The 56,385-nt window shown below is 61.7% G+C and carries 52 protein-coding genes and 1 pseudogene (2 of these 53 running past the window's edge); 16 read left to right on the plus strand and 37 right to left on the minus strand.

Annotation, left to right across the window (positions count from 1 at the left end; translation table 11 throughout):
• Both yedF and ACOI6Z_RS13360 read left to right on the plus strand, forming a co-directional pair.
• A protein-coding gene (gene yedF / locus ACOI6Z_RS13355) for a sulfurtransferase-like selenium metabolism protein YedF (RefSeq protein WP_065813078.1) crosses the window boundary here: on the plus strand, nt 1-127 show its 3' portion. It extends 107 nt beyond the left edge of the window; only the last 127 of its 234 coding nucleotides appear in the window; the start codon falls outside the window, past its left edge; its stop codon occupies nt 125-127.
• A 252-nt stretch (nt 128-379) separates the two neighbouring features.
• Entirely contained in the window at nt 380-772 is a 393-nt protein-coding gene (locus ACOI6Z_RS13360; RefSeq protein ID WP_048334913.1) for a DUF1398 domain-containing protein, read from the plus strand.
• 39 nt (nt 773-811) lie between these two features.
• Here the strand turns inward: ACOI6Z_RS13360 and ACOI6Z_RS13365 are convergent, their stop codons facing one another.
• A complete protein-coding gene (locus tag ACOI6Z_RS13365; protein WP_002903230.1) occupies nt 812-970 on the minus strand; it encodes a YqaE/Pmp3 family membrane protein in 159 nt (52 codons plus the stop codon).
• 281 nt (nt 971-1,251) lie between these two features.
• Here ACOI6Z_RS13365 and gap point away from each other — a divergent pair, with 281 nt between their 5' ends.
• Nucleotides 1,252-2,250 carry a type I glyceraldehyde-3-phosphate dehydrogenase gene (gap, locus tag ACOI6Z_RS13370; protein ID WP_016160929.1) on the plus strand — a complete coding sequence of 333 codons (999 nt, stop codon included), beginning with the start codon at nt 1,252-1,254 and terminating at the stop codon, nt 2,248-2,250.
• Between the two features lie 48 nt (nt 2,251-2,298).
• On the opposite strand, the gene aldA is transcribed toward gap, so the two are convergent.
• Nucleotides 2,299-3,738, minus strand: coding sequence for an aldehyde dehydrogenase (gene aldA / locus ACOI6Z_RS13375; protein ID WP_023289487.1), 1,440 nt, complete (start codon nt 3,736-3,738; stop codon nt 2,299-2,301).
• Here aldA and ACOI6Z_RS13380 point away from each other — a divergent pair.
• Nucleotides 3,737-3,874, plus strand: coding sequence for a hypothetical protein (locus ACOI6Z_RS13380; protein WP_032452681.1), 138 nt, complete (start codon nt 3,737-3,739; stop codon nt 3,872-3,874). The two genes, aldA and ACOI6Z_RS13380, sit on opposite strands and share 2 nt — an antisense overlap.
• 61 nt (nt 3,875-3,935) lie before the next feature.
• On the opposite strand, the gene ACOI6Z_RS13385 is transcribed toward ACOI6Z_RS13380, so the two are convergent.
• A complete protein-coding gene (locus ACOI6Z_RS13385; protein WP_065813079.1) occupies nt 3,936-4,736 on the minus strand; it encodes a YdcF family protein in 801 nt (266 codons plus the stop codon).
• A gap of 382 nt (nt 4,737-5,118) precedes the next feature.
• Between ACOI6Z_RS13385 and ACOI6Z_RS13390 the strand changes: the two genes are divergently transcribed.
• Nucleotides 5,119-6,444, plus strand: coding sequence for an MFS transporter (locus tag ACOI6Z_RS13390; RefSeq protein WP_065813080.1), 1,326 nt, complete (start codon nt 5,119-5,121; stop codon nt 6,442-6,444).
• Between the two features lie 342 nt (nt 6,445-6,786).
• Here ACOI6Z_RS13390 and ACOI6Z_RS13395 read toward each other — a convergent pair whose 3' ends face one another.
• The 6 genes from ACOI6Z_RS13395 to ACOI6Z_RS13420 are packed head-to-tail and all read right to left on the minus strand — an operon-like array spanning nt 6,787 to nt 14,298.
• The gene (locus tag ACOI6Z_RS13395) at nt 6,787-8,217 is read right to left on the minus strand and encodes an amino acid permease (RefSeq protein WP_032452677.1); all 1,431 of its coding nucleotides are present in this window, start codon (nt 8,215-8,217) and stop codon (nt 6,787-6,789) included.
• Between the two features lie 9 nt (nt 8,218-8,226).
• Nucleotides 8,227-9,222, minus strand: coding sequence for a succinylglutamate desuccinylase (gene astE, locus ACOI6Z_RS13400; protein ID WP_065813081.1), 996 nt, complete (start codon nt 9,220-9,222; stop codon nt 8,227-8,229).
• A gap of 10 nt (nt 9,223-9,232) precedes the next feature.
• Entirely contained in the window at nt 9,233-10,573 is a 1,341-nt protein-coding gene (gene astB, locus ACOI6Z_RS13405; protein WP_032452675.1) for an N-succinylarginine dihydrolase, read from the minus strand.
• A gap of 21 nt (nt 10,574-10,594) precedes the next feature.
• Entirely contained in the window at nt 10,595-12,061 is a 1,467-nt protein-coding gene (gene astD / locus ACOI6Z_RS13410) for a succinylglutamate-semialdehyde dehydrogenase (RefSeq protein ID WP_065813082.1), read from the minus strand.
• Nucleotides 12,052-13,074, minus strand: a complete 1,023-nt coding sequence (astA, locus tag ACOI6Z_RS13415) for an arginine N-succinyltransferase (RefSeq protein ID WP_023289480.1) — start codon at nt 13,072-13,074, stop codon at nt 12,052-12,054. Before astA ends, astD begins: the two co-directional genes overlap by 10 nt.
• 18 nt (nt 13,075-13,092) lie before the next feature.
• Nucleotides 13,093-14,298, minus strand: a complete 1,206-nt coding sequence (locus tag ACOI6Z_RS13420; RefSeq protein WP_420687431.1) for a bifunctional succinylornithine transaminase/acetylornithine transaminase — start codon at nt 14,296-14,298, stop codon at nt 13,093-13,095.
• Nucleotides 14,299-14,467: 169 nt separating this feature from the next.
• On the opposite strand from ACOI6Z_RS13420, the pseudogene ACOI6Z_RS13425 reads away from it, so the two are divergent.
• Both ACOI6Z_RS13425 and ACOI6Z_RS13430 read left to right on the plus strand, forming a co-directional pair.
• Nucleotides 14,468-14,614 (plus strand): annotated as a pseudogene (locus tag ACOI6Z_RS13425) (hypothetical protein).
• Nucleotides 14,615-14,826: 212 nt separating this feature from the next.
• Complete coding sequence (locus ACOI6Z_RS13430; protein ID WP_032452671.1) at nt 14,827-16,101, plus strand: Glu/Leu/Phe/Val family dehydrogenase; 1,275 nt, start codon at nt 14,827-14,829, stop codon at nt 16,099-16,101.
• 62 nt (nt 16,102-16,163) lie between these two features.
• Here ACOI6Z_RS13430 and ACOI6Z_RS13435 read toward each other — a convergent pair whose 3' ends face one another.
• The 7 genes from ACOI6Z_RS13435 to ACOI6Z_RS13465 are packed head-to-tail and all read right to left on the minus strand — an operon-like array spanning nt 16,164 to nt 23,646.
• Nucleotides 16,164-16,817 carry an HAD family hydrolase gene (locus tag ACOI6Z_RS13435; protein ID WP_065813084.1) on the minus strand — a complete coding sequence of 218 codons (654 nt, stop codon included), beginning with the start codon at nt 16,815-16,817 and terminating at the stop codon, nt 16,164-16,166.
• Nucleotides 16,798-17,583 carry an AfsA-related hotdog domain-containing protein gene (locus ACOI6Z_RS13440; protein ID WP_101990479.1) on the minus strand — a complete coding sequence of 262 codons (786 nt, stop codon included), beginning with the start codon at nt 17,581-17,583 and terminating at the stop codon, nt 16,798-16,800. Before ACOI6Z_RS13440 ends, ACOI6Z_RS13435 begins: the two co-directional genes overlap by 20 nt.
• Nucleotides 17,584-17,596: 13 nt before the next feature.
• On the minus strand, nt 17,597-18,802 hold the full coding sequence (locus ACOI6Z_RS13445) for an acetyl-CoA C-acyltransferase (RefSeq protein ID WP_023289475.1): 1,206 nt from the start codon (nt 18,800-18,802) through the stop codon (nt 17,597-17,599).
• A 2-nt stretch (nt 18,803-18,804) separates the two neighbouring features.
• Nucleotides 18,805-20,289 carry an FAD-dependent oxidoreductase gene (locus ACOI6Z_RS13450; RefSeq protein WP_101990478.1) on the minus strand — a complete coding sequence of 495 codons (1,485 nt, stop codon included), beginning with the start codon at nt 20,287-20,289 and terminating at the stop codon, nt 18,805-18,807.
• A 60-nt stretch (nt 20,290-20,349) separates the two neighbouring features.
• The gene (locus tag ACOI6Z_RS13455) at nt 20,350-21,414 is read right to left on the minus strand and encodes an aldo/keto reductase (protein WP_023289473.1); all 1,065 of its coding nucleotides are present in this window, start codon (nt 21,412-21,414) and stop codon (nt 20,350-20,352) included.
• Nucleotides 21,411-22,598: an MFS transporter gene (locus ACOI6Z_RS13460; RefSeq protein ID WP_065813087.1), complete on the minus strand. Its 1,188-nt coding sequence runs from the start codon at nt 22,596-22,598 to the stop codon at nt 21,411-21,413. The genes ACOI6Z_RS13455 and ACOI6Z_RS13460 overlap by 4 nt, the downstream gene beginning before the upstream one ends.
• Before the next feature lie 49 nt (nt 22,599-22,647).
• Entirely contained in the window at nt 22,648-23,646 is a 999-nt protein-coding gene (locus ACOI6Z_RS13465; RefSeq protein WP_065813088.1) for an aldo/keto reductase, read from the minus strand.
• Nucleotides 23,647-23,746: 100 nt separating this feature from the next.
• On the opposite strand from ACOI6Z_RS13465, the gene ACOI6Z_RS13470 reads away from it, so the two are divergent.
• The 6 genes from ACOI6Z_RS13470 to ACOI6Z_RS13495 all read left to right on the plus strand — a co-directional run bounded on the left by ACOI6Z_RS13470 (nt 23,747) and on the right by ACOI6Z_RS13495 (nt 30,044).
• Nucleotides 23,747-24,661, plus strand: coding sequence for a LysR family transcriptional regulator (locus tag ACOI6Z_RS13470; RefSeq protein ID WP_023289470.1), 915 nt, complete (start codon nt 23,747-23,749; stop codon nt 24,659-24,661).
• A gap of 134 nt (nt 24,662-24,795) precedes the next feature.
• Nucleotides 24,796-25,227, plus strand: a complete 432-nt coding sequence (locus tag ACOI6Z_RS13475; protein ID WP_023289469.1) for a MarR family winged helix-turn-helix transcriptional regulator — start codon at nt 24,796-24,798, stop codon at nt 25,225-25,227.
• Entirely contained in the window at nt 25,227-26,879 is a 1,653-nt protein-coding gene (locus ACOI6Z_RS13480; protein ID WP_065813089.1) for an MFS transporter, read from the plus strand. Before ACOI6Z_RS13475 ends, ACOI6Z_RS13480 begins: the two co-directional genes overlap by 1 nt.
• 28 nt (nt 26,880-26,907) lie before the next feature.
• Nucleotides 26,908-27,993, plus strand: coding sequence for an HlyD family secretion protein (locus ACOI6Z_RS13485; protein ID WP_065813090.1), 1,086 nt, complete (start codon nt 26,908-26,910; stop codon nt 27,991-27,993).
• On the plus strand, nt 27,990-29,369 hold the full coding sequence (locus ACOI6Z_RS13490) for an efflux transporter outer membrane subunit (RefSeq protein WP_101990477.1): 1,380 nt from the start codon (nt 27,990-27,992) through the stop codon (nt 29,367-29,369). Before ACOI6Z_RS13485 ends, ACOI6Z_RS13490 begins: the two co-directional genes overlap by 4 nt.
• Complete coding sequence (locus ACOI6Z_RS13495; RefSeq protein ID WP_072413124.1) at nt 29,370-30,044, plus strand: O-methyltransferase; 675 nt, start codon at nt 29,370-29,372, stop codon at nt 30,042-30,044.
• Between the two features lie 60 nt (nt 30,045-30,104).
• Here the strand turns inward: ACOI6Z_RS13495 and hrpA are convergent, their stop codons facing one another.
• Entirely contained in the window at nt 30,105-34,007 is a 3,903-nt protein-coding gene (gene hrpA / locus ACOI6Z_RS13500; protein WP_048334923.1) for an ATP-dependent RNA helicase HrpA, read from the minus strand.
• A gap of 203 nt (nt 34,008-34,210) precedes the next feature.
• On the opposite strand from hrpA, the gene azoR reads away from it, so the two are divergent.
• Nucleotides 34,211-34,816 carry an FMN-dependent NADH-azoreductase gene (azoR, locus tag ACOI6Z_RS13505; protein WP_002902889.1) on the plus strand — a complete coding sequence of 202 codons (606 nt, stop codon included), beginning with the start codon at nt 34,211-34,213 and terminating at the stop codon, nt 34,814-34,816.
• A 36-nt stretch (nt 34,817-34,852) separates the two neighbouring features.
• On the opposite strand, the gene ACOI6Z_RS13510 is transcribed toward azoR, so the two are convergent.
• The 14 genes from ACOI6Z_RS13510 to paaA form a co-directional block, all read right to left on the minus strand.
• Nucleotides 34,853-35,260, minus strand: a complete 408-nt coding sequence (locus ACOI6Z_RS13510; protein WP_023289463.1) for a GFA family protein — start codon at nt 35,258-35,260, stop codon at nt 34,853-34,855.
• Between the two features lie 11 nt (nt 35,261-35,271).
• Nucleotides 35,272-35,868, minus strand: a complete 597-nt coding sequence (gene paaY, locus ACOI6Z_RS13515) for a phenylacetic acid degradation protein PaaY (RefSeq protein ID WP_023289462.1) — start codon at nt 35,866-35,868, stop codon at nt 35,272-35,274.
• A 9-nt stretch (nt 35,869-35,877) separates the two neighbouring features.
• Nucleotides 35,878-36,804 carry a phenylacetic acid degradation operon negative regulatory protein PaaX gene (gene paaX, locus ACOI6Z_RS13520; RefSeq protein WP_072199087.1) on the minus strand — a complete coding sequence of 309 codons (927 nt, stop codon included), beginning with the start codon at nt 36,802-36,804 and terminating at the stop codon, nt 35,878-35,880.
• A 99-nt stretch (nt 36,805-36,903) separates the two neighbouring features.
• Nucleotides 36,904-38,220, minus strand: coding sequence for a phenylacetate--CoA ligase PaaK (paaK, locus tag ACOI6Z_RS13525; RefSeq protein ID WP_048297408.1), 1,317 nt, complete (start codon nt 38,218-38,220; stop codon nt 36,904-36,906).
• 26 nt (nt 38,221-38,246) lie between these two features.
• Nucleotides 38,247-39,452: a 3-oxoadipyl-CoA thiolase gene (pcaF, locus tag ACOI6Z_RS13530; protein WP_065813092.1), complete on the minus strand. Its 1,206-nt coding sequence runs from the start codon at nt 39,450-39,452 to the stop codon at nt 38,247-38,249.
• On the minus strand, nt 39,452-39,874 hold the full coding sequence (gene paaI / locus ACOI6Z_RS13535) for a hydroxyphenylacetyl-CoA thioesterase PaaI (RefSeq protein ID WP_023289458.1): 423 nt from the start codon (nt 39,872-39,874) through the stop codon (nt 39,452-39,454). Before paaI ends, pcaF begins: the two co-directional genes overlap by 1 nt.
• Complete coding sequence (locus ACOI6Z_RS13540) at nt 39,864-41,288, minus strand: 3-hydroxyacyl-CoA dehydrogenase (protein WP_074423667.1); 1,425 nt, start codon at nt 41,286-41,288, stop codon at nt 39,864-39,866. Before ACOI6Z_RS13540 ends, paaI begins: the two co-directional genes overlap by 11 nt.
• Nucleotides 41,289-42,077 (minus strand): 2-(1,2-epoxy-1,2-dihydrophenyl)acetyl-CoA isomerase PaaG, encoded by a 789-nt coding sequence (paaG, locus tag ACOI6Z_RS13545; RefSeq protein WP_420687412.1) that lies wholly within the window; start codon nt 42,075-42,077, stop codon nt 41,289-41,291.
• Between the two features lie 2 nt (nt 42,078-42,079).
• Nucleotides 42,080-42,847, minus strand: a complete 768-nt coding sequence (paaF, locus tag ACOI6Z_RS13550; RefSeq protein ID WP_023289455.1) for a 2,3-dehydroadipyl-CoA hydratase PaaF — start codon at nt 42,845-42,847, stop codon at nt 42,080-42,082.
• Nucleotides 42,844-43,914 (minus strand): 1,2-phenylacetyl-CoA epoxidase subunit PaaE, encoded by a 1,071-nt coding sequence (gene paaE / locus ACOI6Z_RS13555; protein ID WP_220280210.1) that lies wholly within the window; start codon nt 43,912-43,914, stop codon nt 42,844-42,846. The genes paaF and paaE overlap by 4 nt, the downstream gene beginning before the upstream one ends.
• Before the next feature lie 7 nt (nt 43,915-43,921).
• The gene (paaD, locus tag ACOI6Z_RS13560; RefSeq protein WP_023289453.1) at nt 43,922-44,419 is read right to left on the minus strand and encodes a 1,2-phenylacetyl-CoA epoxidase subunit PaaD; all 498 of its coding nucleotides are present in this window, start codon (nt 44,417-44,419) and stop codon (nt 43,922-43,924) included.
• Between the two features lie 11 nt (nt 44,420-44,430).
• Entirely contained in the window at nt 44,431-45,186 is a 756-nt protein-coding gene (gene paaC, locus ACOI6Z_RS13565; RefSeq protein WP_065813094.1) for a 1,2-phenylacetyl-CoA epoxidase subunit PaaC, read from the minus strand.
• A 7-nt stretch (nt 45,187-45,193) separates the two neighbouring features.
• Nucleotides 45,194-45,481: a 1,2-phenylacetyl-CoA epoxidase subunit PaaB gene (gene paaB, locus ACOI6Z_RS13570; protein ID WP_023289451.1), complete on the minus strand. Its 288-nt coding sequence runs from the start codon at nt 45,479-45,481 to the stop codon at nt 45,194-45,196.
• An 11-nt stretch (nt 45,482-45,492) separates the two neighbouring features.
• Nucleotides 45,493-46,422, minus strand: a complete 930-nt coding sequence (gene paaA / locus ACOI6Z_RS13575) for a 1,2-phenylacetyl-CoA epoxidase subunit PaaA (RefSeq protein WP_050534149.1) — start codon at nt 46,420-46,422, stop codon at nt 45,493-45,495.
• Between the two features lie 286 nt (nt 46,423-46,708).
• Here paaA and paaZ point away from each other — a divergent pair, with 286 nt between their 5' ends.
• Both paaZ and tynA read left to right on the plus strand, forming a co-directional pair.
• Nucleotides 46,709-48,754 carry a phenylacetic acid degradation bifunctional protein PaaZ gene (gene paaZ, locus ACOI6Z_RS13580; RefSeq protein WP_065813095.1) on the plus strand — a complete coding sequence of 682 codons (2,046 nt, stop codon included), beginning with the start codon at nt 46,709-46,711 and terminating at the stop codon, nt 48,752-48,754.
• A gap of 590 nt (nt 48,755-49,344) precedes the next feature.
• Complete coding sequence (tynA, locus tag ACOI6Z_RS13585) at nt 49,345-51,612, plus strand: primary-amine oxidase (protein WP_065813096.1); 2,268 nt, start codon at nt 49,345-49,347, stop codon at nt 51,610-51,612.
• Nucleotides 51,613-51,614: 2 nt separating this feature from the next.
• Here the strand turns inward: tynA and ACOI6Z_RS13590 are convergent, their stop codons facing one another.
• The 6 genes in view from ACOI6Z_RS13590 to ACOI6Z_RS13615 are tightly spaced (at most 26 nt apart) and all read right to left on the minus strand, a layout consistent with a single transcriptional unit that may run on beyond the window.
• Nucleotides 51,615-52,598: a zinc-dependent alcohol dehydrogenase family protein gene (locus ACOI6Z_RS13590; protein WP_072413118.1), complete on the minus strand. Its 984-nt coding sequence runs from the start codon at nt 52,596-52,598 to the stop codon at nt 51,615-51,617.
• Between the two features lie 22 nt (nt 52,599-52,620).
• The gene (locus ACOI6Z_RS13595; protein WP_060590884.1) at nt 52,621-53,439 is read right to left on the minus strand and encodes a phytanoyl-CoA dioxygenase family protein; all 819 of its coding nucleotides are present in this window, start codon (nt 53,437-53,439) and stop codon (nt 52,621-52,623) included.
• A gap of 24 nt (nt 53,440-53,463) precedes the next feature.
• A complete protein-coding gene (gene argE, locus ACOI6Z_RS13600; RefSeq protein WP_369825630.1) occupies nt 53,464-54,648 on the minus strand; it encodes an acetylornithine deacetylase in 1,185 nt (394 codons plus the stop codon).
• Complete coding sequence (locus ACOI6Z_RS13605) at nt 54,626-55,300, minus strand: DUF1028 domain-containing protein (RefSeq protein ID WP_065813098.1); 675 nt, start codon at nt 55,298-55,300, stop codon at nt 54,626-54,628. The genes argE and ACOI6Z_RS13605 overlap by 23 nt, the downstream gene beginning before the upstream one ends.
• Nucleotides 55,297-55,731, minus strand: coding sequence for a RidA family protein (locus ACOI6Z_RS13610; RefSeq protein ID WP_044522612.1), 435 nt, complete (start codon nt 55,729-55,731; stop codon nt 55,297-55,299). Before ACOI6Z_RS13610 ends, ACOI6Z_RS13605 begins: the two co-directional genes overlap by 4 nt.
• A gap of 26 nt (nt 55,732-55,757) precedes the next feature.
• On the minus strand, nt 55,758-56,385 hold the 3' portion of the coding sequence (locus ACOI6Z_RS13615) for a flavin-containing monooxygenase (protein WP_065813099.1). The gene runs 629 nt beyond the window's last position; the window shows 628 of its 1,257 coding nt (coding positions 630-1,257); its start codon lies off the right edge, out of view; the stop codon is at nt 55,758-55,760.

Below are 56,385 nucleotides of genomic sequence, written 5' to 3' on the forward strand. Positions count from 1 at the left end.
CCTCGAAGTGATTAGCGACTGTCCGCAGTCGATCAATAACATTCCGCTTGATGCCAGGAACCATGGCTATACGGTGCTGGATATTCAGCAGGATGGCCCGACCATTCGCTATCTGATCCAGAAGTAACCCCGTTTCCCCGCCGGCGACCTTCATCGCCGGCATGGGTTTCCCCGTCTCCCGTCACGCCATTTCCTCATCACCAGAGAGGTCGCGCAGGCAAACGATTGCAATACATTGTAACACTTGAAACGATGTTCCAGTTATCCAATAACCCTTAATATAACGCGCCTATATTATTAAAATACGAATAAGTGACTTCGTGAATGGTTACTGCCGCTACCGGCCAAAGCCGCACACCGCAACACAATAAGGATAGAAATGGAACTGCTGGCCAGGCTGGGTCATTTTTTTGAGCAAGTGCGTTCAGATGCCGATTTTGCCACCTTCGCCAGTGAACTGCGTCGGCATCAGGTCTCGAGTTATATCTACTTTGTCTCTACCGGCAATATGAATTTCGTGATGGCCAACGACGAGGTGATCACGATAAAAAGCGCCCGCGGCCTGCTGCGCGTGCGCAGCGCCCCCAGCCATCGGCTGACCTCGGCCGCGGTCATCCGCCATTTTGCCGGCGCCATCAACTTTGAACAGTACTGCAGGGATCTCGCCAGCGCCGGGGTGTTTAAGTGGAGCGTCGACCTGGAGGAGGAGACTCGCCACTACTGGTCGAAGGAAAACAGGCTGCTGTATAAAGAGAGCCTGATTCCCCCCTGAGCGGGTCCCAGGGGGAAGCCTGGCCTGAGGGGCCAGCCCTTAATCGCGGGTCTGCACCCAGAAGGCGTGGATCAGGCCTGGAATATAGCCCAGCAGGGTCAGAATAATGTTGAGAATAAACGCCCAGCCGAAACCTTTCCCCAGCAGTACTCCCAGCGGCGGCAGAATGATAGTAAAAACGATTCTCCAGAATCCCATAAGCTCTCCCTTCATCTAACGGCAACATTTTACTAAGTTATTCAATAGTTAAGCATAGACGCTTTTCACCGCTTCGCCAGCAGGCGGCCCCTCATCTCCGGTAACAAAAATTATTCCCTGCCGTCACGGATAAAAAAGTCCGCCAAAACATCCACTTTTCTGGCTCATGCTGCGGGCCCGGCAGCGAACCGCACAGATTGTCAGTTGACCTGGCTGCGAGTCAGGACTAAGCCTGGAGGAGTTTTATCACATCGAGTCGTTTTACCAACCGGAGAATATCCATGAGTAAACTTGGGATTAATGGTTTTGGTCGTATCGGACGTCTGGTGTTACGCCGTTTATTAGAAGTCGACAGCAGCCTCGAGGTGGTGGCTATCAACGACCTCACCTCGCCAAAAGTACTGGCCTACCTGCTAAAGCATGATTCAAACTACGGCCCCTTCCCGTGGAGCGTCGACTTCACGGAAGATGCGCTGATCGTCAACGGTAAGACCATCACCGTGTATGCCGAAAAAGAGGCGCAGCATATTCCGTGGCAGGCGGCGGGCGCGGAAGTGATTGTGGAGTGTACCGGGTTCTACACCTCGGCAGAGAAATCGCAGGCCCATCTCCAGGCCGGCGCGCGCAAGGTGCTGATTTCCGCCCCCGCCGGCGAGATGAAAACTATCGTCTATAACGTCAACGATGACACCCTGACGCCGGATGACACCATCATCTCCGTCGCCTCCTGCACCACCAACTGCCTGGCGCCGATGGCCAAAGTCCTGCAGGATGCCTTCGGCATCACCGTAGGCACCATGACCACTATCCACGCCTATACCGGCACCCAGTCGCTGGTGGACGGGCCGCGCGGTAAAGATCTGCGCGCCTCCAGGGCGGCGGCGGAAAACGTCATCCCGCACACTACCGGCGCGGCCAAGGCTATCGGCCTGGTGATCCCCGCCCTGAGCGGGAAGCTGAAAGGCCATGCCCAGCGCGTACCGACCAAAACCGGCTCAGTGACGGAGCTGGTGTCGGTGCTGGAGAAAAAAGTGACCGCGGATGAGGTCAATCAGGCGATGAAGCAGGCGGCAGAGGGCAATGAATCCTTTGGCTACACCGAAGAAGAGATTGTCTCTTCCGATATCATCGGCAGCCATTTCGGTTCAATCTACGATGCCACCCAGCTGGAGATTGTGGAGGCCGGCGGCGTACAGCTGGTGAAAACCGTCGCCTGGTACGATAACGAATACGGCTTTGTCACCCAGCTGATCCGCGTGCTGGAGAAATTTGCCCGCTAAGTGAACGGCGGACAGCCTGCGCTGCCCGCCGATTCTGCATTGAGCGCCTCAGGCCTGCAGATAGACCACCTGAGTCTGCAGGTACTCATTCAGGCCATGGCGGCCATCTGCGCCGCCGATCCCCGATTTACGCCAGCCGGCGTGGAATCCCTGCATCGCCTCAAAGTTCTCGCGGTTGATATAGGTTTCGCCGAATTTCAGCCCCTTAATCGCCTTCATCGCCACATTAAGATCGCGGGTATAGATCGAGGAGGTCAGGCCATAATCGCTGTCATTGGCCATCGCCAGCGCTTCATCGAGCGTCGAAAACGCCACCACCGGCAGCACCGGCCCGAAGGTTTCCTCATGGATAATATCCATCTCCTGACGCACATCCAGCAGCAGGGTCGGCGGATAAAAATAGCCTTTCCCCTCCTGCGGCTGACCGCCCAGCGCGACCCGCGCCCCCTGCGCCACCGCCTTTGCCACTTTGCGCGCCACCTGATCCCGCGCGGCGGCGTTAATCAGCGGCCCCATGGCGATGTCATCCCGCGCCGCCGGGTCGCCAAACTGCACAGCCTTCATCGCCTCGCCGAGGCGGTTGACGAAGCGATCGTAAATCCCCTGCTGAACATAGACCCGCTCGACGCAGTTGCACACCTGCCCGGTGTTGATCACCCGCGAGTCCACCACCGCCTTCACCGCCAGCTCCAGATCCGCATCGTCCATGACGATGGCCGGCGCTTTGCCGCCGAGCTCGAGGCACACTTTGGTGATATTTTTTGCCGCGGCGGCCATGATTTTCTCCCCCGCCGCTACGCTGCCGGTCATGCTGACCATCGCCACCTTCGGATTGCCGGCCAGCTCCTGGCCGACGGTTTCCCCACGGCCGAGCACCAGGTTAAAGACCCCTTTCGGCAGCCCAACCTGGTGGACGATCTCGGCGAAAGCGATGGCGTTGTTGGGCGTGAATTCGCTGGGCTTAATGACGATAGTGTTGCCGGTGATCAGCGCCGGCGCCAGCTTGCGGGCGATAAGAAAGAACGGGAAGTTCCACGGCAGGATCCCGGTGGTCACCCCCAGCGCGCGTTTGAAGACGAGGATATTCTCCCCGGGACGGTCGCTCTGCACGATCTCCCCTTCATACCGCCGCGCCCATTCGGCCATGTAGTCGAGATAGTCGGCGGTAAACGCAACCTCCACCGCCGCCAGCTGCTGGATCTTGCCCCCTTCAGCGACGATCAGCCCGGCGATGTCGTCGGCACGCTGACGAATGCCAGCGGCAATTTTGCGCAGCCAGCCCGCGCGCTCAATGGCCGGCAGCGCCTCCCAAGCCGGCTGGGCGCGCTCTGCGGCGTCAATCGCCAGTCGCGCCTCTTCCGCGGTCCCGTCCGGGATCCGCGACAGCAGCGCTTCAGTCGCCGGGTTAAGCACGTCGATCCAGCCGTCGCCGCGACCGGTAACGAACTGGCCATCAATATACATTGGGTGTTGAACGGGTGCTGTCATGGCTGCTCCTGTGGTGCATTTGTATTTAACAAGTGATTTTTTTGTTAAATATCGGGCGGATAAGCCGTGGATTTGCAGCACGTTGGCGCATTTCTGTGAGCTGATTCATAAAACCGGGCCTAAAATGGCCGGTTGAGGTTACATTTCAATAACACAAATTGCCCGTTTGCGATAAATCTGCCGCAAACGGGCATTTTTCAGCCGAGGAGGCGGGCCTGCAGCGCCCCGGCAAGCCGGTCATCCTCCCGCAGCTGTCGCCAGGCGTCGAGGATCGCCGGCGGGAAGGTCACGTGGCTGATAAAGTCTTTCCCCCGCGGACCGTACCCTTCAGGGGAATCCTGCAGGCGCGGCAGCTCGCCCAGCAGCAGCGCGAGGTAGCGGGTCACCGGCCACAGCCCCGCCCCGCCGCCCGCGAACCCCAGCTGGCCGTCGGTCTGCTCCAGCACCGGCGAGCAGCCGGGAAAGCTCAGCCACTGCGGCGGCGTCGTCGCCCCCTGCCAGACGCGGGCGAAGGTGGCCATCGTCCGCCGCTGCATGGTGGGGTCCTGAATGACGATCCCGCGACGATGGGGGATCCCCCGGCTCTCCAGCATTGTGCGGGTAAAGCGCGCGTTTTCCCCGCAGTTGGTCGACCGATCCTCCACCACCAGCCGCGGGCGAGGAATGTGCCAGAAGTCATGCGCAATATCCGCCAGAATATGCGCTTCCGGGCGGCCCTCCACCGCGAGCGAACGGTAGCGGGGATCCTCGCGCACCGCCTCATACAGAAAACCGGTGGAGTGTCCTATGCCGCCGCTGATCAGCAGCGGAACCTCCTGCTCCTTCGCCAGCCGGCAGGCGGCGTCGATGGTGGGGATCACGGCATTGCCAGCCAGCACCACCACATCCACTGACGGCGGCGCGGTCAGCGTCGCCAGATCGTTCTGCGCCAGCCAGCCGCCAGTCAGGTTAGCCGCCGCCAGCGTCGTGGCCGACAGCGGGGGAAATTGTTCTGCCATTCTGATCTCCTTAATCACCTCTCAGCCGCGCAGAGAGGATAGTCCGGCCATCATAAACGCCGCCTGCCGGGGCGCAAAGCGACGTTGATTTGTAACCATTTTGAAATAACAAGAAACATCTAAAAACACGCAGGTTGCACCTGAATAACTGACCATGAAAATAACAAAAAACAGCAAAAACAGGTGGAAAATAAAAATTTACCTTGCGGTTATACCAGACAAAAGCGCGTTTTCTCGCCCGCGTTGCCGAGGGATAACTTGCCAATTGTAACCATCAACTCTAAGTTGCTTAACAATTACACAACCTTTTTTCACATCAGGTTGCACCCTGCACGCACAGAGTGACACCTGACCTTTTACCGTGGCGGGAGAACGTTTCGTAATGAGCAATCCAGAAAGCAACACTGCATCCATTCTGCAGAAAAACAAGAAGGTCCTGATCGCGAGCCTGACCGGCAGCGCCATCGAATGGTTTGATTATTTTCTCTATGGCACCGCCGCCGCGCTGGTGTTTAACAAAATCTTCTTTCCAATGGTCGACCCGGTCATCGGCTTGATCCTCTCCTGGCTCTCCTTTTCGCTCACCTTTTTTATCCGCCCCATCGGCGGGGTCATTTTCGCCCACATCGGCGATCGCATCGGTCGCAAGAAGACGCTGGTGCTGACCCTGTCGCTGATGGGCAGCGCCACGGTGGCCATTGGCCTGCTGCCCACCTACGAAATGGTAGGCCTGTGGGCGCCCGCCCTGCTGATTACCCTGCGCATTATTCAGGGCATGGGTATCGGCGGCGAATGGGGAGGCGCGCTGCTGCTGGCCTACGAATACGCCCCGGAAAAGCGGAAAGGCTTTTTCGGCAGTATTCCTCAGGCCGGCGTGACCATCGGCATGCTGATGGCGACCTTTATCGTCTCGCTGATGACCCTGTTCGATGAGGCGCAGTTTCTTGCCTGGGGCTGGCGCATTCCGTTCCTGCTCAGCTCCGTCCTCGTTTTCCTCGGCCTGTGGATCCGCAAAGATATCGACGAAACGCCCGCCTTTAAGCAGGTGAAACAGTCTGGCCAGGTGGCGAAGGCTCCGCTGCGCGTGACGCTCAAACATCACTGGCGGGAGGTGCTGATCGCCGCGGGTCTGAAAGTGGTGGAGACCGCCCCCTTCTATATCTTCTCTACCTTTGTGGTCAGCTACGCCACTACCACCCTGAGCTATCAGAAGTCGCAGGCGCTGGAATCCGTCACCCTCGGCGCGCTGGTGGCCACCGTGATGATCCCGCTGATGGGGCTGCTGTCCGACAAGGTGGGCCGGCAAAAGATGTACACCCTGAGCGTGGTGCTGCTGGGGCTGTTTATCGTTCCGTGGTTCCTGCTGCTCGACACCGGCACCAGCTGGGGCATTATGCTGGCGACGATCGTTGCCTTCGGCATCCTGTGGGCGCCGGTGACCGCGGTGCTGGGTACCCTGTGCTCAGAGATTTTCAGCGCCAATGTGCGCTACACCGGGATCACCCTGGGTTACCAGCTGGGCGCCGCGCTGGCCGGGGGCACCGCGCCGCTTATCGCCACCGGTCTGCTGGCGAAATACGATGGTGACTGGCGACCGGTGGCCATCTACCTGGGCGTTACGGTGGCGATTTCGCTGCTGGCGATATTCTGCGCCAGCCGGATGAAATCCGTCCCAGGCGCGGCGCGCGCTCGGGCGGAAAGCGCCTAACCGCAGCCGGTCCGGGTCGACCATCCTGCCCGGCGGCGCTGCGCTTGCGCGGGCCTACAGGGAGATCGCGCCACGTGGGAAACCGCTCATCCCAGGCTCAGTAAGACAGTAGGCCCGGTAAGGCGCCAACCGCCACCGGGCAGTAAAGCCGCTGCGGAGCCGAGTATCCCGCCCGGCGGCGCTGCGCTTGCGCGGGCCTACAGGGAGATCGCGCCACGCGGGAAACCGCTCATCCCAGGCTCAGTAAGACAGTAGGCCCGGTAAGGCGCCAGCCGCCACCGGGCAGACAAACGAGAACAACGGCTAAGACGAGTTGTAGCCGGCCGCCAGGGCCGGCGGGTGTCAGGCGCTCTGATTGTCCAGCTGAAGCTGCCCCTCGCGCCGCTGCTTCAGCTTCCAGAAGGCCCACAGCGCGATAAACCACAGCGGAGAAGCCAGCAGCGCCAGCAGCGTGTCCGGGTCAAAGATCATGATGAAGATGGCGAACGCGAAGAACAGCAGGCTCACCCAGCTCATCGCCACGCCAAAGGGCATCTTAAAGATCGAACCGGCGTGCAGGTCCGGACGCTGACGGCGATAAACCAGATACGCCACGAGGATCATCCCCCAGCTGAACACCACCATAATCGCTGCCAGGGTCGAGACGATGGTAAACAGGGTCATCACATTCGGCACCAGGAACAGCAGCAGCGTACCGATCAGCATACAGAAGCAGGAAAACAGCAGGCTGCGCACCGGGATACGGGTGCTGCGCGACAGAATACGGAACTGCCAGTGCGCATGCTTCTCCACCGACAGGCCGTACAGCATGCGGGTGCTGGAGAAGACCCCGCTGTTGGCCGAGGACATCGCCGAGGTCAGCGCCACGAAGTTAATCACCGCCGCCGCCGCGGGCAGCCCGGCTTTGGCAAACAGGGTCACGAAGGGGCTGGTCTCCGCCGACACTCCCGGCCAGGAGGCGACAGCGATGATCACCACCATCGACAGCAGATAGAAGATGATAATCCGCAGCGGCAGGGCATTGATCGCCTTGGGCAAAATGCGCTGTGGATCGCGGGTCTCCGCCGTCATCGTCCCCAGCAGTTCGATGCCGGTAAAGGAGAAGATCGCTATCTGGAAGCCGGCGAAAAAGCCGGTGATACCGTGAGGCATAAAGGCCGTCGGGTCGGTGAGATGGCTCAGAGAAGCCGTCACGCCGTCAGGAGAGGTCCAGCCGGTGGCAATCATCCAGCCGCCGGTGGCGATCAGGGCGATAATGGTGATCACCTTGATCAGGGCGAACCAGAACTCCGCCTCGCCAAACATTTTCACCGACAGCAGGTTGAGCAGAAACAGGATAGCCAGCATGCTGAGGGCCGGCATCCACGCTGACAGCTCGGGGAACCAGTACTGCATATAGCTCCCGCACACCACCACGTCGGCGATACAGGTCACCACCCAGCTCAGCCAGTAGGTCCAGCCGAGATAAAAGCTGGCCTGCGGTCCGAGATACTCGCCGACAAAGTCGGCAAAAGAGCGGTAGTCATGGCGGGTGAGCAACAGCTCCCCCATCGCCCGCATCACCATATAGGTAAAGAACCCGACCAGCACATAGATAACCAGAATCGAGGTGCCGGCGACGGCGATGTTGCGCCCCGCCCCCATAAACAGCCCGGTGCCGATGGCGCCGCCGAGGGCGATCATCTGGATATGGCGGGCGCCAAGCCCGCGCTTAAGCTGTGACGCGCCTTCACCTCCGGCAGCAGATGGCGCCTGATGTTGATGTTCAGTCATGGTGTTTCCTCAGGCTGGTTGCGGGAGGCGAAGCGCCGCGGCGCGGAGCAGCAGCCCGGCGCGCTGGCCGGTGGCGACCCCGGCATTGGGAAAGAGGATATAGGGGGCCCGGGCCTGCACCACCCACCGTTTATCCGCCTGGCGGGCGATCTCATACCCTGCCGGGAGCGCGGTGAAGTTCTCGACGTTGGCCGCCAGATTGAGCGTAAATTCCCCTTCGCGCTTGATGATGCTCTCCTCGACCAGGAAGTAATCCACCGGCGCTTTGTCGCGCGGGGGCAGCGGCGCGTCAGAAATCCAGGCCCGGATCGCCGCGTCGGCGGCGGCGAACAGGCTGAGATCGTTGGCGCCGAACGGCATCACTTTTCCCAGCTCAAGGGTGGCGCTTTGCGCGGCGAACTTTTCGCAGGTGAAATGAGTGAAGGTGCCGCCCGCTTCGGTATGGCGCACGATGGCGTCCATCCCGCTGGCCTGCAGCAGCTGGTAGAAGCCGGGCGAAAAATCCTCCGCGTGGGCCGGGAGCAGCGCAAACTGGCGATACAGCGACCCGCGAATGGCGGTATGCATATCGAGATGACTGCGGCTGACCGGCCCCGCCGCATCGGCGGCGCGATAGAAGGCCTGTACCGCCTGCTCGAGGGCAAAAGCCCGCCGCGACTCATTGCCCGGGGAGACCGCCAGATGGCGGCCCCCGAACAGGCGATTGAGGTCGTTGTGCAGATAGCGACGCGCGGCGCGGATCGCCGGCAGGTTACCAAAGACGATCAGCAGCGCCTGGGTGAGCGGCTGCCGCCCCTGGCTCAGATCGTGGGTCAGCTGCAGCAGCAGCTCGGTCGGCGCGGTCTCATTGCCATGAACGCCAGCGGAGAGGATCGTCGCCTGACGCCACGGCGTGGACGGCAGCAGCTGCAGGATGCCCTCGCCCAGCCAGCGGGCCTCGATGTCCGCCGGAAAGGTCCACTCCTGCAGGCGGCAGTGCAGTAAATCGTTAACCAGATGCTCCATCTGCCGCTCCTTAACGCTGAAAATCATAGACAGGGCCCAGACGCAGGATCTGCGTCAGCTCATCCAGCGCCTGATAAACCTCGCGCAGCAGCTGCGGGTCCGCCAGATCGCGGGCGTGCAGCCGGTCACGGTAGTGTTTTTCCACCCACGCCGTCAGCTGCTGGTAACGCTCGTCGTTCATCAGGCTGTGGGCGTTGACCGCGTCGCGCTCCGCCTCGTTGAGCACCACCCGCAGCCGCAGGCAGGCCGGGCCGCCGCCGTTGCGCATGCTTTCCCGCAGGTCAAAAACCGCCACTTCATCGATCGGCGAGGCGCTGTCGGCCGCCAGGTCGCCCAGATAGCGCCAGACGTTTTCCCGCTGCCGGCACTCCTCTGGCACCACGATCAGCATCTTGCCGTCGGGTTTGCTCAGCAGTTGGCTGTTGAACAGATAGGAGGCCACGGCGTCATCGAGCGACACCCGCTCGTCCGGCACTTCCACGCTGGTAAACGGGATATCGAGACGGTCGCTTTTTGCCCGCAGCGTCGCCAATACTGTCGACTGATCGACAAACGCCTGCTGATGGTGGAACAGCACATGGCGATTGCTGACCGCGATAACGTCGTTATGAAACACGCCGCGATCGATAGCCTGCGGCGCCTGCTGGGCAAACACCGTATAGCGCGGATCCAGCTGGTGCAGACGGGCCACCGCTTCGCTGGCCTCCAGGGTCTGCCGCGCCGGATACTTCACCGGGGCGATGCCGCCGCTGGCGCGTCGACCGTAGACAAACAGCTGCACGCCCTGACGATCGTACTCCCGGCAGAAGCGGTTATGGTTGGCCGCCCCTTCGTCGCCGAGGTCGCCATGCTGCGGCAGCGCCGCGTGGTGGGCGAAGAAGCGCGGATCGGCGAAGGTGGCGCGCAGGATCGCCGAGGTGGTGGGCGCCTCCTGCATGCGGTGCAGCTTATTGTTCAGGTTGGCGACAGTGAAATGGACTTTGCCATCGGCGCTGTCCGCCGACGGCGAAACGGTCGCCGCGTTGGCGGTCCACATCGACGAGGCGGAGCTGAAGGCGGACAGCAGCTGCGGCGCCGCCTGGGCCGCCTGGCGGATGACCTGCTCATCGCTGCCCTCGAATCCCAGGTCGCGCAGCAGGCGCAGGTTCGGCCGCGGCTGCGGCGGCAGGATCCCCTGCACGAATCCGCGATCGGCCAGGGCTTTCATTTTATACAGCCCCTGCAGCGCGGCCTTTTTCGGGTTAGAGAGACCATCGCGGTTATTTTGCGAGGCTTCATTGCCGACGGAGAGTCCGGCGTAGTGGTGCGTCGGGCCGACCAGGCCATCAAAGTTAGCTTCAAAACCAGACATATGTCCTCACAGGATCCGTTATCAGAATGGCAGGCCCGGCGATACGTTCGCCGGAAGCGTCAGCGTGTCGCTGACCAGAGAGGCCATCGGCCAGGCACAGTAATCGGCGGCGTACCACGCTGCCGCCCGGTGGTTGCCGGAGGCGCCCACCCCGCCAAACGGCGCTTTACTGGAAGCGCCGGTCAGCGGCTTGTTCCAGTTGACGATCCCGGCTCGCGCCTCGTCCGCCAGCTGGTCAAACTGCGCCGCATCGCGGGAGATCAGCCCCACGGCCAGGCCATAGCGGGTCTGGTTGGCGAGGCGAATCGCCTCCGGGAAGTCGTCGTAACGGATAACCGTCAGCAGCGGACCGAAGTACTCTTCATCCGGCACCTCGATACCGGTGACATCGACGATCCCCGGGGTCAGCACCGTGGAGTGCGGGTCAGGCTGGCGCATACGCAGCAGCACCTTGCCGCCGAGCGCCTCCAGTTTCTGCTGCGCCGCCAGCATGTTCTGCGCCGCCTCAAGGGAAATCACCCCGCCCATAAACGGCGCCGGCTGGTCATCCCATTTCCCGGCGCGGATCTGCGCGCTGGCCTCCACCAGTCGCCGCAGCAGCGCATCCCCCTGCTCGCCGCGCTGAACGATCAGCCGGCGCGCGCAGGTGCAGCGCTGTCCGGCGGAGATAAACGCCGACTGGATAATCACATGCAGCGCCGCATCGACATCGGCCACGTCGGCCACAATCAGCGCGTTGTTGCCGCCCATCTCGAGGGCCAGCATCTTCTCCGGCTGACCGCCGAAGTAGCGATGGAAGTGGAAACCCGCCGCCGCGCTGCCGGTGAACAGTACGCCGTCGATATCGCGGTTTTCCAGCAGCGCCTGGCCGGTGGCTTTCCCGCCCTGCAGCAGGTTAATCACCCCGTCGGGGACGCCCGCCTGCTGCCACAGCTGGACCGTCAGTTCCGCAGTGGCCGGCGTCAGCTCGCTGGGTTTAAACACCACGGTGTTACCGGCGATCAGCGCCGGAATGATATGCCCGTTGGGCAGATGGCCCGGGAAGTTGTAGGGACCGAAGACCGCCATCACGCCGTGCGGCTTGTGGCGCAGCTGCGCTTTACCGTCCGGCAGGGTCGACTCGTGAAATCCTGTCCGCTGGTGATAGGCCTCGACGGAGATGGCGGCTTTGCCGATCATCGCCTGCACTTCGGTGCGGGTCTCCCACAGCGGCTTGCTGGTCTCCCGGGAAATCAGGGTCGCCAGCGCCTCTTTGTGCATCTCCAGCAGCGCGGCGAAACGCTGGACGACGTCAATACGCTCGGCCAGCGGGCGGTGCGACCAGGGATAAAACGCCGCCCGCGCCGCGGCGCAGGCCGCCTGGACGTCGTCGGCCCCCGCGCTGGCCGCCTGCCACAGCAGAGATTGATCCTCCGGGGCCAGTTTACTCATCGTAGCGCCGCTGCCCGGCTGCCACTGCCCGGCTATGAACTGTGCTTTTACCGCCATGATCTGTTTTCCTCTGGGTTCAGGGTTACCGTGTAAACGCGGTCGGTTTCAGTGACCTGCAGCGCATCCAGCGCGGCGGCGTCCAGTGAGACCTGCTCTTCGTGGGCCACCAGCAGCGCCCGGAAATTGTCGAACTGACCGTTGGCGACCAGCGTCGGCGCCGACAGCGTGCCCGTCAGCTGCTGAGCCGGCAGGCACTGGCAGTCGCGCACGGCGCGGATCTGATCGGTCTCCGCCTCCAGCACCGGACCGGCATCGAAAATATCCACCGAGCCGCGCCAGCTGAACCCCTCTTTCTCGAGGATCGCCCGCGCCGGGGCGGTGTTGGGATGCACCTGACCGATGACCTGACGGGCATTCTCCGGCAGCAGCGAGATATAGATCGGGTACGCCGGCATCAGCTCGGCAATAAAGGTTTTCATGCCGGTGCCGGTCAGCCGGTCGGCATCGGCGAACGGGATCTCGAAGAAGTGATGGCCCAGCGCATCCCAGAACGGCGACTGCCCTTGCTCATCGCTGCAGCCGCGCAGTTCGGCAAACAGGTGCGGGGAAAACCACTCGCGGAAGGCGGCGATAAACAAAAACCGCGCCTTGGAGAGCAGCAGACCGTTGCGGTTGCGCTGATACCCGGGGTCGAGAAACAGCGTACACAGCTCGCTGTGACCGGTGTGGTCATAGCTCAGATTGAGCAGCTCCTGAGGCTTATAGACTCCCAGCGCTTTCGAGGCGCGGACCGTTTTCTGAATGCGAAAATTGTAAAAGGGCTCGTCCAGGCCCACCGCCACCTCAATGGCGCTGACCCCCACCACCCGCTCCAGCGCGGTGTCTTCCAGCACAAACAGAAAGCCTTGCTGGCCGCGCGGTAGCGCGCCGGCGAAGGTGTCAATGCTGCGGCGTATCCGGGCGGCCAGGCGCCCGGCATCATGGGGTAAAGAGGTCATGCCGACCCCCGCCCGCGCGGCAAGGCGGACGATGTCGTCAAGATCGTTTTCCCTTACGGGACGAAATAGCATCACAGGCCGTCCTCCCGGTTAGCGGGTTAAGCGGGCAACGGCGCGCTCAAGGCGCACGAAGGCTTGCGCAATATCCGCCAGCGGGATATTGAGCGCCGGCGCGAAGCGCAGCACGTCCGGACCGGCAATCAGGGCGATCACCCCCTCTTCCGCCGCCAGGTTGGTCAGGGTTTTGGCCTTCCCGCGCAGCGGTCCGGCCAGCTCGGCGCCGATCAGCAGACCGGCGCCGCGCACGGCGCTGAACGCATCGTAGCGGGCAGAGAGGGCATTCAGCTGGTCGACGATCAGCGCATGGCGCTCGCCGACCCCCGCCAGCAGCGGCGCATCCAGATGGGCCAGCACGGCGTTGGCGACGGTCGCCGCCAGCGGGTTACCGCCGAAGGTGGTGCCATGGGTGCCTGGCTGGAAGACCTGCGCCCAGGCCTCTTTCGCCAGCATCGCGCCGATCGGGAAGCCGCCCCCCAGCCCTTTGGCGCTGCTGAGGATGTCCGGGACGACGTTGTAATGCTGGTAGGCGTAGAGATGGCCGGTACGCCCGGCGCCGGTCTGCACCTCATCGAATATCAGGGTGGCGTGATGGCGATCGCAGAGGGCGCGCAGCGCCTGGAGGAACGCCGGGTCCGCCGGGATCACCCCGCCTTCGCCGATAATCGGCTCGACGATCACCGCGCAGGTACGTGAGGAGATCGCCGCGGTGACCGCCTCGATATCGTTATAGGGCAGATGGGTAATGCCCTGCGGCAGCGGCGCATAATCGCTGGAATATTTCGGCTGGCCGCCGACGGAGACGGTGAACAGCGTGCGGCCATGGAAGGCGTGGTTGAAGGCGATGATTTCGCTTTTTTCACCGCCGAACTTATCGTGGGCATATTTCCGCGCCAGCTTAAGGGCCGCCTCGTTCGCTTCAGCGCCGGAGTTGCAGAAGAACACCTTGTCGGCAAAGGTGGACTGCACCAGGGTTTTCGCCAGCTGCAGCACCGGTTCGTTGGTATAGCCATTGCCGATATGCCACAGTTTCGCCAGCTGACCCTGCAGGGCCTCAGCCAGCGCCGGGTGGGCATGGCCGAGGGCGTTCACTGCGATGCCGCCGGCCATATCGATATACTCTTTCCCCTGCTGGTCCCAGACGCGGGAGCCCGCCGCCCTCACCGGAATAAACGGCGCGGGGGCAAAACAGGGAACCAGGTAAGCGTCAAAATCTTCGCGAGTCATACTGCCTGACATCATTCATCTCCGGAACGTAAGACGACGGAAAATGCTCCCGCCGCGTTGGACAATCGACATTAACCCTGACCCTCGGCTTATTTTGGGCACGAACGCGCCCGCTGCGATGGTAAAAATATTCACCACAGAAAAGTTAAGCCCTATTATTTTTACGGGTATTTGTTAATTCATGGTTAACGCCATGTTGTTGTGTGGGCTAATGCTGGCCTGTGAACAATAAGATTGTCAATATGGGGAAACGCAATTTATTCACTTTTTGAAGATCATCAAGATAATGAAAAACATAGAAAAAATATTTTCTTATGCACTTAAGTGAATAAAAAGTGAATTAAAATGCACAGCTTGCGGGTGGTTCTCGTGCGTAGTTATTCACTTAAAAAATAAAATTTCTAACAAAAATTTAAAAATCGGAATTGCCGTCAAATACCGCTTTATAAAATTGGTGATACCATTCATTGCACAGAGTTTACTGCTGTAGCTATTCCACGGTTTTACACGACATAAATAACACTGAGAAACAGGACTCTTATGGAAAAGTTATCTTACGCATCTGAAAGTAGTACATCTCCATGGACCACCTACCTGCGCCAGATCGACCGTGTCGCGCCTTATCTCGGCGATCTTGCCTACTGGGTGGAAACCCTGCGCCATCCGAAGCGTGCGCTGATCGTCGACATCCCTGTGCAGATGGACGACGGCACCATTCGCCACTTCGAGGGCTATCGCGTTCAGCACAATCTTTCGCGTGGACCGGGTAAAGGTGGTGTTCGCTACCATCCGGATGTTGATCTTAACGAAGTCATGGCACTTTCTGCCTGGATGACCATTAAGTGCGCCGCGGTCAATATTCCTTACGGCGGGGCCAAAGGCGGCATCCGCGTCGACCCCTTCTCGCTGTCGGAAGGTGAACTGGAACGCCTGACTCGCCGCTATACCAGCGAAATCGGCATTATCATCGGGCCGCAGAAAGATATTCCGGCGCCGGACGTTGGCACCAACGGCAAAGTGATGGCGTGGATGATGGACACCTACTCCATGAACCATGGCACCACCATCACCGGCGTGGTCACCGGCAAGCCGATCCACCTCGGCGGCTCCCTCGGTCGTGAAAAAGCCACCGGACGCGGCGTGTTCGTCACCGGCCGGGAAGTGGCCCGTCGCGCCGGCATCGAAATTGAAGGCGCTAAAGTGGCGCTGCAGGGCTTTGGTAACGTCGGTAGCGAAGCGGCGCGCCTGTTCGCCGGCGTCGGCGCCCGCGTAGTGGTCATTCAGGATCACACCGCCACCCTGTACAACGAAGGCGGGATTGATATGACCGCCCTCACCGCCTGGCAGGCGGAGAAAAAGCAGATCGCCGGTTTCCCGGGCGCCCAGGAGATCGATAAAGAGGCATTCTGGACCACCCCGATGGACATCCTGATCCCGGCGGCGCTGGAAGGGCAAATCACCCGCGAGCGCGCTGAGAAACTGAGCTGCAAACTGGTGCTGGAAGGGGCTAACGGCCCAACCTATCCGGAAGCGGACGATGTGCTGGCCGAGCGCGGGGTGATCGTGGTGCCGGACGTTATCTGCAACGCCGGCGGGGTGACCGTCAGCTACTTTGAGTGGGTGCAGGACATGGCCAGCTTCTTCTGGAGCGAAGAGGAGATCAACGCCAAGATGGACCGCATCATGACCGACGCCATTATTCACGTCTGCGATAAAGCGGCCGAGAAAGAATGTACCCTGCGTACCGCCGCCTATATCGTGGCCTGCGAGCGCATCCTGATGGCGCGTAAAGACCGCGGCATCTACCCGGGCTGATCCCCGTCAGGGAGTGAATCAGGGGTGGCATTGCGCCGCCCCTTTTTTTTGCCGTCGCGCCGTCAGCCGCCGGTGGACCACAGCACTGGCCATCCCCGACGCTGCGCCTCCGCCAGCAGCCCCGGAGAGGGATTCACCGCGCAGGGGTGGCCGACCGCGGCGAGCAGCGGCAGATCCGAGATATGATCGCCGAAGGCGTAGCACGCCGCCAGCGGCTGACCCTTTTCCTGCGCATAGCATTGGGCATGCGCCGCCTTGTGTTCGCCGATGGCGGTCCGCCAGAGCTCGCCGGTATAGCGGTCATCCACCACGACCGGCTCTGAGCACAGGGCATGTTCCACCCCCAGCGCCGCCATCGCCGGCCAGAGAATGTCGGTCATCGACCCGGAGACAAACACCACGTCATCCCCCCGCGCCTGGTGCTGCCTGAGGCGCGCCGCCACCTCGCGGTGAAAACCATATCCGCCATCGCGATACAGGCGCTCGGCGACCGCCCGCACCCGGGGGCGCGACTCGTGGCGAAACAGCGAGTAATAGTAGCGGTTGATCGCCTCCCGCGGCTGACCCGCTTCGCTGAGCGCCTGCAGCTGCCGGACAATCGCCGCGGCCGTCAAACCGCACTGCAGCGGATATTCCGCGGCATAGCGGTGCAGAAACAGGAACATACTTTTGCCGGTAATCAGCGTTTCATCCACATCAAAAAAGGCGATGCTCATCCCCGTCCCCCTGCTCAATACTGACCAGATAATGTTGATGGCACTGCGCCGCCTGCTCGCACTCTTTGCGAGTGATGTAGTTAAGGTCATAGACGCTGAAGCTAAAGCCAACTTCCGCTTTGCGGGTGCCGGTCTGGTCAAACCCCACCGAACATTCACAGGTGAAGCGGCCATAGGCTGAACTTTTGCGCGACACCACGTTGAGGACGATGGTCACCGGCAGCGGAAAAACAAAGCAGGAAAAGGCCACCTGCAGCGAGCTCAGGGTAAAGTACTTCTCCGCCATCGCCACGCCGGCCTCCGCCAGCAGGAATTTTTCCGTGGTGGCGATGATGGTCTGCCGCGCCGCCTCGATCAGCACCATCCCCTGAATATGTTGCCCGGTCTGGTGGTCGCAGAGCAGCTCCGAGGCATCCTGCAGGATCAGGCGCGCGCAATAGCTATCCTCATCGCGTTTTTCCGGCGAGGTGATGAGGATATTCGCTTTTTTACGTTTATGTACCAGCCGCTGATGATCGCGATTGTTTTGATAATAGAGATCCTGCAGATTGACGATCTGGCGCATTGTGTCCGGATAGTGCTGACGAATAATGCAGATGGTGCGGGAGATGTCGTCGAGCTGTACCCCCTGACCGATAACGATTTTATCGACCCCGGCCAGCTCGCCGCTCCAGACAAACCGCTCAAACTCATTCACCGTCAGCACATTCTCATGCCGCCGGGCAAAATCGGTAAATTTCTCACCCACCACAATTAATTTTTCCATGGCGCTTGTCTCCTCAGATCGTTTTCACCAGTAACGCAATCCCCATCCCGCCGCCGATGCACAGCGACGCCAGGCCGGTCGGTTGATTCTCCCGGCGCAGCGCGTGCACCAGGCTGACCACAATCCGCGTCCCGGAACTGCCCAGCGGGTGGCCGAGGGCGATCGCGCCGCCGTGGACGTTCAGCCGGGAAGCAATCTCCTCCTCCGTCATCTGATGCGCTCTGGCCAGTCCCTTGACCACCCCCAGCACCTGCGCGGCAAAGGCTTCGTTGATCTCCAGCCGGGCCATATCGCTGAGCTGAAAACGCCCGCGGCGCAGGGCGCACGCTATCGCCGGCAGCGGGCCAAGCCCCATCATGGACGGGTCGACGCCGCCCTCGCCAAAGGAGACAATCTCCGCCAGCGGCTGCAGGCCATAGCGGGCAACGGCGCGCGCCGACGCGAGGATCACCGACGCGGCGCCATCGTTCAGCCCGGAGGCATTGCCCGCCGTGACGCTGCCGTCAGCGCGAAAGGCCGGTTTCAACGCCGCCAGCTGCTCGGCGCTAAGATCATGGCGGATCGGCTCATCCTCGCGGACCGTGCTCACGCCCCGCTTCGCGCTGACCGTCACCGGCACCATCTCATCGGCAAAATAGCCGGCGCGGCTGGCGGCGGAGGCTTTGTGATGGCTCTCCAGGGCATACTGGTCCTGCGCCGCGCGCGAGATCTGCTCCTGCGCGGCGATGGCCTCCGCCGTTTCCCCCATCGGGATCTGCAGCAGCGGATCGGTTAATCCGTCGCGCTGGATCACATCTTCACTGCTGAACGCGCCGAATTTCATCCCGCCCCTTATCTCTCCCCGCAGCAAAAACGGCGCCTGACTCATATTTTCCATTCCGCCGGCGACCACCAGGTCGGCATAACCGCTCTGGATATGGATCGCCCCTTCGGTCAGGCTTTTCATGCCGCTACCGCAGATCATATTCAGGGTGTAAGCCGGCTTTTGCACCGGGATCCCCGCCCGCAGCGCAACCTGACGCGCCGGTCCCATCCCCTGCCCGGCGGCAAGGACGCAGCCGCAGATCACCTCATCGATCCACGCCGGGTCAATGCCGGCCTGCTGCAGGTTGTGCCTGACGGTGAGCGCGGCCAGCTCCACCGCGGAGACCGTTTTCAGGGCGCCAAGAAAGCGCCCCACCGGCGTACGGCAGGCCGCGACGATATAGACTTTGTTCATGATTATTCCATTACGTAGAGCGAGGAAAGATACTGCCGTGTCCCGGCTTCGCTGCCGGTAAAGCCCACATAGCCATCGGGATTGACCACCGCATAGTCATCGGGGCCGATCTGTAGCGCTTCGAGAAACGCCTCATCCGCCGGTTCGAGGGGGCAGAATATAAACCAGCCGGCCTGCTTCAGGCGGGACATAGGAGGACAAGCGGCGCGGGCGGAAAAGATCACCACCTTACCGCTGGCGAAGACGTCATAGCTGTTGCGAAACATCGCCTGCGGCGAGGCAAAAACGTACCAGGGAACATGGTGCCCTGCCAGGCCGTCCGGGCGCTGCGCCTGCGTCGCGGTGAAACCGGCGTACTGCAGCGGCAGCTGGTGACGATAGTAGTGACGGTTGCAAAACTCCGGAAAGTAGACCCCGTCGATATGATTTCTCGGCACCAGACCGGCAATCAGGCCGGTATCGCGATCGGTGAAGCGCAGTACACCGCTCACCGCCGCGAAGCGCTCGGCGCGATAAGACGCCGACAGTCGGTCAGTGGCCACGCCGTGCAGATAGAAAGCCAGCTTCCAGGCGAGGTTCACCGCATCCTGGACGCCGGTGTTCATTCCCTGCCCGCCAATGGGACTGAACAGGTGGAAGGCATCTCCCGCCAGCATAATATGATGCTGCAGATTGTCATCGGCGATGCGGTTATAGAAATTGGCGCTGGAAGACCAGGTGAGCGTTTGCGCCGGCGGCACCTGAGGGCAGTAGCGCGCCAGCGCGGCGTTAATCTCCTGCAGGTCCGGCACCGGACGCGGCGTCGGCAGGCGCCCGGCTTTTTTAATCACGATCCTGACCTGATTGTCCGGCATGGGCAGGAAAATCAAAAAGCCCTGCTCATCAATATGGTAGGAGGTTCCCGGGAGCGTCGCCGCGCGGTCGAATTGCACGTCCGCCATCACAAAATGCAGCGGATAGTCATGACCGCTAAAGCCGATCCCGGCCAGCTCGCGGACGGTGCTGGCCGCGCCGTCGGCGCCGATAATATAGTCATAAGCGGCGGAACAGGCCCGGCGGGCATCGTCGAGCAGGGAGACGTGATAGCGTTCCCCCTCCCGGCGCCAGGAGACCAGCTGGTGCCCACGTTTTACCTCCCGCCCGGCGTCGGCCAACGCCGTTTCGAGGATCTTCTCCGTCCGCGGCTGGGGGATACTGACATGGAAGGGGTAACAGGTGGCGAGTCGGCGGTTATCGATATGCAGAAATTTGCGGTTTTTATAGTAAGCGTAGACTGACTGAACCTGCTTTCCCTGGGCGATCAGTTCCCCGGCAAGGCCTAAGCCGTGGAAGGCTTTAATGGTCGCCGGACTGACGCTCAGCGCTTTGGACCAGGCGGTGCTGTGGGTATTTTTATCAATGATATCAAAATCAATTCCATACTTATTCAGATAGCAGCCAATGATTAACCCTACCGGGCCGGCGCCAACAATGAGTACTTTTTTCACGATCGAGCCTCTCTGTATGCCCCGTGCGGGGCATACGCGTGTTGCCTGGGTGTAGGGTGATTAGGGATAGATATCATCGGCCAGACGACGATCGCCGGCGACATTGCAGATATGCCAGTAGGGGTATGGTTTCTCTTTCTCGCTCACGCTGTTGAGGATCGCCGTCTCCTCGTCGCTCAGCGTCCAGTTCAGCGCCGCCAGGTTATCCTCCAGCTGGGCCAGTTTGGTCGCGCCGATCACCAGCGAAGCAATCCCCGGACGGGTACGCAGCCAGTTGAGCGCCACCTGCGCGACGCTGGCGTTGCGCTGGCGGGCAATCTCCTGCATCACCTCCAGGGTCTGCCAGGCCTGCTCGCGGTTGGCGATCGGCGCGGATTCGAACGGCGTGGCGTTCGCCAGGCGACTGCCCTCGGGAAACGCCTGATTGCGTGGGTATTTACCGGTGAGAAAGCCCCCGGCCAGCGGGCTCCAGACGGTGATGCCGACGTTCTGATCGACGCTGAGCGGGATAATCTCATGCTCCAGTTCACGCGCGGCGATATTGTAATAGCCCTGATAGACGCAGAATTTCTCCAGCCCAAGGCGCTCCGAGATCCCCAGCGCCTTCGCCAGCTGCCAGGCCGCGTAGTTGGAGACCCCGATATAGCGAATTTTCCCGGCGCGGATCAGCGTATCCAGCGTGCGCAGGGTATCCTCCAGCGCGGTGCGCGGATCGAACCCGTGAAGGTGATAGATATCGATATAATCGGTCTTCAGCCGCTGCAGGCTGGCCTCGACGGCATTGATGATATGGTAGCGCGACGCCCCCAGCGCGTTCGGGTTGGGGTCGGTTTGCCAGCGTCCTTTGGTGCCGATAATCACCTGCTGGCGTTTTCCCTTCAGCGCGTTGCCTAGCAGCTCTTCGCCCTGGCCGTTCTTATAACAGTCCGCGGTATCAAAAAAGTTAATCCCGGCGTCCAGCGCTTTGTACACCAGGTCGTAGGCCGTCTGCTCAGGCACCACGCCGAATTCCGACCAGTTGCGCCCCGGCGCGCCGAGAAAGGCCCCTTTCTCGCCAAACGTCATGGCGCCAAAACAGAGCTCCGAAACCGACAGCCCGGTGGAACCTAAATATCGATACTTCATGCTTGACTTCCTTTTAAAGGTGACAACGTCACACTAGCGATAACCCATCCGCTGGCGGTCAGGCAAGCGCCGGCCAGGGGAATGTGAGAGAGAGAGACGCCGGAGGCGAGCAGCAGCCCGCCAAACCAGGCGCCGCCGGCATTGCCGAGGTTAAAGGCGGCGATATTGCACGAAGAGACCATGCTTTTGCCGCTCTCACTGCTGTCCAGGGCCTGCATCTGCAGCGGCGGAATGGTGGAGAACATCGCCGCCCCCAGCAGAAACACCGCCGCGCAGGCGCCGGGCAGCGTCTGAATCGCCCACGGGAAAAGACACAGGACGACGCTCAGCAAGGCGAGAGTTAGCAGCAGCGCCCGGCGGACGCCGCCGTCGGTCAGTCGGCCGCCAAGATGATTCCCGGCGACCATCCCGACGCCGAACAGCATCAGCACCGGCGGAATAAGGTGGTCGCTCATCCCGGTGACGGTTTTCAGCATCGGCGCGATGTAGGTGAAGGCGGCGAAGACGCCGGAGAACCCGAGGGCGGTGATCAGCAGGCTGCGCAGCACCGCGGGATGACGGAGCACCTTCAGCTCATCGCGGATCCGGCTCTGGGCCGACGGCTGCGCCTGACGGCCAGGCACCAGGGCGATCACCGCCAGGGCGGAGAGAATGCCGATCAGCGTGACCATATAGAAGGTATAGCGCCAGCCAAGGTACTGCCCCACCCAGGCGCCGAGCGGCACGCCCAGAATATTGGCCAGGGTGGCGCCGAGAAACACGGCGGAGACCGCCGAAGCCCGTTTATCCACCGGCGCCAGCTCCGCGGCATAGACCGAGCTTATTCCGAAGAACGAGGCGTGAGCGAACGCAGTTATTACCCGGGCAATAATTAGCATGGTCATATTACCGGCGACCGCACAGCCTAAATTTCCAATGGAAAATAAGATCATTAAAAATAACAGCGCGGGTTTTTTGCGATAACGGCTTAATAGCGGCGTCAGCAGCGGCGCGCCAATCACCACCCCACAGGCATAAGCGGTAATAGACCAGGCGGCGAGCGTAATGGATATATGAAAGTCATGGGCCACATCGAGTAATAAACCCATAATCACAAATTCGGTGGTGCCAATACCAAATGAACCCACGGAAAGCGCATACACCGCCGCAGGCAATCCCGCCGGACGGGAAACAGCAATAGTCATAAGTTACCTTATCTCCCGCCAGACCGGCGGGAGGAGCGTATTCAGGAGATTATTTATCGATTAAATTAAAGTCGCCCTGGTTATAGCGTAATCCGGCGACGTTTTCGGCAGCGAAAATATGATCGATGGCGAGAATATCCTCAGGGGAGAGCATAATATCGGCCGCAGCGGCATTATCGCGCAGATGGTTCATTTTTCGCGCCCCGGGGATCGGCACGATATCTTCCCCTTTGCTCATCACCCAGGCGAGGGCCATCTGCGCCAGGGTGGCCTCGTAGCGGCTGGCGACCTGCTGCAGACGGTCGAGCAGTTGCTGGTTTTTGCGCATGGTTTCGGCCTGGAAGCGCGGCAGATTGCGACGAAAATCATCGGCTGCGAAGGCGCCGGGGTCGGTGATCTGGCCCGTCAGGAAGCCGCGGCCCAGCGGACTGTAAGGGACAAAGCCCACGCCCAGTTCGCGGCAGGCCTTGAGGATGCCGCCCTCCGGCTCACGGGTCCATAGCGAGTATTCCGTCTGCACCGCGGCGATCGGATGCACCTTGCAGGCCCGGCGCAGCGTCTGGGCTGACACTTCCGACAGCCCGATATGGCGAATTTTACCCTCTTTGACCAGGTCGGCCATGGTGCCCACCACCTCTTCCACCGGCACCGCGGGATCGACGCGGTGCTGATAGAGCAGATCGATGGTCTCGATATTCAGCCGCTTCAGCGACCCTTCCACCGCCTCGCGAATATGTTCCGGACGGCTGTCGACGCCGGCCATCCGCTCCAGCCCCTGGCCGGTCGGCAGAATACGAAAGCCAAATTTGGTGGCAATCTGCACCTTATCGCGGATGCCTTTAATCGCTTTCCCAACAAGGACTTCATTGTCAAAAGGCCCATACACTTCGGCGGAATCCAGGAAGGTCACCCCCATGTCCACTGCGGCATGGATGGTATTTATCGCCTGCGACTCCTCAGCGCCGCCATAGGCGAAACTCATTCCCATACACCCGAGACCCAATGCGGAAACCTGGAACTTCTCTTTTCCGAGATAACGTGTTTTCACCTTATTTTCCTTACGTGCTGAATGTTATTAAATATATACTTCCCTTTTACATTGATAACAATTAATCTATTCCGAACGCGGTGTTAGCTGGAAATTAACAATGAAAACGTTGCCTGATTTGCAACAAATTGAAATATTAATACTCATAGTGAAACATGGCAGTTTTCGGCAAGCTGCCAGAGCATTAAATCTTTCACCGCCGGCCCTCACCAGCGCTATTAATCATCTGGAAGAAAAATTAGGCGTGCGCCTGCTCAATCGCTCGACGCGCAGTTTGTCTTTAACCGCGGTGGGTGAGGAATTTCTTAATAATATGACGCCGGTGGTGAATGATTATCGCCGGGTGGTCGACAGTCTGAATTATCACCGTCTGACCCCGGAAGGGGTGGTGAAAGTCAATTTACCGCGCATTGTTCTCGACCTTTTCTTTCAGCGCTATTTTATTGCTTTTAAAACCGCCTATCCTGACGTGACGCTGGAGCTGTTTACCACCGATCGGAAAGTGAATATTATCGAGTCCGGTTTTGACGCTGGCATTCGCTATTCCCGGGACGTGCCCAAAGATATGATTGCCATCCCCTTTGGCGAGAAGCTGTCGCTGATCCCGGTGGCCAGCCCGGACTATCTCCACGAGGCCGGAGCGCCCGACACCCCGCAGTCGCTGGTCAATTTCCGCTGCATCAACCGCTGTTTTCCCAGCGGCGAAAAGTACCGGTGGGAATTTATCAGCCCCGACGGCGAGCCAGGCGAAGTCGCCGTCAAGGGCGATCTGGTCGTCGATTCCGATACGGCGATGATCCAGGCGGCGGAGAGCGGACTGGGGATCGCCTTTGTCTATCAGTCGCTGGTGTCCGCGCAACTGAACGCCGGCAGCCTGGTTCGCTTATTACCCAGCTACCGCTACCCGGCGGATCATTTCTGCGTCTACTATCCGAGTCGCAAACATATTCCCGCGCCCCTGCGCGCTTTTATCACCTGGGTGATGGCGCAGAATAAGAGCATCCTCCATGAGTAAATGGCCTGAGGGGGTATCTTCCTGTCGCCACAATAAACGCACACACCGTTAACCCTTTTTTATCCTTTCCCTTGAATTCCGCCGGTTGTCAGACATAAACTCGTTAGAGCTCTAACGATTTTGGCAGACGACCTATGGACCATCGACAGCTTAACTTCTCCCATCTTTTATATCTGACCGCCCATCACTGGAGGCTGGCGGTTAATCGTCGGCTGAAAAACCTCGGTCTCAGCCAGGCCAGCTGGGTGGCGGTCGCCGCCATCGCCCGCCACCACCAGCCGCTGTCGCAAAGCGAACTGGCGCAGGAGCTGGGAGTGGAGAGCCCGACCATTGTGCCGCTGATCAACCGCCTGGTGGCCCTCGGCCTGGTGGAGCGCGTCACCACCGACCGCGATAAACGCAAGCGGCTGCTGGTGGTCACTGACCAGGGGCAGGCCCTCTTCGAGCAGGTCAAAACGGTGGCGGACGATCTGCGTGAAGAGATCCTGACGGCGATCACGCCGCAGGAGCGGGAACAAACTCAGCGGGTGCTGGAAAAGCTGTTGCGCGAAGTGGAGAAGAAATAATGCCCCGTCGCCAGAGTAACCCCTACGTCCCTCATGACTGGGCGCCGCATGAAAAACCGGCCCTGCTCGGCTCGCCATCGACGCCGCTGCACAGCCCGGCGAAGCGCCTGGCCTACGGGGTGGTCGGACTGCTGGTGTGCCTCACCGGCGCGCTGGGCAACGCGGTGGTCACCGCCAATCTGCAGCTGCTGCAGGGCACCTTCGCCGCCTGGTCGACGGAGATCGCCTGGCTACCGGCGGTGTATGTCATGACCAACGTCTCCATTAACCTGCTGCTGGTGAAATTTCGTCAGCAGTTCGGGCTGCGCGCCTTTACCGAAGGCTTTCTGGTGCTCTATGTGCTGGTCACCTTCTTCCACCTGTTCGTCAACGATCTCAGCTCGGCGATGATGGTCCGCGCCGCCCACGGCATGGTGGCCGCGGCGCTCAGCTCGCTGGGGATCTACTATCAGGTGCAGGCCTGGCCCGCACGCCACCGCCTGAAAGGGCTGACTATAGGTATCACCGGCTCGTCGCTGGCCATTCCGCTGGCGCGCCTCTTTTCCACCGAGCTGCTGCAGATCGATGAATGGCGCGGGCTCTACTTCTTTGAGCTGGGGCTGGCACTGGTGTCGCTGGCCTGCGTCATCGCCCTGAAGCTGCCGCCGAGCGATCGTAAAAAGGTGTTCGAGAAGAAGGATTTTATTACCTTCTTCCTGCTGGCCCCCGGCATGGCGCTGGTCTGCGCGGTGCTCTCGCTGGGGCGGCTCGAGTGGTGGTTCGAAGCGCCGTGGATCGGCTGGTCGCTGGCCGCGGCGGTGGTGCTGATCGTCGCCGCCATCGCCTTTGAGCATAACCGCAGCAATCCTCTGCTCAATACCAAATGGCTCTCCAGCGGCAGTATCCTGCGCCTCGGTCTGATTATGCTGCTGATCCGCATCGTGCTGGCGGAGCAGAATACCGGGGTGATCGGCTGGCTGCAGTACGTTGGCCTGCAAAACGAACAGATGACCAACCTTGCGTGGTCAATTTTCGCCGGCATTCTGTGCGGGATCATCGCCAGCTGCCTGACGCTTAACCCGCAGAAGCTCTACTGGCCGACCGCCACCGCCCTGGCGCTGATCATGGTGGCCTCGCTGCTCGACAGCCAGTCCAACGCCCTCACCCGTCCGGAACAGCTGATGTTCAGCCAGTTTTTGCTTGGCTTCGGCAGCGCCTTCTTTCTGGCGCCGGCGATGCTCGCCGGCATTGGCGGGGTGTTCGCCGATCCGCGCAACCTGGTCAGCTTCTCGGTGCTGTTCGGCATGAGCCAGAACATCGGCGGTCTGCTGGGGTCGGCGATACTCGGCACCTTCCAGACCTGGCGGGAAAAATTTCACTCCAGCCTGCTGGCGGACCAGATTACCACGCTCAACCCGCTGATCGTCGAGCGGCTGCAGCAGTACAGCCAGATGTACCAGAGCCAGATCGGCGACAGCACGCTGCTTAACGTCCAGGCCACCACCCTGCTGCAAAACGCCGCGACGCTGCAGGCCAATATTCTCGCCTGGAATGACACCTATCTGCTGACGGCGGCGATCTCCGCCGGGACGTTAGTGTGGGTTTTCTGGCGCTTAATTCGCTTACGACTGACCGCCCGTATCGCCTTAAAACGCGCCACCGGCAGCAAATAATTATCATCATTTCATCTCTGGAGTCGTTATGAGTCAGCAGGATGCGGCCAAACAACAGGCCAACACCCGGAACAACATTCGCGTGGTCTCCATTTTTACCGCCGCGGCGATAGGCTTCGTCGGCGTACTGGTGATCCTCTATGCCTGGCAACTGCCGCCGTTCACCCGCCATAGCCAGTTTACCGACAACGCCTACGTGCGCGGGCAGACCACCTTTATCAGTCCGCAGGTCAACGGCTACATCACTGCCGTCAACGTCAAGGATTTCGCCATCGTTCAGCCGGGCGAGGTGCTGTTCCAGATAGACGATCGCATCTATAAGCAGCGGGTGCACCAGGCCCAGGCCACCCTGGCGATGAAGGAGGCGGCGCTGCGCAACAACCTGCAGCAGCGCAAAAGCGCCGAGGCGACGATCGCCAAAAATGAAGCCGCGCTGCAGAACGCCCGCGCGCAGAATCTGAAAATCCAGGCTGATTTAAAACGGGTGCAGGAGCTGACCGCCGATGGATCGCTGTCGATCCGCGAGCGGGATTCCGCCCGCGCCAGCGCCGCCCAGGGAGCAGCGGATATTGAACAGGCGAAAGCGGCGCTGGAGATGTCGCGCCAGGACCGCGAATCGACCATCGTCAATCGCGATTCACTGGAGGCCGACGTGGCCAGCGCCAAAGCCGCCCTCGAGCTGGCGCAGATCGACCTGCAGAATACGCATATCATCGCCCCCACCGGCGGCCAGCTGGGGCAGATTTCGGTGCGTCTTGGCGCTTACGTCAGCGCCGGAACCCATCTGACTTCGCTGGTGCCGCCGCAGCACTGGGTGATCGCCAACCTGAAAGAGACCCAGCTGGCCGATGTGCGTATCGGCCAGCCGGTTACCTTCACCGTTGACGCGCTCAACGGCGAGACCTTCCACGGCAAGGTGCAGAGTATCTCCCCGGCGACCGGGGTGGAGTTCAGCGCCATTTCGCCGGACAACGCCACCGGCAACTTCGTCAAGATCGCCCAGCGCATCCCGGTGCGCATCACGGTTAACGAGGGGCAACGCAACAGCGAGCGCCTGCGCCCCGGCATGTCGGTGCAGGTGACCATTGATATCCGCGCGGAGAAGCAGCCATGATCCGCCCGGTCACCCTTGCCATCGTCCTGGCGCTGGTCGGCTGTCAGTCCGCCGATGTGCAGCGCGCCCAGCCGACGCTCGCCATCCCTGCCGCCTGGCGGGCCGACGTTGGCCCTGCCAGCCCGGTGGAAGGCGTATGGTGGCGTAATTTTCATGACAGCGCGCTGAATCAGTATGTCGACCGGGCGCTGCGCTATAACAGCGATGTGCTGATCGCCCGCGAGCGGGTGAATGAGTATCAGGCGCGGGCGTATGCCGCCAACAGCAGTCTTTTCCCCTCGCTGGATGCCAGCCTGACCGGCACCCGCGCCCGCGCGCAGTCCGCCGCCACCGGCCTGCCGATCCACAGTACGGTGTACAAAGGCGGCCTGACCGCCAGCTATGATGTCGATATCTGGGGCGCGAACCGCAGCGCGGCCAGCGCCGCCGGGGCCAGCCTCGAGGCGCAGAAAGCCGCTGCCGACGCGGCCAATTTGAGCGTCGCCGCCTCGGTGGCCGTGGGCTATGTGACGCTGCTGTCGCTGGATGAGCAACTGCGGGTCACGCAGCAGACGCTCCAGGCGCGGGAAGACGCCTGGCGCCTGGCCAAACGTCAGTATGAAACCGGGTATACCTCGCGCCTTGAGCTGATGCAGGCGGATTCGGAGCTGCGCTCCACGCGGGCGCAGATCCCGCCGCTGCAGCACCAGATTGCGCAGCAGGAAAACGCCCTCAGCGTGCTGCTGGGGGATAACCCCGGCGCGATAAAACGCGGCGAATTCGCCGGGCTCACCCCGCTGCGTCTGCCCTCGCAGCTGCCGTCCACCTTGCTCAACCGCCGCCCGGATATCGTACAGGCCCAGCGTCAGCTGGTCGCCGCCGATGCCACCCTGGCCTCGTCCCAGGCGCAGCTGCTGCCGTCTATCAACCTGACCGCCACCGGCAGCCTGCAGGACCGGACGCTGCCGGATCTGCTGGACAACCCGCTGCGACTCTGGAGCATTGGCGGTAGCATCCTGGCGCCGCTGCTTAACCGCCAGGCGTTAAATGCCCAGGTGGATGTCTCGATGGCCCAGCGCAACCAGGCGCTGTACAGCTATGAGAAAACGGTGCGCGGCGCGTTTAAAGAGGTCAATGACAGCCTGGACGCCATTAGCCGCTACGGCGAACAGCTGACCGAACTGCAGGGGCAGGAGGCGGTGGCGGAAGAAACATTGCGCATTGCGCAGAACCGCTACCGTAACGGCTACTCTTCGTATCTGGATGTGCTTGATGCCCAGCGAACGCTGTTCTCCACCCAGCTTAGCGTGGTACAGGTGAAGAATAACCTGCTGCTGGCGCAGATCGATCTATACCGGGCGCTGGGAGGCGGCTGGTCTGACTCATCAGGGAGCTAAATGGGGAAGCGTCATATGCAACAACAGTGGTCTGCAGTAGACAATTATTTGATTGAGGCCTTAATTCCCAGCGATCCTGTGCTCGATCGGGTACTGGAAAACAACCATCGTGCCGGGCTCCCGGCACACGATGTCGCCGCCAATCAGGGTCAGTTTCTCGCCTTGCTGGTACGGCTTACCCAGGCTAAGCGGATCCTGGAGATCGGCACCCTCGGCGGCTATAGCACCATCTGGATGGCGCGCGAGCTTCCTGCCGACGGCCAACTCCTCACCCTGGAGGCCGACGCGCATCATGCCCGCGTGGCGCGGGAGAATCTGCAGCTGGCGGGTGTTGACCAGCGGGTCACGCTGCGGGAGGGGCCCGCGCTACAGTCCCTGGAGGCGCTTGGCGAATGTCCCGCTTTCGACCTGATCTTCATCGATGCCGATAAGCCGAATAACCCCCATTATCTGCGCTGGGCGCTGCGTTATTCCCGCCCGGGAACCTTAATTATTGGCGATAACGTGGTACGCGACGGCGAAGTGGTCAACCCACAGAGCGCCGACGAGCGCGTTCAGGGCGTGCGTCAGTTCATTGAGATGATGGGCGCCGAGCCACGGTTGACGGCAACGGCGCTGCAAACCGTGGGCACGAAAGGCTGGGACGGCTTTACCCTGGCGTGGGTCAACGCTTAAGCGTGGACGCCTGGCCCGTCGCCCCGGTAAGCGCAGCGCCACCGGGGACAACCGGCCAGGTTACGGCGTAATCTGCTCCATCGCCTGTAGCACGCGTTTGTCCGAGATAGGGTACGGGGTCCCCAGCTGCTGGGCGAAGAAGCTCACCCGCAGCTCCTCGATCATCCAGCGGATCTCCCGGACATCGTCGTCTTCACGGCGGTTCGGCGGCAGCTTATTCAGCCACTGCTGCCACGCCTGCTGCACGCTCTCGATTTTCAGCATCTGCGCGCGGTCGCGGTGCGGATCGATAGCCATCTTCTCCAGACGCTTTTCAATCGCCTGCAGATAGCGCAGCGTATCGCCAAGACGACGGAAGCCATTGCCGGTGACAAAGCCGCGGTAAACCAGCCCCGCCATCTGCGCTTTGATGTCCGACAGCCCCAGCGCCATGGTCATATCCACCCGGCCTTTCAGCCGTTTGTTGATATTGAACACCGCGGTGAGGATCTGCTCGACCTGTTTGGCGATCTCCACGACCGTCTCGTTGAGCTCGGCGCGAACTTTATCATGCAGCTGGCTAAAGCCCTCTTCCGTCCACACCGGCCCGCCCGCCTCGTCGATAAGCTTATCAACGCCGCAGGAGATGCAGTCGTCAATCAGATCCAGCACTTTGCCGTACGGGTTAAAATAGAGCCCGAGCTTGGCTTTGTTCGGCAGCTTCTCGTGCAGATACTTAATCGGCGACGGAATGTTAAGCAGCAGCAGGCGACGCAGACCGCGCCACATGGCCTGCTGCTGTTCCTGTGGATTATCAAACAGCTTGATGGCCACGCTGTCGCGCTCGTCCACCAGCGCCGGCCAGGCTTTCACCTTATAGTTGCCGCGCTTCTGTTCGTAACTCTCCGCCAGGGTGCCAAAGCTCCAGATATGCAGCCCGCTCTGCTCGATGCCGTCATCAGCGACCGCCGACAGCGTCTCCTGAACTTTGCCCTTCAGCGCCTCTTTCAGCGCCTGCAGCGAGCGCCCTTCCTGCAGCTTCTTGTTTTTATCGTCCACCACCCGGAAAGTGATTTTCAGGTGATCGGGCACCTGATCCCACTGCCAGGCTTCGCGGTCGATGGTCACGCCGGTCATCCGCCGCAGTTCGCGCTCGAGGGAGTCGAGCAGCGGCAGCTCCAGCGGCGTCGCCCGGCCAAGAAACGCTTCCGCATAGTTGGGCGCCGGGACGAAATTGCGCCGCACCGGCTTCGGCAGCGATTTTATCAGGGCGATAATCAGCTCCCGGCGCAGACCGGGGATCTGCCATTCAAACCCGGCCTCCTCCACCTGATTAAGCAGCGGCAGCGGAATATGCACCGTCACGCCGTCGGCGTCGGCGCCCGGCTCGAACTGATAGGTCAGACGCAGCTTCAGATTGCCCTGGTGCCAGAAGTTCGGATAGTCCAGTTTGCTGACCTGCTCCGCCCCTTCCTTAATCAGCATGCTCTTCTCAAAGTTGAGCAGATCCGGGGTGTCGCGGCTGGCCTGCTTCCACCAGGCGTCAAAATGCCGGGCGGAGATGACGTCGTGGCTGATGCGCTGGTCGTAGAATTCGAACAGGGTCTCGTCATCCACCAGAATGTCGCGGCGGCGCGACTTATGCTCCAGCTCTTCGATTTCCGCGCGCAGCTTCAGGTTCTCCCGGAAGAAGGCGTGGCGCGTTTGCCAGTCACCCTCCACCAGCGCGTGGCGGATAAACAGCTCGCGGCACAGCGCCGGGTCGATCTGGCTGTAGTTGACCTTACGCGCGCCAACGATCGGCAGGCCATAGACGGTGACCTTTTCCGTCGCCATCACCGCGCCCTGCGCCCGCTCCCAGTGCGGCTCACTGTATGAGCGTTTGATCAGGTGCTGCGCGACCGGCTCCACCCACTCCGGCTCAATGCGGGCGGCAATGCGGCCCCACAGCCGGCTGGTTTCCACCAGTTCCGCCACCATCGTCCACTTCGGCGGCTTTTTAAACAGACCGGACCCCGGGAAGATGGAGAAGCGGGCGTTACGCGCGCCGGTAAACTCCTGTTTATCGGCATCCTTCATGCCGATGTGCGACAGCAGACCGGTCAGCAGCGCAGTATGGATCTCGCGGTATTCCGCCGGTTCGCTGTTGATCGGCAGGCCGAGCTCTTTCACCACCTGACGCAGCTGGGTGTAGATATCCTGCCACTCGCGCACGCGCAGATAGTTCAGAAAATCGACCCGGCACTGGCGGCGGAACTGATTCGACGACAGCGCCTTCTGCTGCTCGCCGAGGTAGTTCCACAGATTGACGAAGGCGAGGAAATCAGACTCTTTATCGTGAAAGCGGCGGTGCTTCTCGTCGGAGGCCTGCTGCTTATCCATCGGCCGCTCGCGCGGATCCTGAATCGACAGCGCGGAGGTGATGATCATCGCTTCCCGCACGCAGCCGTGCTTCTGCGCCTCCAGCACCATCCGCGCCAGGCGCGGGTCCACCGGCAGCTGGCTGAGCTGGCGGCCCATCGGCGTTAGCTTATAGGCGGTGGCCTGCTCATCGGTGGTGATCGCGCCCAGCTCTTCCAGCAGGCGCACGCCATCCTGAATGTTGCGCTTATCCGGCGCTTCAACGAACGGGAAGGCGGCGATATCGCCTAAGCCCAGGGCGGTCATCTGCAGGATGACCGACGCCAGGTTGGTGCGCAGAATTTCCGGGTCGGTAAATTCCGGGCGCGACAGGAAATCGTCTTCTGAATAAAGACGAATACAGATCCCTTCCGAGACGCGGCCGCAGCGGCCTTTACGCTGGTTGGCGGAGGCCTGGGAAACCGGCTCGATCGGCAGGCGCTGCACCTTGGTGCGGTAGCTGTAGCGGCTGATACGCGCGGTACCGGGATCGATAACGTACTTGATGCCCGGCACGGTCAGCGAGGTTTCCGCCACGTTGGTCGCCAGCACGATGCGCCGTCCGCTGTGCGGCTGGAAGACGCGGTTCTGCTCGCTGTTGGACAAGCGAGCGTACAGCGGCAGCACTTCGGTATGGCGCAGATCCAGCTTATTCAGCGCATCGGCGGTATCGCGAATCTCCCGCTCGCCGCTCATAAAGATCAGAATATCCCCCGGCCCTTCGCGCCCCAGCTCGTCGACAGCATCAAAGATCGCCTGCAGCTGATCGCGCTCGGTATCGTCCGCCTCTTCCACTATCGGCCGGTAGCGCACTTCCACCGGGTAAGTCCGCCCGGAGACTTCGATAATCGGCGCATTATTGAAATGCTTTGAGAAACGTTCCGGGTCGATGGTCGCCGAGGTGATGATGATTTTCAGGTCAGGACGGCGCGGCAGCAGCTCTTTCAGGTAGCCGAGCAGGAAGTCGATGTTCAGGCTGCGCTCGTGCGCTTCATCGATAATGATGGTGTCATACTGCATCAGCAGGCGATCCTGCTGGATCTCCGCCAGCAGAATACCGTCGGTCATCAGCTTGACCATGGTGTTGTCGCTGACGTGATCGCTAAAGCGGACCTTATAGCCGATACAACCGCCCGGCTCCGTTTGCAGCTCCTCGGCGATACGGTTGGCGACGGTTCGCGCGGCCAGACGACGCGGCTGGGTATGGCCGATCAGCCCTTTCAGCCCGCGGCCCAGCTCCATGCAGATTTTTGGCAGCTGGGTGGTTTTACCCGAACCGGTCTCCCCGGCGACAATCACCACCTGGTGATCGCGTACCGCCTCGAGAATTTCTTGTTTTTTCTGGCTAACCGGCAGGTTTTCCGGATAGGTGATGGCCGGTCGCGCCGCTTCGCGCAGCAGGACTTTACCGGCTGCCTGGCTTATCTCCTGCGCCATCTCCTGGAGGATGGCCTGTTGCGATTCAGGATTTTTAACCTTCTTCACGCCGTGCAGACGGCGGGCAAAGCGCGTTTTGTCGCGCAGCATCAGGCCGTCGAGCTGTTGATAAAGCTGGGGGAAGGTGATTTTTTGTTGTTCTGTCATAGCGTTATCGGGCAGAGCTCTGCCGGGAAAATCTCTTTTGAAGTATTGCCTTAGAGTACCACATCTGTGTCATCCGTGCCTTGTTCAAAAAATCTGAACATAGGATTCGATATATTGCGCTATCTCTGTGGCGCGATTGTGAATACAGTGTCATCAAGCACCAGGGCACTGACCCGTCAATCACATTAAAAAAGGAAACACCCATGAGCAAAGTATTAGTTCTGAAATCCAGTATTCTGGCAGGGTACTCACAATCTGGTCAGCTTTCCGACTATTTTGTTGAACAATGGCAGGAAAAACACCCGGGCGACGAGATCACCGTGCGTGACCTGGCCGCTAATCCGATCCCGGTTCTGGATGGTGAACTGGTTGGCGCCCTGCGTCCGAGCGACGCGCCGCTGACGCCGCGTCAGCAGGAAGCGCTGGCCCTTTCCGACGAGCTGATCGCCGAACTGAAAGGCAATGATGTGATTGTTATCGCTGCGCCGATGTACAACTTCAACATTCCGACGCAGTTGAAAAACTATTTTGACCTGGTGGCTCGCGCCGGCGTGACCTTCCGCTACACCGAGAAAGGGCCGGAAGGTCTGGTGACCGGTAAACGCGCGGTCGTCGTGACCAGCCGCGGCGGTATCCATAAAGATACCCCGACCGACCTGGTCACCCCGTACCTGTCCACCTTCCTCGGCTTTATCGGCATCACCGACGTGAACTTCGTGTTCGCCGAAGGTATCGCTTACGGCCCGGAAGTCGCGGCCAAAGCGCAGTCTGACGCGAAAGCGGCCATCGACAGCGTGGTTGCAGCCTAATATTTCACTCCTCTCGCTTCCTGCGGGAGGAGTGTTTTACTTTTTCTCGTAGCGCAAATACCCCACCACGCCTCCGCCGCCATCGTTTGGATGATTCACCCCGTCGTTGACCTCCACGCAGGAAAAATCGAAAGGCGAAACGCCGTCAATGCAGGCCACATTCACCCCATACTCCTGTGGGTTTGAACGCCGTTGATGAAAGGTGTAGATCCCGCATACCGAGCAGAAAAAGTGCACGGCTTCACCTGTATTAAAGCGATACTCGGTGAGCTTATCCCTTCCGCGTACCACCTCTATGCCTGAACGCGGCGAAGAGACCGCGACCGCCCCGCGCATTCGACAATATGAGCAGTTACAGCGCCGAGCGGTATTGAAGCCGTCGCTGAGTTCAACGGTAAACGCCACCGCACCGCAGTGACAGTGAGCGGATAATTTCTCTGCCATATATTTCCCCCTCAGGTTGAGGATTTTGGCCGCAGGTTTTCATCAAATTCCAGCCGCTTACGCCCCTCTTCCACTTCCCGTAATGGCTCAACCTGATGCAGCGTCTGCTTACAGCGTTCCACCAGCACTTGGTATTCACGGGTGCCATGCTTTTTCCACGCCAGCTCCTGTTCGCTCAGGACGCGAATCGCTTTTGCCGGGCTGCCGATGATCAGATGGTTGGCGGGCATCTCGGCGTTGGCTTTGACAAAGGCCGAGGCGCCGACAATGCTGTTTTCGCCGATGGTCGCCCCGTCGATAATCACCGCGCTCATGCCCACCAGCGCGTTGCGGCCAATCACGCAGCCGTGCAGAATAGCGCCGTGGCCGATATGTCCGTCCTCTTCCACCACCGTATCCTGGCCGGGGAAGCCGTGCATCACGCAGTTGTCCTGAATATTGGCCCCGTCTTTGACCACGATGCGGCCAAAATCGCCGCGCAGGCTGGCGTTGGGCCCAACATAGACCCCTTTGCCGAGGATCACGTCGCCAATCAACACCGCGGTCGGGTGGACGTAACTCTCCTCCGGCACCACTGGGGTCAGTCCATCAATCTGATAAATCGGCATGCAACCTCCTTATGCGCCCGGCAAACCGCCAAAGCGCTGATAATAGAGCGGGCCCGGCGCGGGAAGCTCGCCGACCGAGCTTTCACCTTTCTCGCTGACGAACGCCAGCGCGCCGGGACTCACCCGTTGGTAAATATTGATACACAGCTGGCGGGCGGTTTGCCCCGCCCAGTGCGCCGGCAGCAGCTCTTCCGGTAGCAGCGGATCTTTGAGCACCACCCGGCGATAGAAATGAATCAGCAGGAGCTGGATCTGAAAGCTGCGTTCCGGCGTTAACTCCGCGGGGTCGCAGTCGCGCAGGAGCGGCAGTAACGGCCGGAATAACGAGATAAAGGCCTCATACATCTCGTTTTGTTCGGTGAGATGCCAGCACTCCTCCACCCGGCTGCGCAGCGCCGCCCGGGAGAGCGCCAGCGGCGAGTGGGCTTCAAAACAGATGACGTTTTCGGCGACCCCCGCTTCATGGAGCAGCGACTGGACATCCGCCAGCTTTTGCGACGGCGAGGCTAACAGGCTCGGCGCCAGCGCGCCAAACCCCTGCCACAGCAGCTGCTTTTTGACGTCGGCCAGCACATTTTTCTCCAGGCCTTCCGAAAGCAGCAACAGCCAGGTGCCGTCCCATTCCGGAGCGTTCGCGCGATAAATTTTATGTTCCGCGCGACGGGTCAGGCGCAGCCCTTTGTCGCTCAGACGATAGAAGCTGCGGCGGCCGATACGGACGACATCGAGCCACTCCTCTTTATTGAGGCGAAACAGCGCGGTGCGGACGAAACGCTCGCCGAAGCCTAATCCTTCCAGCAGCGCCGCGACGCTGCCCAGCCACACTTCCCCACCGCGTTGTAATAAGGCGTCGCCATACAGCGAGGCGATTAATGACGTGCCGCTGATCGGCGTCGCCGTCACCGCTTGTTGAATAAAGGCGTCGAGTTTGCTCATCTGATTCATTCTGTTGTTATATTTTTCCTTTATGAATCATAGCACAGGAAATTCCCGGCCTACGGCGTAAAGGCCTCAGCCGGGTTATCTGGGAGAGAATTAACCGCTGACCACCGCTTTACGCAGGTCGAATACGCGACAGGCTTTGCCTTCAGAGCGCGGAATGCTGCCGCAGTTGACGATGGTGATATCGGTGGAGATCCCGACCATCGACTTAATGCGGTGGCGCAGCTGGTGACAAATCTGGCAGCGCTGTTCGTGACTCAGGGCCAGCCCGCTCTCTTTCAGCTCCACGCGCACTGCCAGCGAATCGAGATGGCCGCGGCGATTCACCTCCAGCTGATAGTGCGGCGCCAGGTGTTCAAACTTAAGGATCTCTTCTTCCAGCTGCGACGGGAAGACGTTAACCCCGCGGATGATCAGCATATCGTCGCTGCGTCCGCTGATGCGGTCCATACGGCGCATGGTGCGCGCAGTGCCCGGCAGCAGGCGCGTCAGATCGCGGGTACGGTAGCGGATCACCGGCAGCGCCTCTTTGGTCAGCGTGGTGAACAGCAGTTCGCCGTGTTCGCCATCGGCCAGCGGCGTGCCGTCGTCCGGGTTAACGATTTCCGGGAAGAAGTGGTCTTCCCAGATGGTCGGGCCGTCAACGGTTTCCAGACACTCCATCGCCACCCCCGGGCCCATCACCTCTGACAGACCGTAAATATCCAGGGCGGTGATCCCCAGCCGGCGCTCGATCTCCGCGCGCATCGCCAGGGTCCACGGCTCGGCGCCAAAGACGCCGACGCGTAATGAACAGCCGCGGGCATCGCCGGCCATCTGGCGCTCCAGCTCTTCAATCAGATTCAGACAGTATGAGGGCGTCACCATGATCATATCCGGCTGGAAATCGCGGATCAGCTGCGCCTGTTTTTCGGTCTGTCCGCCGGACATCGGGATCACCGTCGCGCCTAAGCGTTCCGCGCCGTAGTGCGCGCCAAGGCCGCCGGTAAACAGGCCGTAGCCGTAGGCGACGTGAATTTTATCTTTCGCCGTGCCGCCGGCGGCGCGCAGCGAACGGGCGACGATATTGGCCCAGTGATCAATATCGTTTTGCGTATAACCCACCACCGTCGGTTTGCCGGTGGTGCCGGATGAGGCATGAATACGCACCACCTGCTCCATCGGCACCGCGAAGGTATCGAAGGGATAGTTGTCGCGCAGATCCTGTTTGGTGGTGCACGGGAATTTGGTCAGGTCGCTCAGTTCGCGGAAGTCGTCAGGGTGCACGCCTGCGGCGTCGAATTTACGACGATACATTGGCACATTGTTATACGCATGATTCAGCGTCCACTTCAGACGCTGGGTTTGCAGGGCCTGCAGCTCATCACGCGAGGCGGTTTCAATCGGATCTAATTTTGTAGTAGTTATCATTGTAGGGTACTCGCAGGTAAATTAGCTCACACTCGCTCGAGGATCATGGCGATGCCCTGACCCACGCCAATACACATCGTACACAACGCATAGCGCCCGCCGCGGCGCTGCAGCTCAAGGCTGGCGCTCAGCGCCAGACGCGCGCCGCTCATGCCCAGCGGATGGCCTAAAGCGATGGCGCCGCCGTTGGGATTCACATGCGCCGCATCGTCCGGCACGCCGAGCTGTCTGAGCACCCCCAGCGCCTGGGCGGCGAAGGCCTCATTCAGCTCAATCAGATCCATATCGTTAATATTGAGCCCCGCCCGCTCCAGCACTTTACGCACCGCCGGTACCGGCCCCAGCCCCATCAGGCGCGGCTCGACGCCCGCCGTCGCCATCGCCACGATCCGCGCCCGCGGCGTGAGCCCCTGGCTAGCGGCCTGCTGTTCGCTGGCGATGATCAGCGCCGCGGCGCCGTCGTTAACGCCGGAAGCATTGCCCGCGGTAATGACGCCGCCTTGACGGAACGGCGCTTTCAGTTGCGCCAGCTGCTCAAGCGTGGTTTCCGGTCGCGGATGCTCGTCCTCGTGCACGTCGCTAAGCGCCCCTTTCCGGCCGACAACCTGCACCGGCACGATCTCCTGCGCCAGAATGCCGTCGCGCTGGGCCTGCGCCGTGCGCTGCTGGCTGCGCCAGGCGAAAGCATCCTGATCGGCGCGGCTGATATTTAACAATTCGGCTACATTCTCGGCGGTTTCCGGCATGCTGTCAGTTCCGAAGTGTTGCGCCATGAGCGGGTTCACAAAACGCCAGCCAATGGTGGTGTCGAACAGCTCCGCCTGACGCTGATACGGCGCGCTGGCCTTCCCCATCACAAACGGCGCGCGCGACATCGACTCCACGCCGCCGGCGATCAGCAGATCGGCATCGCCGGCTTTGATCGCCCGGGCGGCAAAACCGACGGCGTCCAGCCCGGAGCCGCACAGGCGGTTGAGGGTGGTACCCGGCACCGTATGCGGGTAGCCGGCCAGCAGCGTCGCCATATGCGCCACATTGCGGTTATCTTCGCCCGCCTGATTCGCGCAGCCGTAAATCACATCATCGATCGCGGTCGGGTCAAGCCTGGGGTTGCGGCTCAGCAGCGCACGCAGCGGGATCGCCGCCAGGTCGTCGGCGCGCACGCTGGCCAGCGCGCCGCCGTAGCGGCCAATCGGCGTGCGGATCCCGTCACAAATAAAGGCCTCGCGCATTACACTTCTCCTGTGATTGTGCCGCCGATGCGGTGCGATTTGCCGCGAAAGAGGGCCACAATTTTTTGCTGTTGATTAACAATTTCAATGTCGTAGACCCCGGTCAGCTTGCCCTGCTGTTTGACTCTGGCGGTGGCGACCAGCCGGTCGCCGGCAAACGCCGGGCGGAGAAAATCAATGCTGGCCGCCGAAGCCACCGCCGCCAGCCCCTGGCTGTTACAGGCGTAGGCGAAAGCGGTATCGGCAAGGGTAAATAGCTGACCGCCGTGGCAGGTTTGATGGCCGTTAAGCATGTCCGGCGAGACGGTCATGGTCATCTGCGCAAAACCGTCGTCCATCTCGATGAGTTCGATCCCCATCGTTCTGGCGCAGGTATCTTTTTCATACATCGCGCGCGCGTTGCGCCAGGCGTCATTGCTCATGGTGCTTCTCCATCAGCGCCTTCTGGCGCAACAGGGAGCCGGGGCGATAGCGCTCCTCGCCATAATGGTGGTGTAGGTTCTCCAGCAGGCGCAGCACGCGGCGCCAGCCGAGGCTGTCCCCCCACGCCAGCGGGCCCTGCGGGTAATTGACGCCCAGACGCATGGCGGTATCGATATCCTGTGCGCTGGCCACCCCTTTCTGTAGTGCATCCAGCGCTTCGTTAATCAGCATCGCCACCGTGCGCCACACCAGCAGGCCGGGATAATCGGCGATACGCAGCACGTTCTTGCCCTGCTGCTGGAAGTAGTGCACCGCTTTGTCCGTCGCCGCCGGCGCGTTGGTCGCCGCTGCGGCCAGCACTACCGTATCGCTGGCGCACAGGTCATACACCACCACCGGACGGCGATGCTTAACGCTCAGCGCCAGGGCAGTCTCGCCTTCGGTCTCCAGCAACAGCAGCTCGTCCAGCTTGGTGACACTGTCACTTATAGTGATGACGGATTGGGCGCCATGGGCAACCGGCGGCAGCGCCGCCGCCGTCCTGACTTCCGCAGGCCAGCGATAGACGCCATGGCCGCTCTTTTTGCCCAGCCGCCCGGCCAGCGCCAGCTCTTGCTGGAGTAGCGATGGCAGGTAGCGGCGGTCCTGCCAGAAAGCGTTAAATACCGAGCAGGTCACGGCGAAGTTGACGTCCTGGCCAATCAGGTCCGTCAGCGCCAGGGGCCCCATCGGGAAACCGCCGCCGTCACGCAAAGCGGCATCGATAACCTCCGGGGCAGCCACCTGCTCCTCCAGCGCCCGCCAGGCTTCGGCGTAGAATGGACGCGCCACGCGATTAACGATAAAGCCGGGCGTCGAGCGGCAGCGCACCGGCCGTTTCCCCCAGCCGCTCACGCACTGGCACAACTGCTCCACCACTTCCGCAGACGTCGCCAGGCCGCTGACGACTTCCACCAGCTTCATGACCGGCGCCGGATTAAAGAAGTGCAGCCCGGCGACGCGTTCGGGATGCTTTACCCCGGCGGCGATGGCGGTAATCGAAATCGACGAGGTGTTGCTGGTGAGCAACGTTGACGGCGCGCAGATTGTCGCCAGCTGCGCGAACAGCGCCGTTTTTACCTCCAGGCGTTCAGAGGCCGCTTCGATCACTAAATCTGCGTCGGCCAGCGCGGCTAAATCGTGGGCCGGATGCAGGCGTGCCAGCAGCGCGTCGGCCTGCTCTGACGCCAGTTTGCCGCGCTCGACCCGTGAGGCGAGCCGCCTGGCAATACCCTCGATCGCCCGGGCGATGGCCTGATGATCGATGTCGTAAATCAGCACCGGATGCCCGGCGGCAGCCGCCACTTCGGCGATGCCGGCCCCCATGGTGCCGCTGCCGATCACCGCCACGTTGGCTATGGATGTCGTCATCATCTATTTCCCGCTGAACTGTGGTGGCCGTTTGGCCAGAAATGCGCTGACCCCTTCGCGGTAATCATCGCTGCGCCCGGCGAGGCGTTGATAATCGCGCTCCAGGTCCAGCTGCGCGTCGAGACCGTTGGTTTCCGCCGCCAGCAGCGCCTTTTTAATCAGCCCAAGACCCAACGTCGGCTGAGCCGCCAGATGGCGCGCCAGCTGCAGACTGGTGTCCGCCAGTTCGGCATCATCCACCAGCTGCCAGATCATCCCCCACTGCGCGGCCTGTTCCGCGCTGAGGCTATCGCCCAGCAGCGCCAGCCCCATGGCGCGCGCGCGGCCGGCCACCCGCGGCAGGAACCAGCTGCCGCCGCAGTCCGGCACCAGCCCGAGCTTGCTGAAGGCCATCACAAACTTGGCCGAACGCGCGGCCAGCACGATATCGCAGCCCAGCGCCAGGGTGGCCCCTGCGCCAGCGGCTACGCCGTTGACCGCGCAAATCACCGGTTTCGGCAGCGCCGCCAGACGACGCACTAACGGGTTGTAAAAGCGTTCCACCGACAGGCCGAGATCCGGCGGCGGGCCGCTGGGGTCGACGTTGCGGTCGTTCAAATCCTGGCCGGCGCAAAAGCCGCAGCCGGCGCCGGTGATCAGCAGGCAACGCACGCCGTCGTCGCGCTCGGCCTGCTTCAGGCATTCCGCCAGCTGTTGATGCATCAGGTCGTTAAAACTGTTGAGGCGGTCCGGGCGATTGAGGGTAATGGTCATGACGCCCTGTTCCACTGCGCTGAGAATGAAAGCTTCCACGATTAGCGTCCTTTAAAGTCCGGGGTACGTTTTTGTAAGAAGGCGTCGATGCCTTCGCGGCGGTCTTCGGTGGCGCTCAGCAGGGTGAACAGCTGGCGCTCCTGCTGGAGACCGGCCTGCAGGCTCACCTCCTGCGACAGGCGCAGCGACTGTTTCGCCGCCCGGAGCGCCAGCGGCGCGTGGCGGGCGATGGTGGTCGCCAGTTGCAGGGCATATTCATCGGTTAACGCCGCCGGATGGATATCGCTTACCAGTCCGGCCTGCTGCGCCTGACGGGCGTCAATACTCTCGCCGCTCAGCACCATCCGGCTGGCCAGCGCCTTGCCAACGCTGCGGATCAGCCGCTGGGTGCCGCCAGCGCCCGGCATGATGCCGAGGGTAATTTCCGGCAGGCCAAAGCGGGCGTTGTCCCCGGCGACAATCAGGTCGCACAGCAGGGCCAGCTCGCAGCCCGCGCCAAGGGCGTAACCGTTGACCGAGGCGATCAGCGGTTTGGGGAAGGCATCGATACGCGCCCACAGCCGCGGGCGGATATCATCCAGGGTCGCCGGGAGATCTTTCTCCGCCATCTCGTTCAGGTCGGCTCCGGCGGCAAAGAAGCGCGGATTGCCGCTGATGACGCAGACGCTGACGTTGTCATCAGCGGCCGCGGCCTCCAGCGCCTCGGCAATCCGGGTTAATAAGGCATTGTTCAGCGCGTTGCGGGCCTGCGGACGGTTGAGCGTCAGCTGCAGCACCCGGCCATGGCGGTGGATCATCAGCTCGCTCATGCCATCCCCCGCGCGTCAAAGTCGACCACCACGTCGCCGCTGGTGGGCAGCGCCTGGCAGCTCAGCACGTAACCCGCCGCCAGCTCATCCGCTTCGAGGCTATAGTTGGCGGCCATCGCCACTTCGCCGCGCAGCACTTTGCATTTACAGGTGGCGCACACCCCTCCCTTGCAGGCAAACGGCAGGTCTGCCCCCTGGCGCAATGCGGCATCCAGAATGCTGTCGTCTTCGGCGCTGAGGGCGATCAGCCGATCGCGCCCGTCCTGGCGGATGGTTACCGTGCGCCCTTCCGCCTGCACCCCGGCGGCGCGCTTAACGCTGCCGCCCGGCGTATTGAAGCGTTCGAGATGAATGGCGTGCTCCGGCACGCCGAGCTCGCGCAGGGTCGTTTCCGCCTCATCCATCATCGTCGCCGGGCCGCAGATAAAGGCCTCGTCGAAACGGCTGAAATCCAGCAGATGGTCCGCGAGCTGGCGCAGTTTGTCGCCATCGATGCGCCCCTGCAGCAGATCGCTGTCCATCGACTCCTGGCTGAACAGATGCACCACCTGCAGGCGCTGCGGATAGCGGTCTTTTAAATCGGCCAGCGCCTGGCGGAACATCATGCTGTGGCTGCTGCGGTTGCCGTAGATCAGCGTGAAGCGGCTGTGCGGCTCGGTGGCCAGGGTGACGCTAACGATCGCCATCATCGGCGTGATCCCGGAGCCGGCGGCGATCGCCAGATAGTCGCCCTGCCGTTCTGCCTGCGGCTGATAGCCGAAATGCCCCTGCGGCACCATTACCTCCAGCTCCATCCCCTGCTGGATAGCGTGCTGGGCGAAGCGCGAGAAGCGCCCGCCGTCGATGGCTTTGACCGCGACGCTGATCTCTCCCGGCGTAGGGCTGCGGCAGATGGAGTAACAGCGGCGCAGCTCTTCACCGCCCAGTCGGGCTTTCAGCGTCAGATGCTGGCCCGGACGAAAGCAGTACTCCGCCTGCAGGGCTTGCGGAATCGCAAACGTAATGGTCACCGCATCGCGGGTTTCCGGCTCGACTCTCGCGACCTTAAGCGCATGGAACGTCGTCATGGCAACCTCAAATACATTTAAAGTAATCAAAGGGTTCCCGGCAGCTGTCGCAGCGATAGAGCGCTTTGCAGGCCGTGGAACCGAATTCGCTAATCAGCGAGGTGCGGGTGCTGCCGCAGCGCGGACAGCTCACCTCGGCGGGCATTTCCGCGTGGCAGGCGTGCCCCTGCGGCGGGCTGATGCCGTACTGGCGCAGGCGCTCGCGGGCCTCCTGGCTCATCCAGTCGGTGGTCCACGGCGGGTCCAGCTGCAGGACGATGTGGACCGGCAGATAACCATGCTCGCTCATCACCGCGCGGATCTCGCTCAGCAGATGCTCCGTCGCCGGGCACCCTGAATAAGTCGGGGTAAAGCCAATCACCCAGCCGTCGCCGTGGCGCGCGACGCTGCGCACCATGCCGAGATCGGTGATGGTGAGTACCGGCACTTCCGGATCCGGGATCGCGCTTAACACTCCCCAGATGGCGCGCACCTCGGCGGGAGCGATGTCATCTAAACGTTGCATCGTCCCCTCCCTTACCACTGCAGGCCGGGATGGGAACGCTGCAGATATTGCATCTCCGCCAGCAGCGGGCCGAGATGTTCACTGTGCAGCCCCTGTTTACCGCCGCTGCGAAAGGCCGCTTCCTGCGGGACCGCTAAGCCTGAGTCAAGCAGCGCGGTATGCACGGTGCTTTGCCATTCGGCCTGAAGCTCGCGCGGATCAACCGCAATGCCCTGCCCGGCCAGGCTGAGCTCCAGGTCATCGGCAAGGAACAGTTCGCCGGTAAAGCGCCACAGATTGTCGACCGCCTGCTGCATTTTGCGATTTGAAACCTCGGTGCCGTGACCAAGACGCTCCAGCCAGCCGCGGCTGAAGCGCTGGTGGTAGCGCACCTCTTTCAGCCCTTTGGCGGCAATGGCCGCCAGCTGCGCGTCGCGGCTGTTCACCAGCCGGCTGTACAGGGCGACGTGCCAGACGTCGATAAAGAACTGGCGGGCGATGGTGTCGGCAAAATTGCCGTTCGGTTGCTCCACCAGCAGCAGGTTGCTGAACTGGCGCTCATCGCGGCCAAAGGCCAGGGTATCTTCATCGCCGCAGCCGTTAAGCTCGGCGGCATAGCTCAAAAAGTTGCGCGCCTGGCCAAGCAGATCGAGGCCGATATTGGCCAATGCGAGATCGATCTCCAGCTCCGGGGCATGGCCGCACCAGGCGCCTAAGCGCTGGGCCAGCACCAGGCCGTTGTCGCCAAGACGCAGAGCGTAGGCGGCTACAGGATTGGGGTTATTCATCGCCGCCTCACATGTGTTCCATGCCGTCCGGCACGGTATAGAAGGTCGGATGACGGTAGACTTTGCTTTCCGCCGGGTCGAAGAATTCGCCGCGCGCTTCCGGCTGCGAGGCGACGATTTCGCTGGCCTTCACCACCCAAATGGAGCAGCCTTCGCTGCGGCGGGTGTAGGCGTCGCGGGCGTTCTCCAGCGCCATTTGATCGTCGGCGGCATGCAGGCTGCCGACGTGACGATGGGAAAGCCCCTGTTTGCTGCGAACGAACACTTCATATAACGGCCAGTAAACTTTGCTCATGTTGTCTCTCCTTATGCCGCGCTGCGGGCCTGCTGTTTTTGCGCATGTGCCAGCGCGGCTTCGCGAACCCACTCGCCCTCTTCCCAGGCCTTACGCTTGGCGGCCAGCCGCTCGTGGTTGCACACGCCACGGCCGCTAATCACCTCGTTAAACTCCTGCCAGTCGATCTCGCCGAAGCGGTAGTGGCCGCTGGCTTCATCAAAGTGCAACTCCGGGTCCGGGACGGTCATGCCGAGGATCGCCACCTGCGGCACGGTGTTGTCGACGAAGCGTTGACGCAGCTCGTCGTTGGAGTGCAGTTTGATTTTCCACGCCATGCTGCGGGCGCTGTTCGGCGAGTTGTCGTCGTTGGGGCCAAACATCATCAGCGCCGGCCACCAGAAGCGATTAATGGCGTCCTGCAGCATCTGCCGCTGGGCGTCATTACCCTGCGCCAGCGCCATGCAGGCTTCGAATCCCTGGCGCTGGTGAAAGCTCTCTTCTTTGCAGATTTTGACCATCGCCCGGGCATAGGGGCCGTAGGACGTCCGGCACAGCGCCACCTGGTTGACGATGGCCGCGCCATCGACCAGCCAGCCGATCACGCCGATATCGGCCCAGCTCAGCGTCGGGTAGTTAAAAATGGAGGAGTATTTCATCTGCCCGTCGAGCATCTTCTGATACAGATCTTCCCGCGCGCAGCCGAGGGTTTCCGCGGCGCTATAGAGATACAGCCCGTGGCCGGCCTCATCCTGCACTTTAGCCAGCAGGATCGCTTTGCGGCGCAGAGTGGGCGCCCGGGTGATCCAGTTGCCTTCCGGCAGCATGCCGACGATTTCCGAGTGCGCATGCTGACCAATCTGACGGATCAGGGTTTTACGATAGGCATCCGGCATCCAGTCCTGCGGTTCGATGGCCGTTTCCTGCGCGATGCGCTGGTCAAAGCGTTGTTCTTCTGTCACGTCATCACCTTTATGATTCCGATATTCACATCACAACCGTTTATGTGAATCACTTTATTTATTGAAGGTTACATATTGGTTAAAGAAAACCACAAATTTTGTTTACTCTTTTTGTGATAGCCTCCGCAAAACCTTTTGTAAACCTCAACAAATACAGTTAATTAGGTCGAAAACATAACGTCATCGCGATCACAATGTTAATAATTTATTAAATACGCGCTTGCATTTTATGATTCATAAAAGAACTATTTATAGACATTCCACGTAACATATTTGGAGATTCGCGATGCAGCAGTTAGCCAGCTACTTATCCGGCGCCTGGCAGACCGGCCGGGGCCGCGCCCGTACTATCCATCACGCCATCACCGGCGCGGCGCTGTGGGAGGTGACCAGCGAAGGCCTGGATATGGCGCAGGCGCGCCGCTTCGCAATTGAGCGCGGCGGTCAGGCTCTGCAAGCCATGACCTTTATTGAACGCAGCACGATGTTAAAAGCGGTAGCGAAACATCTGCTGGAGCAGAAAGACCAGTTCTACGCGATTTCCGCGCAAACCGGCGCCACCCGCGCCGACAGCTGGGTGGATATCGAAGGCGGCATCGGCACCCTTTTCACCTATGCCGGGCTCGGTAGTCGCGAACTGCCGGACGATATCCTGTGGCCGGAAGACGAGCTGATCCCGCTCTCTAAACAGGGCGGTTTTGCCGCGCGTCACGTGCTGACCTCAAAATCAGGCGTCGCTGTGCATATCAACGCCTTCAACTTCCCCTGCTGGGGAATGCTGGAAAAACTGGCCCCCACCTGGCTGGCCGGCATGCCGGCGATCGTTAAACCGGCCACCGCCACCGCCCAGCTCACCCAGGCCATGGTGAAGGCGATTGTCGACAGCGGCCTGGTGCCGGAAGGCGCCATCAGCCTGATTTGCGGCGGCGCGGGCGATCTTCTCGACCATCTCGACAGCCAGGACGTGGTGACCTTTACCGGCTCAGCCGCCACCGGCCAGCAGCTGCGGTCGCACCCCAACCTGGTGGCCAAATCGATTCCCTTTACCATGGAAGCGGATTCGCTCAACTGCTGTGTGTTAGGCGAAGACGTCACGCCGGAGCAGCCGGAGTTCGCGCTGTTTATCCGGGAAGTGGTCCGCGAGATGACGGCGAAAGCCGGGCAAAAATGTACCGCTATCCGCCGCATCATCGTCCCGCTGGCGCAGATCAATGCGGTTAGCGATGCGCTGATCGCCCGCCTGCATAAAGTGACCGTCGGCGACCCGGCGCAGGAAGGGATTAAGATGGGGGCGCTGGTTAATCACGAGCAGCGTCAGGACGTTCAGGAGAGCGTCAATAAACTGATTGCCGCCGGCTGCGAAGCGCTGCTTGGCGGACAGGCGGACCTCAGCGCGGCCGGGGCCTTTTTCCCGCCGACGCTGCTCTACTGCGCGCAGCCGGATGAAACCCCGGCGGTTCACGCCATTGAAGCCTTTGGTCCGGTGGCGACCCTGATGCCCTACCAGGATCGCCAGCATGCCCTGGCGCTGGCTCGTGCCGGCGGCGGCAGCCTGGCGGGCACCCTGGTCACCGCCAGCGGCGAACTGGCGCGCGAGTTTATCCTCGGCGCCGCCCGCGCCCATGGCCGTATTCAGATACTGAACGAGGCGTCCTCGGTCGAGTCAACCGGCCACGGTTCGCCGCTGCCGCAGCTGGTGCACGGCGGCCCCGGCCGCGCCGGCGGCGGCGAAGAGCTCGGCGGACTGCGTTCGGTGAAACACTATATGCAGCGCACCGCCGTCCAGGGCAGCCCGACGATGCTGGCGACCATTGGCCAGCAGTGGGTGCGCGGCGCCCAGGTGAGCGAAGACCGCATTCACCCGTTCCGCAAATATTTCGAAGAGATCCAGCCCGGCGACAGTTTGCTGACCCCGCGGCGGACCCTGACCGAAGCGGATATCGTTAACTTCGCCTGTCTGAGCGGCGACCATTTCTACGCCCACATGGACAAAATCGCCGCCGCCGACTCGATTTTCGGCGAGCGCGTGGTCCACGGTTATTTCCTGATCTCCGCGGCGGCCGGTCTGTTCGTCGATGCCGGCGTCGGGCCGGTTATCGCCAACTACGGCATGGAAAACCTGCGCTTTATTGAACCGGTCAAGCCGGGAGATACCATCCAGGTGCGTCTGACCTGTAAGCGGAAAACCGTTAAACGTCAGCGTAGCGCCGAGGAGAAAGCTACCGGCGTGGTGGAATGGGCGGTGGAGATTTTCAACCAGCACCAGCAGGCGGTGGCGCTGTATTCCATTCTGACCCTGGTGGCGCGCCAGCAGGGGGATTTCCTGGCGTAATGGCGGAAAATTGACCGCTGGCGCTCTGTTGGCCGTTTCTTGAGCCATTGAGACTGCAAGCGGTTTGCAACGGTTTCGCCGCGGGAAGTCCTTTATGTTATCTGCGGCTTCAGCGTAGTTTGCGCGGGCCTACTGGCAGTCAGACCCGGACAGGTAGGCCGGGTAAGGCGCAGCCGCCACCCGGCACAAAACCTGCTCCGTGCCCGCGGTCTTTGCCCGGCGGCGCTGCGCTTGCGCGGGCCTACTGGCAATCAGACCCGGACAGGTAGGCCGGGTAAGGCGCAGCCGCCACCCGGCACAAAACCGGCTCCGTGCCCGCTGTCCTTGCCCGGCGGCGCTGCGCTTGCGCGGACCTACTGGCAGTCAGACCCGGACAGGTAGGCCGGGTAAGGCGCAGCCGCCACCCGGCACAAAACCGGCGCACGTGCTCCATGCCTCTGCGGAGGCATTTTTTACGTCCGTCTGGCAAACCTGACAAATAACCTGGCAAGAGCAAACAAACGCCCCGGCGCCGCGGGCTGGTAGCTTAAGGGTGACAAAGCCGACATTCGCAGCGGCAAAAGACAACACAACAATAAGATGAGGTCATCATGGCAAACGGCTTGAAATTTTCCCCTCGTAAAACCGCGCTGGCGCTGGCCGTGGCGGTGGTTTGCGCCTGGCAATCCCCGGTCTTCGCTCACGGCAGCGAGGCGCACATGGTGCCACTGGATAAAACGCTGGAGGCGTTTGGCGCTGACGTGCAGTGGGACGACTATGCGCAAATGTTTACCCTGATAAAAGACGGCGCTTACGTCAAAGTGAAGCCCGGCGCTAAAACCGCGATCGTCAACGGCAAAACCCTTGATCTGCCGGTGCCGGTGGTGATGAAGGACGGTAAAGCCTGGGTCTCCGATACCTTTATCAACGACGTGTTCCAGTCCGGTCTCGACCAGACCTTCCAGGTGGAAAAGCGCCCTCACCCATTAAACTCGCTCTCGGCAGCGGAAATCAGCGACGCGGTGACCATTGTCAAAGCCGCGCCGGAATTCCAGCCTAATACCCGGTTTAGCGAAATTTCCCTGCATGAGCCGGATAAAGCGGCGGTATGGGCCTTCGCCCTGCAGGGTACACCAGTGGATGCGCCGCGCACTGCCGATGTGGTGATGCTGGATGGCAAACAGGTGATGGAGGCCGTGGTCGATCTGCAACACAAAAAAATCCTCTCATGGACGCCGATCAAAGGCGCCCACGGCATGGTGCTGCTCGATGATTTCGCCAGCGTGCAAAACATCATCAACGCCAGCAGTGAATTCGCGGCGGTGCTGAAAAAGCACGGGATTACCGATCCTGGAAAAGTGGTCACCACCCCGCTCACCGTTGGCTACTTCGATGGCAAAGATGGTCTGCAGCAGGATGCGCGCCTGCTGAAGGTGGTCAGCTATCTCGATACCGGCGACGGCAACTACTGGGCGCACCCGATTGAAAACCTGGTGGCGGTGGTCGACCTGGAAGCGAAGAAAATCATCAAAATCGAGGAAGGCCCGGTGATCCCGGTGCCGATGGAACCGCGGCCGTATGATGGCCGGGACCGCAACGCCCCGGCGGTGAAACCGCTGGATATTACTGAACCGGAAGGCAAAAACTACACCATTACCGGGGATACCATTCACTGGCGGAACTGGGATTTCCACCTGCGTCTTAACTCGCGCGTCGGGCCCATCCTCTCGACGGTGACCTACAACGATAACGGCAAAAAACGCCAGGTGATGTATGAAGGTTCCCTCGGCGGGATGATCGTCCCCTACGGCGACCCGGACGTCGGCTGGTATTTCAAAGCCTATCTGGACTCCGGCGATTACGGCATGGGCACCCTGACCTCGCCGATTGTACGCGGCAAAGACGCGCCGTCGAATGCGGTGCTGCTGGATGAAACCATCGCCGACTACACCGGCGCGCCGACCACCATCCCGCACGCTGTCGCCATCTTCGAGCGCTACGCCGGGCCGGAATATAAGCACCTGGAGATGGGCAAGCCCAACGTCAGTACCGAGCGCCGGGAGCTGGTGGTGCGCTGGATCAGCACCGTCGGCAACTACGACTATATCTTTGACTGGGTATTCCACGACAACGGCACCATCGGTATCGACGCCGGCGCCACCGGGATTGAGGCGGTGAAAGGCGTGCTGGCGAAGACCATGCACGACCCCAGCGCCAAAGAGGATACCCGCTACGGAACGCTGATCGACCATAATATTGTCGGCACCACCCACCAGCATATCTATAACTTCCGCCTCGACCTCGACGTGGACGGCGAAAACAACACCCTGGTGGCGATGGACCCGGAGGTGAAGCCCAACACCGCCGGCGGCCCGCGCACCAGCACCATGCAGGTGAATCAGTACACGATCGACAGCGAACAGAAAGCGGCGCAGAAATTCGACCCGGGCACGATTCGCCTGCTGAGCAACACCAGCAAAGAGAACCGCATGGGCAACCCGGTCTCTTACCAGATCATCCCTTACGCCGGCGGCACCCATCCGGCGGCGACCGGCGCCAAATTCGCCCCGGACGAGTGGATCTACCATCGTCTGAGCTTTATGGATAAACAGCTGTGGGTGACGCGCTACCACCCGAGCGAACGCTATCCGGAAGGCAAATACCCCAACCGCTCCGCTCACGATTCCGGGTTAGGCCAGTATGCGAAGGACGATGAGTCGCTGACGCACCAGGATGACGTGGTGTGGATCACCACCGGCACCACCCATGTGGCGCGGGCTGAAGAGTGGCCGATCATGCCCACCGAATGGGCGCACGCCCTGCTGAAGCCATGGAACTTCTTTGACGAAACGCCGACCCTCGGCGAGAAGAAACAGTAATCTTAACCCACGGTGAAATCGAGCAGGATTTTACCGCCTCTTCCCGGCTGGCCGGCGGCGGCAATCGCCTCCCGCCAGTCGTTCAACGCCACCCGCCGGGCCGGCGGTTGCGTGGTCGTCGGCAGCCGCTGCCAGATTTCGTCGAACGCCGCCCGCCATGCCGCCACGCTAAGGCCAGGCAGCGCCTCCCGCAGATGAAACTTGCGCACCGCCGCGCTGGCGCGCGTCTGGATCAGCGGCCGTCCGGATAATAAGCCATAGGAGATCAGGATCGACGATGCGGGCAGCACCGACAACAGCGTGTTCCCCAGCTCCCCGCCCACCGCGTCAAACACCAGATCGCTGTGCTGGCTGACCTTCTCCACCAGCGCCCGGTCGGCCTCAAGGATCGGATAGATCCCGGCCTGCTCCAGACGCGCCCGATGCTGCGGCGAGCGAATAATCCCGCTTACCGAACGGGCGCCCATGGCCAGCGCCCACTGCCCCAGCAGGCTGGCGCAAGAGGAGGCGGCGGCGGTCAGCACGATCTGTTTCCCGGCAACCGGCCAGCGTCTGAGCATCAGCATCGCGGTCAGCGGATTGATATACCCGCGGGCGGCCAGCAGATCGTCCACCGCCGCGGGAACCGGCACCAGCCAGGTCTCATCCAGATCGATAAACCGCTGCCAGGTGCCGCCCCCGCGCAGGGGCAGCACCCGCTGGCCCGCGGTCAGTCGGCTGCCGAACGGCGCGGCGACCACCTCGCCAAGGCCTTCGTAGCCGGGCACGGCCGGCAGTCGGGTACGGTGGCGATAGGCGCCGGTAATGGGGATCAGATCTGAGGGATTCACCGGGGCATAGCGCATCCTGACCCGCACCCGTCCGCCGGCCAGCGGCGCCAGCGGGGTGCGTTTCAGCGATAGCACCGCGGCCGGCGGCCCGTAGCGGTCATAAACAATGGCGTCATTGAACATCGACAGGCTCCAGACAACGAAAGGCGGGATCATAGCAGATCCCGTCCGCAGCCGCTTACGCCGGTGGCCAGACCTGGGGGAACAGTGGCGAATCCAGCGGGTCGCCGTCCCGCAGAGTCAGTTCGGGGAACGGCGGCGAGGTCACGCCGCCGCGGTCGGCAAACGCGGCGTCATCCCCCACCCAGCGGGCGGAGAAGACCCGTCGCGCCCGCGCCCCGGGGTTGCCGCGGGCGCCATGGACGGTGCGAAAATGGAAGGCCACCGCGTCCCCCGGCTCCAGCGCCCAGCTGACGATATCGTACTCATCCTCATGGGCGTCGATATCCGGCAGCGCGCTGAACCGGGTGTGTTCGTAGAGCTTTGTGCCATTGAAGCGGGTGGGACTGTACTCCGCCTCCCAGCGATGCGACCCGCGAATGCAGCGCAGCGAGGTGGCCTCCGCTACCGGGTCCAGCGGGATCCAGAAGCTGACGTTCTGCCGGCCGGAGACGCAATAGTACGGCTGATCATGATGCCAGGGGGTGACCGTGCTGCCTCCGGCGGGTTTGACCAGCGTATGCTCATGGAAAAATTTCGCCGTCTGCGACTGCATCAGCGCCGCGGCGATCTCCGCGGCCGCCGACTGGAAGACAAACTCGCTAAACGTCGGGATCCGCGACCAGTTACAGTAATCCTGAAAGAAAGGCGGCGAGCCATCTTTGGGGATCACCGTGCGCGCATGACCATATTCGCTGGGGCTGGCCATCAGCGCCGTGACCCCCTCGGCGAGGCGCTCAACCCAGGGGGTAAAAACGCCCTTCAGTAATACCACGCCATCCGCCTGCCAGCGGTCGACAGTCGCTTGATCGATATGGGGAGAGTGTTGATTGTGCATCGCTTGGGTTCCTGTGTGGGTGGATCAGGTAAGCGGTTCTGCGGGCTCGGCGCGCATCCAGGCGCACAGCTGGCCCAGCATCGTCATACAGCGTTCGGTCTGGTCGATGCTGACGTACTCATCGGCCTTATGGCCCTGGGCCATGCTGCCCGGCCCGCAGACCAGGGTCGCGACGCCCATCTCATCGAACAGCCCCCCTTCGGTGCCGAACGCCACGGTGGAAAACCGATCGCTGCCGCACCACTGCGCCAGCCAGCGGGCGAAGTCGGACTGCGGATCGCTGAGCAGCGGCGGGTAGTGGCTCAACAGCTGAAACTGGATGTCGCTCTCACCGCCGACCCGGCGCATCTCCGGCAGCAGCCGGCGGCGGGCGTAGGCCGCCAGCGCCTCGGTGACCGCTTCGGGACGCATCCCCGGCAGGTAGCGGATCTCAAAATCAAAGCGGCAGGACTGCGGGACGATGTTCAGCGCGGCGCCGCCCTGAATGGTGCCCACCTGCAGGGTGCTGAAGGGCGGCGAGAAGCGGCTGTCCTGCTGCCGGGCCAGACGCGCGCCCAGCCGATCCAGGCGGTTAATCAGCCTGGCCGCGTAGCGGATGGCGTTCACGCCCTGTGGGGCATAGGCCGAATGGCAGGCCTGGCCCTCGATGCAGCAGCGCATGGCCAGTTTGCCTTTATGACCGAACACCGGCTGCATCTCCGTCGGCTCGCCGATGAGGCACAGCGCCGGTTTCTCCGGCGAGGCCTGCAGAAACGCCACCAGGCTGCGCACGCCGAGACAGCCGACCTCTTCATCATAAGAGAAGGCCAGATGCAATGGCATGCGCAGCGGCGCCGCCAGAAAGTCATCCACTGCCGCCAGCACGCAGGCGAGAAAGCCCTTCATATCGGCGCTGCCGCGGCCGTAGTAGCGGCCATCGCGCTCGGTCAGGCTAAACGGCGGCACGCTCCAGTCCTGCCCGTCCACCGGGACCACGTCGGTGTGGCCCGAGAGCATCACCCCGCCGCCGCCGGACGGCCCCAGCCGGGCGTAGAGATTGGCCTTACCGCCCGACGGGTCATAAAAGCGGCGGGACGTCACGCCGCGGGCGGCGAGAAAATCGGCGATCCAGTCGATCATCGCCAGGTTCGAATGGCGGCTGGTGGTATCAAAGGCCAGCAGCGCGGCAAGGATCGCTCCCGGCGTGTTATTCATCGCCAGGCACGCCATAGGCCGGCGCCTCGCGCGGGTCGAGCGCCCGGGTAATGTAGGCCTCCATTTGCGGCTCCCACGCCAGCCACAGCTGCTCAAGGGCCGCCAGCGGATCCGCCTCCGCCCAGTCAATGCGCAGGTCGACCACCGGCCACGGGTAATCATCCACCACCTTCACCGCCGCCGAGTGGACCGGCCCGGCCTCGCCCCCGGCGACGATCCCGGCGCGCAGCCCGGCCAGCAGCCGGCTGGCCAGCTCACCGGTGGCGGCCTCAAAGGCGCCCACCATCGCGGCGATCACGCCCTGACTGTCCAGCATATTGCCCGCCGCCACGCAGTTATCCCCCGCCAGGGCGCCGCCGATCCCGAGGGTGAATTCCCCGCTGAACACCGCTGTGTCGCCGTTGGCGTCAATCGCCGCGACCTGGCGATATTCGCGAAAGCGATCCTCCGCCAGAGCCTGCTTCATGGCCTGCTCAACGCTGGCCCCCGCCTCGATCGCGCTGAGGATCTGCGGCCCCAGCGACGGCAGGGTAATATTCTGGCTGGAAACCGCCCCCACGCCGGGCAGCAGCCAGGGACAGCGCGACCCGACGGCCATGCTCGATGAACTAATGGCGATGCCCAACTGACCCGTTTCCGGGCAGCGGGCGGTAAGGGAGAGGGTCATTCTGTCGCCTCCCCCTGCCAGTCGTCGGGGATCACCGCCGTGACGTCAATCTCCATCAGCCACTGCGGCTGCGCCAGGGCCGACACCACCACCCCGGTGGAGATGGGGAAGACCCCTTTCAACCATTTGCCCACCTCCTGATAGACCGGCTCGCGATAGCGTGGGTCGATCAGATAAGTGGTGGTCTTGACGATATGCGAGAGGTCGCTGCCGGCCTCTTTCAGTAGCTGTTCGACATTCTTCATCGCCTGCTCCGCCTGGGCCCGCGGGTCACCGAGGCCGATCAGGTTGCCGGCGAAATCGGTGCCGACCTGGCCGCGAACGTAGACGGTATTCCCCGCCCGCACCGCCTGGCACAGATCGTTATTCAGCGCCTGGTTTGGGTAGGTCTCTTTGGTGTTAAACATGCGAATACGGGTATGGGTTGGCATCAAAGCACTCCTTCAGGAATCGGTTATCAGGACGGCTGGTAGCGCTGATACTGGCGCTGAATGGCGATCTGGTCGGCAATATATTTGGCATCGTGCCAGACGCCCCAGATAAAGGTGGACCCGCGCCGCGACAGCCACGGCAGGCCGAGGAAATAGACCCCCGGCTCCGTCGACACGCCGCGGTGATGCTGCGGCCGCTGCGCGTCATCGAAGGCGTTGACCTTCAGCCAGCGATAATCGGTGGTATACCCGGTCGCCCAGATGATGGCGCCGATCCCGGCCTCGGCCAGGTCGAGGCTAAGCAGCGGGTCGCTGACGCAGGCCGGGTCGGGCAGAAAGTCACGGGCGGAGGGCTCTTCGGGCAGATCCAAACCGTTGCGCGCGACCCAGTCGTCGGCGGCGTCGAGCAGCGCAAGATAGGAGGCATCGCCGCGGCGGATATTCTCGGCCAGGTCGGGGTGGAACAGTGCCCTGGCGCCGTCAAAGCCGCGAGTCTGCCCCACCAGGGTGACCCCCTGATGCGCCAGCTGGCGAAAATCGACGGTATGGCCGCCGCGCGCGCCGCTCACTGCGATAGTGACATGCTCTTTCCCCGGCGCATTGGCCGCAGCGTCCCACATCCCCAGCACGCCGAGCCACCAGCAAAAATCGCGC

Origin of the sequence: Klebsiella sp. C239, from assembly GCF_048822715.1 — a bacterium.
Lineage (GTDB): Bacteria > Pseudomonadota > Gammaproteobacteria > Enterobacterales > Enterobacteriaceae > Klebsiella > Klebsiella quasipneumoniae.

Bases quoted from the DNA above. Each gene is read 5' to 3' on its own strand.
- ACOI6Z_RS13510 (WP_023289463.1), bottom strand. From the start codon at position 35,260: ATGGCAGAGAAATTATCCGCTCACTGTCACTGCGGTGCGGTGGCGTTT.
- aldA (WP_023289487.1), bottom strand. From the start codon at position 3,738: ATGACAGCACCCGTTCAACACCCAATGTATATTGATGGCCAGTTCGTT.
- ACOI6Z_RS13590 (WP_072413118.1), bottom strand. From the start codon at position 52,598: ATGATCCCGCCTTTCGTTGTCTGGAGCCTGTCGATGTTCAATGACGCC.
- tynA (WP_065813096.1), top strand. From the start codon at position 49,345: ATGGCAAACGGCTTGAAATTTTCCCCTCGTAAAACCGCGCTGGCGCTG.
- ACOI6Z_RS13495 (WP_072413124.1), top strand. From the start codon at position 29,370: ATGGGGAAGCGTCATATGCAACAACAGTGGTCTGCAGTAGACAATTAT.
- astE (WP_065813081.1), bottom strand. From the start codon at position 9,222: ATGGAGCATCTGGTTAACGATTTACTGCACTGCCGCCTGCAGGAGTGG.
- ACOI6Z_RS13380 (WP_032452681.1), top strand. From the start codon at position 3,737: ATGGCTGCTCCTGTGGTGCATTTGTATTTAACAAGTGATTTTTTTGTT.
- paaZ (WP_065813095.1), top strand. From the start codon at position 46,709: ATGCAGCAGTTAGCCAGCTACTTATCCGGCGCCTGGCAGACCGGCCGG.
- ACOI6Z_RS13390 (WP_065813080.1), top strand. From the start codon at position 5,119: ATGAGCAATCCAGAAAGCAACACTGCATCCATTCTGCAGAAAAACAAG.
- ACOI6Z_RS13385 (WP_065813079.1), bottom strand. From the start codon at position 4,736: ATGGCAGAACAATTTCCCCCGCTGTCGGCCACGACGCTGGCGGCGGCT.
- astB (WP_032452675.1), bottom strand. From the start codon at position 10,573: ATGTCTGGTTTTGAAGCTAACTTTGATGGCCTGGTCGGCCCGACGCAC.
- paaF (WP_023289455.1), bottom strand. From the start codon at position 42,847: ATGAGCGAGCTGATGATCCACCGCCATGGCCGGGTGCTGCAGCTGACG.
- ACOI6Z_RS13455 (WP_023289473.1), bottom strand. From the start codon at position 21,414: ATGAAGTATCGATATTTAGGTTCCACCGGGCTGTCGGTTTCGGAGCTC.
- ACOI6Z_RS13395 (WP_032452677.1), bottom strand. From the start codon at position 8,217: ATGACTGAACATCAACATCAGGCGCCATCTGCTGCCGGAGGTGAAGGC.
- ACOI6Z_RS13470 (WP_023289470.1), top strand. From the start codon at position 23,747: ATGAAAACGTTGCCTGATTTGCAACAAATTGAAATATTAATACTCATA.
- ACOI6Z_RS13610 (WP_044522612.1), bottom strand. From the start codon at position 55,731: ATGCCAACCCATACCCGTATTCGCATGTTTAACACCAAAGAGACCTAC.
- pcaF (WP_065813092.1), bottom strand. From the start codon at position 39,452: ATGCGCGAGGCCTTTATTTGTGACGGGATCCGCACGCCGATTGGCCGC.
- ACOI6Z_RS13360 (WP_048334913.1), top strand. From the start codon at position 380: ATGGAACTGCTGGCCAGGCTGGGTCATTTTTTTGAGCAAGTGCGTTCA.
- astA (WP_023289480.1), bottom strand. From the start codon at position 13,074: ATGCTATTTCGTCCCGTAAGGGAAAACGATCTTGACGACATCGTCCGC.
- paaC (WP_065813094.1), bottom strand. From the start codon at position 45,186: ATGAATAACCCCAATCCTGTAGCCGCCTACGCTCTGCGTCTTGGCGAC.
- ACOI6Z_RS13490 (WP_101990477.1), top strand. From the start codon at position 27,990: ATGATCCGCCCGGTCACCCTTGCCATCGTCCTGGCGCTGGTCGGCTGT.
- azoR (WP_002902889.1), top strand. From the start codon at position 34,211: ATGAGCAAAGTATTAGTTCTGAAATCCAGTATTCTGGCAGGGTACTCA.
- paaX (WP_072199087.1), bottom strand. From the start codon at position 36,804: ATGAGCAAACTCGACGCCTTTATTCAACAAGCGGTGACGGCGACGCCG.
- paaE (WP_220280210.1), bottom strand. From the start codon at position 43,914: ATGACGACGTTCCATGCGCTTAAGGTCGCGAGAGTCGAGCCGGAAACC.
- ACOI6Z_RS13605 (WP_065813098.1), bottom strand. From the start codon at position 55,300: ATGACCCTCTCCCTTACCGCCCGCTGCCCGGAAACGGGTCAGTTGGGC.
- ACOI6Z_RS13440 (WP_101990479.1), bottom strand. From the start codon at position 17,583: ATGGAAAAATTAATTGTGGTGGGTGAGAAATTTACCGATTTTGCCCGG.
- ACOI6Z_RS13430 (WP_032452671.1), top strand. From the start codon at position 14,827: ATGGAAAAGTTATCTTACGCATCTGAAAGTAGTACATCTCCATGGACC.
- ACOI6Z_RS13475 (WP_023289469.1), top strand. From the start codon at position 24,796: ATGGACCATCGACAGCTTAACTTCTCCCATCTTTTATATCTGACCGCC.
- paaK (WP_048297408.1), bottom strand. From the start codon at position 38,220: ATGATAACTACTACAAAATTAGATCCGATTGAAACCGCCTCGCGTGAT.
- ACOI6Z_RS13420 (WP_420687431.1), bottom strand. From the start codon at position 14,298: ATGTCAGGCAGTATGACTCGCGAAGATTTTGACGCTTACCTGGTTCCC.
- ACOI6Z_RS13540 (WP_074423667.1), bottom strand. From the start codon at position 41,288: ATGATGACGACATCCATAGCCAACGTGGCGGTGATCGGCAGCGGCACC.
- ACOI6Z_RS13460 (WP_065813087.1), bottom strand. From the start codon at position 22,598: ATGACTATTGCTGTTTCCCGTCCGGCGGGATTGCCTGCGGCGGTGTAT.
- paaY (WP_023289462.1), bottom strand. From the start codon at position 35,868: ATGCCGATTTATCAGATTGATGGACTGACCCCAGTGGTGCCGGAGGAG.
- paaI (WP_023289458.1), bottom strand. From the start codon at position 39,874: ATGAGCAATGACGCCTGGCGCAACGCGCGCGCGATGTATGAAAAAGAT.
- ACOI6Z_RS13595 (WP_060590884.1), bottom strand. From the start codon at position 53,439: ATGCACAATCAACACTCTCCCCATATCGATCAAGCGACTGTCGACCGC.
- paaD (WP_023289453.1), bottom strand. From the start codon at position 44,419: ATGCAACGTTTAGATGACATCGCTCCCGCCGAGGTGCGCGCCATCTGG.
- gap (WP_016160929.1), top strand. From the start codon at position 1,252: ATGAGTAAACTTGGGATTAATGGTTTTGGTCGTATCGGACGTCTGGTG.
- argE (WP_369825630.1), bottom strand. From the start codon at position 54,648: ATGGCGTGCCTGGCGATGAATAACACGCCGGGAGCGATCCTTGCCGCG.
- ACOI6Z_RS13485 (WP_065813090.1), top strand. From the start codon at position 26,908: ATGAGTCAGCAGGATGCGGCCAAACAACAGGCCAACACCCGGAACAAC.
- ACOI6Z_RS13445 (WP_023289475.1), bottom strand. From the start codon at position 18,802: ATGAACAAAGTCTATATCGTCGCGGCCTGCCGTACGCCGGTGGGGCGC.
- hrpA (WP_048334923.1), bottom strand. From the start codon at position 34,007: ATGACAGAACAACAAAAAATCACCTTCCCCCAGCTTTATCAACAGCTC.
- ACOI6Z_RS13480 (WP_065813089.1), top strand. From the start codon at position 25,227: ATGCCCCGTCGCCAGAGTAACCCCTACGTCCCTCATGACTGGGCGCCG.
- astD (WP_065813082.1), bottom strand. From the start codon at position 12,061: ATGGCGGTAAAAGCACAGTTCATAGCCGGGCAGTGGCAGCCGGGCAGC.
- ACOI6Z_RS13435 (WP_065813084.1), bottom strand. From the start codon at position 16,817: ATGAGCATCGCCTTTTTTGATGTGGATGAAACGCTGATTACCGGCAAA.
- ACOI6Z_RS13365 (WP_002903230.1), bottom strand. From the start codon at position 970: ATGGGATTCTGGAGAATCGTTTTTACTATCATTCTGCCGCCGCTGGGA.
- paaB (WP_023289451.1), bottom strand. From the start codon at position 45,481: ATGAGCAAAGTTTACTGGCCGTTATATGAAGTGTTCGTTCGCAGCAAA.